Origin of the sequence: Enterobacter quasiroggenkampii (assembly GCF_043972695.1) — a bacterium.
GTDB lineage: Bacteria > Pseudomonadota > Gammaproteobacteria > Enterobacterales > Enterobacteriaceae > Enterobacter > Enterobacter quasiroggenkampii.
On sequence record NZ_CP143745.1, the window covers coordinates 115344 to 169740 of the forward strand.

Annotated in this window: 66 protein-coding genes, 2 tRNA genes and 4 rRNA genes (2 of these 72 only partly in view); 23 read left to right on the forward strand and 49 right to left on the reverse strand. The window is 52.1% G+C overall.

From position 1 onward, the window contains the following. The 9 genes from accC to V1572_RS00605 form a co-directional block, all read left to right on the forward strand. Positions 1-893 carry the 3' portion of an acetyl-CoA carboxylase biotin carboxylase subunit gene (accC, locus tag V1572_RS00565; RefSeq protein WP_024906319.1) on the forward strand. 457 nt of this gene lie to the left of the window's left edge, so only the last 893 of its 1350 coding nucleotides appear in the window; its start codon lies beyond the left edge, outside the window; it ends in the stop codon at positions 891-893. Between the two features lie 108 nt (positions 894-1001). Beyond that, entirely contained in the window at positions 1002-1244 is a 243-nt protein-coding gene (locus V1572_RS00570) for a YhdT family protein (RefSeq protein WP_262751517.1), read from the forward strand. After that, positions 1234-2685, forward strand: coding sequence for a sodium/pantothenate symporter (gene panF / locus V1572_RS00575; RefSeq protein WP_032650448.1), 1452 nt, complete (start codon positions 1234-1236; stop codon positions 2683-2685). The genes V1572_RS00570 and panF overlap by 11 nt, the downstream gene beginning before the upstream one ends. 11 nt (positions 2686-2696) lie before the next feature. Beyond that, positions 2697-3578: a 50S ribosomal protein L11 methyltransferase gene (gene prmA, locus V1572_RS00580; protein ID WP_045910140.1), complete on the forward strand. Its 882-nt coding sequence runs from the start codon at positions 2697-2699 to the stop codon at positions 3576-3578. Positions 3579-3706: 128 nt separating this feature from the next. Beyond that, complete coding sequence (locus V1572_RS00585) at positions 3707-4447, forward strand: carbonic anhydrase (protein ID WP_045910141.1); 741 nt, start codon at positions 3707-3709, stop codon at positions 4445-4447. Positions 4448-4777: 330 nt separating this feature from the next. Beyond that, on the forward strand, positions 4778-5743 hold the full coding sequence (dusB, locus tag V1572_RS00590) for a tRNA dihydrouridine synthase DusB (RefSeq protein WP_048225171.1): 966 nt from the start codon (positions 4778-4780) through the stop codon (positions 5741-5743). Between the two features lie 23 nt (positions 5744-5766). Next, on the forward strand, positions 5767-6063 hold the full coding sequence (fis, locus tag V1572_RS00595) for a DNA-binding transcriptional regulator Fis (protein ID WP_000462905.1): 297 nt from the start codon (positions 5767-5769) through the stop codon (positions 6061-6063). Between the two features lie 177 nt (positions 6064-6240). After that, positions 6241-6405 carry a DUF2556 family protein gene (locus V1572_RS00600; RefSeq protein ID WP_008502862.1) on the forward strand — a complete coding sequence of 55 codons (165 nt, stop codon included), beginning with the start codon at positions 6241-6243 and terminating at the stop codon, positions 6403-6405. A 139-nt stretch (positions 6406-6544) separates the two neighbouring features. Then, the gene (locus tag V1572_RS00605) at positions 6545-8626 is read left to right on the forward strand and encodes a putative bifunctional diguanylate cyclase/phosphodiesterase (protein ID WP_045910142.1); all 2082 of its coding nucleotides are present in this window, start codon (positions 6545-6547) and stop codon (positions 8624-8626) included. On the opposite strand, the gene envR is transcribed toward V1572_RS00605, so the two are convergent. Further along, entirely contained in the window at positions 8542-9261 is a 720-nt protein-coding gene (gene envR / locus V1572_RS00610; protein WP_262781345.1) for an acrEF/envCD operon transcriptional regulator, read from the reverse strand. The two genes, V1572_RS00605 and envR, sit on opposite strands and share 85 nt — an antisense overlap. A 390-nt stretch (positions 9262-9651) precedes the next feature. Between envR and V1572_RS00615 the strand changes: the two genes are divergently transcribed. The 7 genes from V1572_RS00615 to V1572_RS00645 all read left to right on the forward strand — a co-directional run bounded on the left by V1572_RS00615 (position 9652) and on the right by V1572_RS00645 (position 19069). Next, positions 9652-10791: an efflux RND transporter periplasmic adaptor subunit gene (locus V1572_RS00615; protein WP_045910144.1), complete on the forward strand. Its 1140-nt coding sequence runs from the start codon at positions 9652-9654 to the stop codon at positions 10789-10791. A gap of 11 nt (positions 10792-10802) precedes the next feature. Further along, entirely contained in the window at positions 10803-13916 is a 3114-nt protein-coding gene (locus V1572_RS00620; RefSeq protein WP_048028789.1) for an efflux RND transporter permease subunit, read from the forward strand. Positions 13917-14220: 304 nt separating this feature from the next. Continuing rightward, positions 14221-14442 carry a lipoprotein gene (locus V1572_RS00625; RefSeq protein WP_008502867.1) on the forward strand — a complete coding sequence of 74 codons (222 nt, stop codon included), beginning with the start codon at positions 14221-14223 and terminating at the stop codon, positions 14440-14442. A 473-nt stretch (positions 14443-14915) separates the two neighbouring features. Beyond that, a complete protein-coding gene (locus V1572_RS00630; protein WP_047071242.1) occupies positions 14916-15941 on the forward strand; it encodes an amino acid ABC transporter substrate-binding protein in 1026 nt (341 codons plus the stop codon). Between the two features lie 67 nt (positions 15942-16008). Continuing rightward, entirely contained in the window at positions 16009-17190 is a 1182-nt protein-coding gene (locus tag V1572_RS00635) for an amino acid ABC transporter permease (protein WP_248222439.1), read from the forward strand. A 9-nt stretch (positions 17191-17199) separates the two neighbouring features. After that, positions 17200-18303 (forward strand): amino acid ABC transporter permease, encoded by a 1104-nt coding sequence (locus tag V1572_RS00640; protein ID WP_248222441.1) that lies wholly within the window; start codon positions 17200-17202, stop codon positions 18301-18303. A gap of 7 nt (positions 18304-18310) precedes the next feature. Continuing rightward, positions 18311-19069, forward strand: coding sequence for an amino acid ABC transporter ATP-binding protein (locus V1572_RS00645; RefSeq protein ID WP_014171880.1), 759 nt, complete (start codon positions 18311-18313; stop codon positions 19067-19069). Positions 19070-19175: 106 nt separating this feature from the next. Here V1572_RS00645 and rrf (V1572_RS00650) read toward each other — a convergent pair. From rrf (V1572_RS00650) to V1572_RS00675, 6 genes are all read right to left on the reverse strand, one after another. Beyond that, positions 19176-19291, reverse strand: a 5S ribosomal RNA gene (rrf, locus tag V1572_RS00650). Between the two features lie 43 nt (positions 19292-19334). Further along, positions 19335-19410 (reverse strand) — tRNA-Thr (locus V1572_RS00655). 14 nt (positions 19411-19424) lie between these two features. Continuing rightward, positions 19425-19540: ribosomal RNA gene (rrf, locus tag V1572_RS00660) — 5S ribosomal RNA — on the reverse strand. Positions 19541-19613: 73 nt separating this feature from the next. Next, positions 19614-22517, reverse strand: a 23S ribosomal RNA gene (locus V1572_RS00665). Between the two features lie 182 nt (positions 22518-22699). Further along, a tRNA-Glu gene (locus V1572_RS00670) sits at positions 22700-22775 on the reverse strand. An 85-nt stretch (positions 22776-22860) separates the two neighbouring features. After that, positions 22861-24402 (reverse strand): 16S ribosomal RNA (locus V1572_RS00675). The 16S, 23S and 5S rRNA genes sit together here with 2 tRNA genes alongside, the layout of an rRNA operon. A gap of 472 nt (positions 24403-24874) precedes the next feature. Here V1572_RS00675 and V1572_RS00680 point away from each other — a divergent pair. Then, a complete protein-coding gene (locus V1572_RS00680; protein WP_048030960.1) occupies positions 24875-25429 on the forward strand; it encodes a gamma carbonic anhydrase family protein in 555 nt (184 codons plus the stop codon). Here V1572_RS00680 and V1572_RS00685 read toward each other — a convergent pair. Genes V1572_RS00685 through dprA form a run of 6 tightly spaced genes read right to left on the reverse strand, consistent with a single transcriptional unit; the run spans position 25405 to position 29188 of the window. Beyond that, entirely contained in the window at positions 25405-25653 is a 249-nt protein-coding gene (locus V1572_RS00685; RefSeq protein WP_023345007.1) for a DUF1488 domain-containing protein, read from the reverse strand. The two genes, V1572_RS00680 and V1572_RS00685, sit on opposite strands and share 25 nt — an antisense overlap. Beyond that, positions 25650-26468, reverse strand: a complete 819-nt coding sequence (gene aroE / locus V1572_RS00690; protein ID WP_045909527.1) for a shikimate dehydrogenase — start codon at positions 26466-26468, stop codon at positions 25650-25652. Before aroE ends, V1572_RS00685 begins: the two co-directional genes overlap by 4 nt. Before the next feature lie 4 nt (positions 26469-26472). Beyond that, positions 26473-27045, reverse strand: coding sequence for an L-threonylcarbamoyladenylate synthase type 1 TsaC (gene tsaC / locus V1572_RS00695; RefSeq protein WP_008503475.1), 573 nt, complete (start codon positions 27043-27045; stop codon positions 26473-26475). Further along, a complete protein-coding gene (locus V1572_RS00700) occupies positions 27038-27592 on the reverse strand; it encodes a type I DNA topoisomerase (protein ID WP_045909528.1) in 555 nt (184 codons plus the stop codon). Before V1572_RS00700 ends, tsaC begins: the two co-directional genes overlap by 8 nt. Positions 27593-27618: 26 nt before the next feature. Beyond that, positions 27619-28092: a DUF494 family protein Smg gene (smg, locus tag V1572_RS00705; RefSeq protein ID WP_008503477.1), complete on the reverse strand. Its 474-nt coding sequence runs from the start codon at positions 28090-28092 to the stop codon at positions 27619-27621. After that, on the reverse strand, positions 28064-29188 hold the full coding sequence (gene dprA / locus V1572_RS00710) for a DNA-protecting protein DprA (RefSeq protein ID WP_048030966.1): 1125 nt from the start codon (positions 29186-29188) through the stop codon (positions 28064-28066). Before dprA ends, smg begins: the two co-directional genes overlap by 29 nt. Before the next feature lie 127 nt (positions 29189-29315). Between dprA and def the strand changes: the two genes are divergently transcribed. From def to mscL, 5 genes are all read left to right on the forward strand, one after another. After that, the gene (gene def, locus V1572_RS00715; protein WP_008503479.1) at positions 29316-29825 is read left to right on the forward strand and encodes a peptide deformylase; all 510 of its coding nucleotides are present in this window, start codon (positions 29316-29318) and stop codon (positions 29823-29825) included. Positions 29826-29850: 25 nt separating this feature from the next. After that, positions 29851-30798, forward strand: a complete 948-nt coding sequence (gene fmt / locus V1572_RS00720) for a methionyl-tRNA formyltransferase (RefSeq protein WP_048030956.1) — start codon at positions 29851-29853, stop codon at positions 30796-30798. A gap of 52 nt (positions 30799-30850) precedes the next feature. Then, on the forward strand, positions 30851-32137 hold the full coding sequence (gene rsmB / locus V1572_RS00725) for a 16S rRNA (cytosine(967)-C(5))-methyltransferase RsmB (protein WP_395299628.1): 1287 nt from the start codon (positions 30851-30853) through the stop codon (positions 32135-32137). Positions 32138-32159: 22 nt separating this feature from the next. Then, positions 32160-33536, forward strand: a complete 1377-nt coding sequence (trkA, locus tag V1572_RS00730; protein ID WP_025759209.1) for a Trk system potassium transporter TrkA — start codon at positions 32160-32162, stop codon at positions 33534-33536. Positions 33537-33682: 146 nt separating this feature from the next. Further along, complete coding sequence (gene mscL, locus V1572_RS00735; protein ID WP_025759210.1) at positions 33683-34093, forward strand: large-conductance mechanosensitive channel protein MscL; 411 nt, start codon at positions 33683-33685, stop codon at positions 34091-34093. Here the strand turns inward: mscL and V1572_RS00740 are convergent. The 31 genes from V1572_RS00740 to rpsJ form a co-directional block, all read right to left on the reverse strand. Then, positions 34067-34309: an alternative ribosome-rescue factor A gene (locus V1572_RS00740; RefSeq protein ID WP_045909530.1), complete on the reverse strand. Its 243-nt coding sequence runs from the start codon at positions 34307-34309 to the stop codon at positions 34067-34069. The two genes, mscL and V1572_RS00740, sit on opposite strands and share 27 nt — an antisense overlap. A 56-nt stretch (positions 34310-34365) precedes the next feature. Then, complete coding sequence (gene zntR / locus V1572_RS00745) at positions 34366-34791, reverse strand: Zn(2+)-responsive transcriptional regulator (protein WP_021242972.1); 426 nt, start codon at positions 34789-34791, stop codon at positions 34366-34368. Between the two features lie 2 nt (positions 34792-34793). Further along, positions 34794-35162 carry a DUF1992 domain-containing protein gene (locus V1572_RS00750; RefSeq protein WP_045909532.1) on the reverse strand — a complete coding sequence of 123 codons (369 nt, stop codon included), beginning with the start codon at positions 35160-35162 and terminating at the stop codon, positions 34794-34796. 107 nt (positions 35163-35269) lie between these two features. Next, a complete protein-coding gene (rplQ, locus tag V1572_RS00755; protein ID WP_001216368.1) occupies positions 35270-35653 on the reverse strand; it encodes a 50S ribosomal protein L17 in 384 nt (127 codons plus the stop codon). 40 nt (positions 35654-35693) lie between these two features. Next, complete coding sequence (locus V1572_RS00760) at positions 35694-36683, reverse strand: DNA-directed RNA polymerase subunit alpha (protein ID WP_002919219.1); 990 nt, start codon at positions 36681-36683, stop codon at positions 35694-35696. A gap of 25 nt (positions 36684-36708) precedes the next feature. Continuing rightward, a complete protein-coding gene (gene rpsD, locus V1572_RS00765; protein WP_004868345.1) occupies positions 36709-37329 on the reverse strand; it encodes a 30S ribosomal protein S4 in 621 nt (206 codons plus the stop codon). Positions 37330-37362: 33 nt separating this feature from the next. Next, complete coding sequence (gene rpsK, locus V1572_RS00770) at positions 37363-37752, reverse strand: 30S ribosomal protein S11 (protein ID WP_003863312.1); 390 nt, start codon at positions 37750-37752, stop codon at positions 37363-37365. A 16-nt stretch (positions 37753-37768) separates the two neighbouring features. Continuing rightward, positions 37769-38125 (reverse strand): 30S ribosomal protein S13, encoded by a 357-nt coding sequence (gene rpsM, locus V1572_RS00775; protein WP_003863308.1) that lies wholly within the window; start codon positions 38123-38125, stop codon positions 37769-37771. A 146-nt stretch (positions 38126-38271) separates the two neighbouring features. Beyond that, positions 38272-38388 (reverse strand): 50S ribosomal protein L36, encoded by a 117-nt coding sequence (gene rpmJ, locus V1572_RS00780; RefSeq protein ID WP_000868187.1) that lies wholly within the window; start codon positions 38386-38388, stop codon positions 38272-38274. Between the two features lie 31 nt (positions 38389-38419). Next, positions 38420-39751 carry a preprotein translocase subunit SecY gene (gene secY, locus V1572_RS00785; RefSeq protein WP_003863305.1) on the reverse strand — a complete coding sequence of 444 codons (1332 nt, stop codon included), beginning with the start codon at positions 39749-39751 and terminating at the stop codon, positions 38420-38422. A 7-nt stretch (positions 39752-39758) separates the two neighbouring features. Continuing rightward, the gene (gene rplO, locus V1572_RS00790; RefSeq protein WP_003863304.1) at positions 39759-40193 is read right to left on the reverse strand and encodes a 50S ribosomal protein L15; all 435 of its coding nucleotides are present in this window, start codon (positions 40191-40193) and stop codon (positions 39759-39761) included. 3 nt (positions 40194-40196) lie between these two features. Next, positions 40197-40376 carry a 50S ribosomal protein L30 gene (gene rpmD, locus V1572_RS00795; protein WP_003863301.1) on the reverse strand — a complete coding sequence of 60 codons (180 nt, stop codon included), beginning with the start codon at positions 40374-40376 and terminating at the stop codon, positions 40197-40199. Positions 40377-40382: 6 nt separating this feature from the next. Then, the gene (gene rpsE / locus V1572_RS00800; protein WP_003863299.1) at positions 40383-40883 is read right to left on the reverse strand and encodes a 30S ribosomal protein S5; all 501 of its coding nucleotides are present in this window, start codon (positions 40881-40883) and stop codon (positions 40383-40385) included. Between the two features lie 14 nt (positions 40884-40897). Continuing rightward, positions 40898-41251 carry a 50S ribosomal protein L18 gene (gene rplR, locus V1572_RS00805; protein ID WP_003863297.1) on the reverse strand — a complete coding sequence of 118 codons (354 nt, stop codon included), beginning with the start codon at positions 41249-41251 and terminating at the stop codon, positions 40898-40900. A 9-nt stretch (positions 41252-41260) separates the two neighbouring features. Then, positions 41261-41794 (reverse strand): 50S ribosomal protein L6, encoded by a 534-nt coding sequence (gene rplF / locus V1572_RS00810; RefSeq protein ID WP_003863296.1) that lies wholly within the window; start codon positions 41792-41794, stop codon positions 41261-41263. 12 nt (positions 41795-41806) lie between these two features. Continuing rightward, entirely contained in the window at positions 41807-42199 is a 393-nt protein-coding gene (rpsH, locus tag V1572_RS00815) for a 30S ribosomal protein S8 (protein WP_006178918.1), read from the reverse strand. A gap of 30 nt (positions 42200-42229) precedes the next feature. Further along, positions 42230-42535 (reverse strand): 30S ribosomal protein S14, encoded by a 306-nt coding sequence (rpsN, locus tag V1572_RS00820; protein WP_003863291.1) that lies wholly within the window; start codon positions 42533-42535, stop codon positions 42230-42232. A gap of 14 nt (positions 42536-42549) precedes the next feature. Continuing rightward, positions 42550-43089 (reverse strand): 50S ribosomal protein L5, encoded by a 540-nt coding sequence (gene rplE, locus V1572_RS00825; protein WP_001096202.1) that lies wholly within the window; start codon positions 43087-43089, stop codon positions 42550-42552. 14 nt (positions 43090-43103) lie between these two features. Further along, positions 43104-43418, reverse strand: a complete 315-nt coding sequence (gene rplX / locus V1572_RS00830) for a 50S ribosomal protein L24 (RefSeq protein ID WP_003863287.1) — start codon at positions 43416-43418, stop codon at positions 43104-43106. A 10-nt stretch (positions 43419-43428) separates the two neighbouring features. Next, positions 43429-43800 carry a 50S ribosomal protein L14 gene (gene rplN, locus V1572_RS00835; protein ID WP_002919748.1) on the reverse strand — a complete coding sequence of 124 codons (372 nt, stop codon included), beginning with the start codon at positions 43798-43800 and terminating at the stop codon, positions 43429-43431. Between the two features lie 166 nt (positions 43801-43966). Next, positions 43967-44221 carry a 30S ribosomal protein S17 gene (rpsQ, locus tag V1572_RS00840; protein ID WP_008503489.1) on the reverse strand — a complete coding sequence of 85 codons (255 nt, stop codon included), beginning with the start codon at positions 44219-44221 and terminating at the stop codon, positions 43967-43969. After that, positions 44221-44412, reverse strand: a complete 192-nt coding sequence (gene rpmC, locus V1572_RS00845) for a 50S ribosomal protein L29 (protein WP_003863282.1) — start codon at positions 44410-44412, stop codon at positions 44221-44223. Before rpmC ends, rpsQ begins: the two co-directional genes overlap by 1 nt. Further along, positions 44412-44822, reverse strand: coding sequence for a 50S ribosomal protein L16 (rplP, locus tag V1572_RS00850; protein ID WP_002919759.1), 411 nt, complete (start codon positions 44820-44822; stop codon positions 44412-44414). Before rplP ends, rpmC begins: the two co-directional genes overlap by 1 nt. Positions 44823-44834: 12 nt before the next feature. Next, positions 44835-45536 carry a 30S ribosomal protein S3 gene (rpsC, locus tag V1572_RS00855; RefSeq protein WP_000529945.1) on the reverse strand — a complete coding sequence of 234 codons (702 nt, stop codon included), beginning with the start codon at positions 45534-45536 and terminating at the stop codon, positions 44835-44837. A 17-nt stretch (positions 45537-45553) separates the two neighbouring features. Further along, a complete protein-coding gene (gene rplV / locus V1572_RS00860) occupies positions 45554-45886 on the reverse strand; it encodes a 50S ribosomal protein L22 (protein ID WP_002919773.1) in 333 nt (110 codons plus the stop codon). 14 nt (positions 45887-45900) lie between these two features. Beyond that, the gene (gene rpsS, locus V1572_RS00865) at positions 45901-46179 is read right to left on the reverse strand and encodes a 30S ribosomal protein S19 (protein ID WP_001138117.1); all 279 of its coding nucleotides are present in this window, start codon (positions 46177-46179) and stop codon (positions 45901-45903) included. Positions 46180-46195: 16 nt separating this feature from the next. Next, positions 46196-47017 (reverse strand): 50S ribosomal protein L2, encoded by an 822-nt coding sequence (gene rplB / locus V1572_RS00870; protein ID WP_008457150.1) that lies wholly within the window; start codon positions 47015-47017, stop codon positions 46196-46198. A gap of 17 nt (positions 47018-47034) precedes the next feature. Then, positions 47035-47337 carry a 50S ribosomal protein L23 gene (rplW, locus tag V1572_RS00875; protein ID WP_000617546.1) on the reverse strand — a complete coding sequence of 101 codons (303 nt, stop codon included), beginning with the start codon at positions 47335-47337 and terminating at the stop codon, positions 47035-47037. Further along, a complete protein-coding gene (rplD, locus tag V1572_RS00880) occupies positions 47334-47939 on the reverse strand; it encodes a 50S ribosomal protein L4 (protein WP_000424395.1) in 606 nt (201 codons plus the stop codon). The genes rplW and rplD overlap by 4 nt, the downstream gene beginning before the upstream one ends. A gap of 10 nt (positions 47940-47949) precedes the next feature. Then, positions 47950-48579: a 50S ribosomal protein L3 gene (gene rplC / locus V1572_RS00885; RefSeq protein WP_003863274.1), complete on the reverse strand. Its 630-nt coding sequence runs from the start codon at positions 48577-48579 to the stop codon at positions 47950-47952. Positions 48580-48611: 32 nt separating this feature from the next. Next, positions 48612-48923: a 30S ribosomal protein S10 gene (gene rpsJ, locus V1572_RS00890; protein WP_001181005.1), complete on the reverse strand. Its 312-nt coding sequence runs from the start codon at positions 48921-48923 to the stop codon at positions 48612-48614. A 380-nt stretch (positions 48924-49303) separates the two neighbouring features. On the opposite strand from rpsJ, the gene V1572_RS00895 reads away from it, so the two are divergent. Beyond that, positions 49304-49777, forward strand: a complete 474-nt coding sequence (locus tag V1572_RS00895; RefSeq protein ID WP_196347496.1) for an A24 family peptidase — start codon at positions 49304-49306, stop codon at positions 49775-49777. On the opposite strand, the gene bfr is transcribed toward V1572_RS00895, so the two are convergent. The 5 genes from bfr to rpsG form a co-directional block, all read right to left on the reverse strand. Further along, on the reverse strand, positions 49761-50237 hold the full coding sequence (bfr, locus tag V1572_RS00900) for a bacterioferritin (protein WP_008503492.1): 477 nt from the start codon (positions 50235-50237) through the stop codon (positions 49761-49763). The genes V1572_RS00895 and bfr overlap by 17 nt on opposite strands. A gap of 72 nt (positions 50238-50309) precedes the next feature. Further along, entirely contained in the window at positions 50310-50504 is a 195-nt protein-coding gene (gene bfd / locus V1572_RS00905; protein ID WP_008503493.1) for a bacterioferritin-associated ferredoxin, read from the reverse strand. A 179-nt stretch (positions 50505-50683) separates the two neighbouring features. Beyond that, positions 50684-51868, reverse strand: a complete 1185-nt coding sequence (gene tuf, locus V1572_RS00910) for an elongation factor Tu (RefSeq protein ID WP_014068448.1) — start codon at positions 51866-51868, stop codon at positions 50684-50686. 69 nt (positions 51869-51937) lie between these two features. After that, positions 51938-54052 carry an elongation factor G gene (fusA, locus tag V1572_RS00915; RefSeq protein ID WP_008503004.1) on the reverse strand — a complete coding sequence of 705 codons (2115 nt, stop codon included), beginning with the start codon at positions 54050-54052 and terminating at the stop codon, positions 51938-51940. A 96-nt stretch (positions 54053-54148) separates the two neighbouring features. Then, positions 54149-54397 carry the 3' portion of a 30S ribosomal protein S7 gene (gene rpsG / locus V1572_RS00920; RefSeq protein WP_004106370.1) on the reverse strand. It continues 222 nt past the right edge of the window, so 249 of the gene's 471 nt are visible here — the last part of the coding sequence; the start codon falls outside the window, past its right edge; its stop codon occupies positions 54149-54151.

The window sequence follows — 54397 nt, forward strand, 5'->3', positions numbered from 1 at the left end:
GCTACCCGGTTATCATCAAGGCGTCCGGCGGCGGCGGCGGTCGCGGTATGCGCGTTGTGCGTAGCGATGCCGACCTGGCGCAGTCCATCTCCATGACCAAAGCTGAAGCGAAAGCCGCTTTCAGCAATGACATGGTATACATGGAAAAATATCTGGAAAACCCACGCCACATCGAAATTCAGGTGCTGGCTGACGGTCAGGGTAACGCGATCTATCTGGCAGAACGTGACTGCTCCATGCAGCGTCGTCACCAGAAAGTGGTCGAAGAAGCGCCAGCACCGGGTATTACCCCGGAACTGCGTCGCTACATCGGCGAGCGTTGCGCCAAAGCGTGTGTCGATATCGGCTATCGCGGGGCGGGTACCTTTGAGTTCCTGTTCGAAAACGGCGAGTTCTATTTCATCGAAATGAACACCCGTATTCAGGTTGAACACCCGGTTACCGAAATGATCACCGGCGTTGACCTGATCAAAGAACAGCTGCGTATCGCTGCAGGCCAGCCGCTCTCCATCAAGCAGGAAGAAGTTGTGGTGAAAGGCCATGCGATCGAGTGTCGTATCAATGCCGAAGACCCGAACACCTTCCTGCCAAGCCCAGGTAAAATCACGCGTTTCCACGCGCCGGGTGGTTTTGGTGTGCGTTGGGAGTCTCATATCTACGCCGGTTACACCGTACCGCCGTACTATGACTCAATGATCGGCAAGCTCATCTGCTACGGCGAAAACCGTGACGTGGCAATTGCCCGCATGAAGAACGCCCTGCAGGAGCTGATCATCGACGGTATCAAAACCAACGTTGATCTGCAGATGCGTATCATGAGCGACGAGCACTTCCAGAATGGTGGAACCAACATCCACTATCTCGAGAAGAAACTCGGTCTTAACGAGAAGTAAGACTGCGCGCGCACGAAAAGGCCGGATTATCCGGCCTTTTTTATTTCTGGGGCCTGGAAAGCCTCATCATGTACAATCCCCGCTTTCTTCATCCACAAGGGACAAAAAATGGACAAACGTTTTGTTCAGGCCCATAAAGAAGCGCGCTGGGCGCTGTGGCTGACCCTTCTCTATCTCGCCGCATGGTTAGTAACTGCTTACTTACCGAGCTCAGCCTCCGGTATCACCGGCCTGCCGCACTGGTTTGAAATGGCGTGTCTGCTGGTACCGTTGATTTTCATTTTGCTCAGCTGGCTAATGGTGCGCTTTATCTTCCGCGATTTCCCGCTGGAGGATCGTGATGCAAACTGAAATCATCACCGTACTGGTTGTCTATTTGATCGTGGTTTTTGGCCTCTCTTTCTATGCCATGCGCAAACGCAGTACCGGATCGTTCCTGAGCGAATATTTCCTCGGCAGCCGTTCGATGGGCGGGTTTGTGCTGGCGATGACGTTGACCGCCACGTACGTGAGCGCCAGTTCGTTCATTGGCGGGCCGGGCGCGGCGTATAAATACGGGCTGGGCTGGGTACTGCTGGCCATGATCCAGGTGCCCACGATCTGGCTGTCACTGGGTATTCTGGGCAAAAAATTTGCCATACTCGCTCGCCGCTATAACGCCATTACGCTAAACGATATGCTGCAGGCGCGTTATCAGAGCCGCGCGGTGGTCTGGATTGCCAGTATCAGCCTGATTGTCGCCTTCGTCGGCGCCATTGCCGTTCAGTTTATTGGCGGCGCGCGCCTGCTGGAAACGGCTGCGGGTATTAAGTACGAGACCGGGCTGCTCATCTTCGGGATCACGATTGCGCTGTACACCGCGTTTGGCGGCTTCCGCGCCAGCGTGCTGAACGATACCATGCAGGGCATGGTGATGCTGATAGGCACCCTTGTGCTGCTGGTCGGCGTCATCTACGCGGCCGGTGGATTACACAATGCGGTGCAAACGCTGGAGCAGATCGATCCTAAACTGGTCAGCCCTCATGGTGCTGATGATATCCTGACGCCCGCGTTTATGACCTCCTTCTGGGTGCTGGTCTGCTTCGGGGTTATCGGTCTGCCGCATACCGCCGTGCGCTGTATCTCCTATAAAGACAGCAAAGCCGTTCATCGGGGAATTGTGATTGGTACCGTCGTTGTCGCGCTGCTGATGCTGGGTATGCATCTGGCGGGCGCGCTGGGACGGGCCGTATTACCTCACCTGACCGTGCCGGATCAGGTGATCCCTACGCTGATGGTGCAGGTTCTTCCCCCGTGGGCCGCAGGTTTGTTCCTTGCCGCACCAATGGCGGCCATCATGTCTAACGTTAACGCGCACCTGCTGCAGGCTTCCGCCACTATCATCAAAGATCTGTGGCTCAGCGCGCGTCCGGCTAAAATGCATAATGAGCAAAAGCTGAAACGCATCTCGACCTGGACCACGCTGGTGCTCGGCATTCTGATGATGTTAGCCGCATGGCGCCCGCCGGAGATGATCATCTGGCTGAACCTGCTGGCGTTTGGTGGGCTTGAAGCGGTATTCCTGTGGCCGCTGGTGTTAGGGCTCTACTGGGAGCGTGCAAACGCGGCGGGCGCGCTGAGCGGCATGATTGTCGGCGGTGTGCTGTACGCCGTCCTCGCAACGTTTAAGATTCAGTACCTGGGCTTCCATCCGATTGTGCCTTCGTTACTGCTAAGTTTACTGGCGTTTGTGGTGGGGAACCGTTTTGGTCAGCCCGTCCCACAGCCCGCTATGATTTCTACTGATAAATAAAGAGTTTTGCCATGCCGTGGATCCAACTAAAACTGAACACAACCGGCGCTAACGCCGAGGAACTGAGCGATGCGCTGATGGAGGCCGGCTCGGTCTCTATCACCTTCCAGGACACGCATGACACGCCGGTCTTTGAGCCTCTGCCGGGCGAAACACGCCTGTGGGGCGATACCGACGTTATCGGCCTGTTTGATGCTGAAACCGACATGAAAGAGGTCGTCGCGATTCTGGAAAACCACCCTCTGCTGGGCGCTGGGTTTGCGCACAAAATCGAACAGCTGGAAGACAAAGACTGGGAACGCGAGTGGATGGATAATTTCCACCCGATGCAGTTCGGCAAACGCCTGTGGATCTGCCCGAGCTGGCGCGAGGTTCCTGATGAAAACGCGGTTAACGTCATGCTCGATCCGGGTCTGGCGTTTGGTACCGGCACCCATCCCACGACGTCCCTGTGCCTGCAGTGGCTGGATGGTCTCGATCTGGACGGTAAGACGGTGATCGACTTCGGCTGTGGATCCGGGATCCTCGCGATTGCCGCCCTGAAACTGGGTGCAGCTAAAGCCATCGGGATCGATATCGATCCGCAGGCCATTCAGGCCAGCCGCGACAACGCCGAGCGTAACGGCGTTTCCGATCGTCTGGAGCTGTATCTGCCGGATGCGCAGCCAGAAGCCATGAAAGCCGACGTGGTGGTCGCAAACATTCTGGCAGGCCCACTGCGTGAGCTGGCCCCGTTAATCAGCGTGCTGCCCGTTGAGGGCGGTCTGCTGGGGCTTTCGGGTATCCTGGCAAGCCAGGCGGACAGCGTGTGCGACGCCTACGCCGATCTTTTCACTCTCGACCCGGTGGTGGAGAAAGAAGAGTGGTGTCGTATTACCGGTCGTAAAAAATAAGCATTTGGCGTGGTCATCTGACCACGCCTTTCTCCCACTGATAATCCTCTCTCCCTCTGCCATTCTTCGGTAAAATAACCACACAAATCATGTTGATTTGTATTATAAAAATTCACCGGAAGAATATGATGAAACACATTACAGGCAAGGCAGCGCTGCTGGCGCTGAGCATGGTTTCGGCTTCAGCATTTGCGTCACACTGGAGCTACGAAGGGGAAGGTTCACCGGAACATTGGGGCGAACTGGACGAGGCCTACAAGACCTGTCAAAGCGGGATGAACCAGTCTCCGATTAATATTGATTCAACCGCTAACGCCCATCTCTCCCCGCTTAAAACGCACTACATTGATGGCCCAGTGGGGCTGACAAACAATGGCCATACCATCCAGGCCAGCGAAAAGGCAGATACCCGCAACACGATAACCCTGGACAAGCAAACCTGGACGCTACAGCAGTTCCACTTCCATGCGCCGAGCGAAAACACCGTGCACGGCAAAAAGTACGCGATGGAGATGCATCTGGTACATAAAAACAGCGCGGGTGAGCTGGCCGTGGTGGCCGTCATGTTTGATAAAGGTGCTGCCAATCCGGAGCTGGAAAAGCTGTGGAGCGTGATGCCGCAGCAGGCTGAACAGAACGTAACCCTTGAGAAGGATCTCAACCTGAACAAACTGCTGCCAAAGGTGAAAACCTACTGGCGCTTTAGTGGCTCGTTGACCACGCCACCGTGTTCTGAAGGGGTCACCTGGATCGTGCTCAAACAGCCGTTAACCGTCTCAGCAGAACAGCTTGAGAAATTTACTCATACCATGCATCACGATAATAACCGTCCGGTACAGTCTCTGCATGGGCGTGTTGTGGTCGAATAACGCCCATCCTGAGCCTTAAGATCATGTTCTAAAATGCGACGCAGATCGCAAAGAAGAGGGAAAATCTGCTGCTAAAAACAGCAGATTATCCCGCTGAGGTAAGCCGTTTATTCAGAAATGATGAGAAGTTACGGGAAATTGTAAGCGCCCATAAAATAGCCATTCCCACATAACATAATGATTTAAATAGTGAATAATTCTTAACGGAAAGATTGAGCGGCGATTCCTTGATCTACAACAGTGGATTGTTCAAAGTTTGGCCTTTCATCTCGTGCAAAAAATGCGTAATATACGCCGCCTTGCAGTCACAGTATGGTCATTTCTTAACTCATGCGCATCGGACACCACCAGCTTAGAAATCGCCTGATCGCAGCCCCTATGGCAGGTATTACCGACCGGCCGTTCAGGACGCTGTGCTATGAGATGGGAGCCGGTTTAACCGTATCCGAGATGATGTCGTCTAACCCGCAGGTTTGGGAAAGCGATAAATCCCGCCTTCGGATGGTGCACATTGATGAACCGGGTATTCGCACCGTGCAAATTGCCGGAAGCGTGCCTGAAGAGATGGCAGATGCCGCGCGTATCAACGTGGAAAGTGGTGCCCAGATTATTGATATCAATATGGGGTGCCCGGCCAAAAAAGTGAATCGCAAGCTTGCAGGTTCAGCCCTTCTGCAATACCCCGACCAGGTGAAAGCTATCCTGACGGCGGTTGTCAGCGCAGTGGACGTTCCTGTTACGTTAAAGATTCGCACGGGTTGGTCGCCGGAACACCGTAACTGTGTAGAGATTGCCCAACTGGCCGAAGACTGTGGCATTCAGGCCCTGACCATTCATGGACGCACGCGCGCCTGTTTGTTCAACGGTGAAGCTGAATACGACAGCATTCGGGCAGTTAAGCAGAAAGTTTCCATTCCGATTATCGCGAATGGCGACATAACTGACCCGCTTAAAGCCAGAGCTGTGCTCGACTATACGGGAGCTGATGCTCTGATGATAGGACGTGCCGCTCAGGGAAGACCCTGGATCTTTCGGGAAATCCAGCATTATCTGGACACTGGAGAGCTGCTTACTCCACTGCCTCTGGCAGAGGTTAAGCGCTTGCTTTGTTCGCATGTTCGGGAACTGCATGACCACTACGGTCAGGCGAAAGGGTACCGAATTGCGCGTAAACACGTTTCCTGGTATCTCCAGGAGCACGCTCCAGATGACCAGTTTCGGCGCACATTCAACGCCATAGAGGATGCCAGCGAACAGCTGGAGGCGTTGGAGGCATACTTCGAAAATCTTGCGTAATGAAATAAAGAGCTGACAGAACTATGTTCGAACAACGCGTAAATTCTGACGTACTGACCGTTTCTACCGTTAACTCTCAGGACCAGGTAACTCAAAAGCCCCTGCGTGACTCGGTTAAACAGGCACTGAAGAACTATTTTGCTCAACTGAACGGTCAGGATGTTAATGACCTGTATGAGCTGGTACTGGCTGAAGTTGAACAGCCACTGTTGGACATGGTGATGCAATACACCCGCGGTAACCAAACCCGCGCTGCGCTGATGATGGGTATCAACCGTGGTACTCTGCGTAAGAAACTGAAAAAATACGGCATGAACTGATACTAATCAGTTAAATGCTTGTTTAAAAAGGCGCTCTTCGGCATGGGGAAGCGCCTTTTTTATTTCCTGCTTCAGTCCGTCAACGCTTTGTAAACCTTCGCTTATCCCGCTTTAAAACCGCTGCTTTTGGTGTATATTTCCCCCACTCTACTGGCGCTCTTCTCGCGGAATGACACAATGATTCGTAAATACTGGTGGCTGGTTGTCTTTGCAATCTCCGTTCTGATTTTCGATGCACTCCTGATGCAGTGGATTGAACTGATGAGCACCGAAACCGATAAGTGTCGCAATATGAACTCCGTGAATCCCCTGAAACTCGTGAACTGCTCAGAGCTCGACTAATCGCCTGATTGCGCAAATCTCCCCGTTATTACCCACTAAAAACGGGGATTTAAATCCCTTTGAGCCATTACCCGACGGTGATAATGTCTCGCCCTTCTCAACCGCTCTAGCGTAACCTCACACTCGAGTAGAACCGTCCATGCTGGTCAGCCAATACAACCATATCCTTGTTGTCCTCTCCTTTGTTGTCGCCATTCTTGCCGCATATACCGCACTGAATATGGCGGCACGTGTCGCCGGGAGTCAGGGCGTCGCTGCCCGCGTCTGGCTGGCTGGTGGCGGTATTGCAATGGGCATAGGCGTGTGGGCCATGCATTTTATCGGCATGCTGGCGATGGACCTCTCCATGAGCATGAGCTACAACGCCACCCTGACGGTGTTATCGATGGTCATCGCCGTGGGTTCGTCACTGTTTGCACTCTGGCTCGTTAGCTGCGATCGGTTACGCTTGCGCCGTCTGCTGCCCGGTGCGCTGGTGATGGGAAGCGGTATTGTTGCCATGCATTACACCGGCATGGCTGCGCTGGAGGTGATGCCCGGGATTATCTGGGACAAGGTCTGGGTGGCCATTTCGGTCGCCATTGCGCTTGCCGCTTCACTCGCTGCATTATGGCTGACCTTCCGCCTGCGTCATGATGCCGCTCAGGTCGTGCTGATGCGCACGGGTGCCGCCATCACCATGGGCATTGCCATTGCCGGGATGCACTACGCCGGGATGAAAGCCGCACAGTTTCCGATGTCCACAATGGTTCACCATGAGGGTATCAACGGGAGCTGGCTGGCGGTGCTGGTTAGCGTCGTCGCGCTCTCTATTCTTGGGATTACCCTGCTGGTATCGATGCTGGATGCCCGCCTTCAGGCACGTACCGCCCTTCTGGCCTCGTCACTTGCAGAAGCTAACCGGGAACTCGCACAACTGGCCCTGCACGATACCCTGACGCGTCTGCCCAACCGTATCCTGCTGGAAGATCGACTCGATCAGGCCATCAGCAAAGCCGATCGTGAAGGGACCCATTTCGCCCTGATGTTCATGGATCTCGACGGTTTTAAAGCCATCAATGACGCTTACGGCCATGATGTCGGTGACAAGCTGCTGATTGCCGTTACGGAGCGTCTGCTGCATCTCCTGAAGGGCCAGTTCACCCTGGCACGTATCGGCGGTGATGAATTTGTTCTGCTGGCCGAGGGAGAAGGCCCGGACGATGCGGCATCGCTGGCGAATTCGCTGGTACGCGCGATCGATAGCCCGTTCAACCTCGACCACTATGAACTGGTGGTGACCCTCAGCATTGGGATCGCGCTGTATCCTCACGACGGTAAAACCGAACGTGAGCTCATGTTTAACGCCGACGCGGCGATGTACCATACCAAGCACATGGGCCGGAACGGTTACCACTTTTTCCAGCCCTCGATGAATACACTGGCGCAGACCCATCTTCAGTTGATGAACGATCTGTGGATGGCGATCGATCGCAATGAGCTACGCCTGCTGTACCAGCCAAAATTTCACGCTCCCGCCGGCCCTATCCTTGGATTTGAGGCGTTATTGCGCTGGCAGCATCCTAAGCAGGGATTACTGACCCCGGATCTTTTCCTGCCGCTGGCGGAGAAAACGGGGCTGATTATCCCTATCGGCAACTGGGTAATTAATGAAGCCTGTCGCCAGCTGCGTGAATGGCATCTTCAGGGACATCAAAGCTGGTCAATGGCGGTAAACCTGTCGACGCTGCAGTTTGAACAGCCTTCGCTAGTCAACACGGTTCTCAACTGCCTGGCACTTCATCATGTGCCACCAGAAATGTTGATCCTGGAAGTGACGGAAACCACGGCAATGAGCAACCCGGATGAAAGTGTACGGGTGCTGACAGAGCTGACGGAAGCGGGCGTAAAGGCCTCCATTGATGATTTTGGTACCGGATATTCGAGCCTGCTGTACCTCAAGCGCTTACCGGCCTGTGAATTGAAAATCGACAGGGCGTTCGTGAAAGAGCTAAGCGGGGAAAGCGAGGATGCCACCATTGTCTCAGCGATTGTGGCCCTCGCCAAAACACTCAACCTGAAAGTCGTGGCTGAAGGTGTAGAAACCGAAGCACAGCAAGCCTTTTTAACTGAGCTAGGTTGCAACACTCTTCAGGGTTATCTGTTAGGTAAACCCGTCAGCGCACAAACCATTGAGGCACTTTGCGCGCGAGGGGAAATGTTACCTGGCGCTGAGCTGTAAGCATCAACATGAGGCGATACACGAATGACAGGCAGTGTCGCCAGAATGCTATCGACCAGGGCGGGAGCCTGCTGAAAAAGATTGAAACTGTCGTTATTCATTAACCAGTTTTTAATGATTCCGCTAAAAAAACCGTGGAATACGATCAGGGTCAGATCAACATTTACCTTTGGCGAAATGATGTTACGTGAAATACAGGCCTCCAGCGTGGCACGCAGCGTGTCATAATTGAATCCAATCCGTTTTCTTATCTCACTCTCAGAAATCATATCACTGCTAAATTCACATTTGTGATACAGAATTTGTAAAAGGGCACATTGTCGGGGCTCACGCGCAATATACTGCAGCGCAGTAATAAATTGCTCACGAAGTATTAACAATGGATCATCACCTTCGGAAAGGGAAAGCCGGTCGCGAATAATGTCGCGAAGCGGTAATTGCTGCTCCCAGATGGCATTAAATATTTCGGCTTTACTGGTGAAGTGCCAGTAAATGGCACCGCGCGTAACCTTTGCGGCATCCGCGATGTCCGTCAGCGTCGTGTTGGCTACGCCACGCGTCGCAAACTGCCCGATAGCCGCCTCAATCAGCTGCTGCCGGGTTTGTTGAGCTTCTTCTTTCTTTTTACGCGCCATAGACAACTACTCGCTACTCACAAGATTTATACGTAACACAGGGGTCAGGAGAAAGAAAGTATTCACCAAATTCCGTTTTAATTTTGCACAAAAAAAGTCAATCTTCTTAATTTATAGCTTAGCTAAATACATATTTAAGTTTAAATTCACAACATGAATATTTAAATCATGTTAAGCGCTATTTAACTGATTAGCTTGCCGGAAGATGACGGAGAAATAAACCGAGCCTGATTCTGATTTTTCCGCTCAGACCTTGTCATTCGCACTTATAAATTAAAAAACATTAAATACCCTCATTATTATACGCAGCTACATTTTATTTTTTTATCCCGCTGCCCCTGCTACCGATTCACGCCAAATATCGGTTTCCGGGTATTTAAAGGACCAGTAATGACGAATCATTTCAGACGCTTACCTTTAGCCGGTTTCATTGTCTGCGCTGCACTGCTCTCAGGATGCGATGGCCAGGAAAACCAACCGCAACATCCGCAGGCCCCCCAGGTCAGCGTGCATATTGTGAAAAGCGCACCGCTGGCTGTCACCACTGAACTCCCGGGCAGAACTGATGCGTTCCGCGTAGCAGAGGTTCGTCCGCAGGTTAGCGGTATCATCCTGCGCCGCAACTTCACGGAAGGCAGCGATGTAAAAGCCGGGGATTCGCTTTATCAGATCGATCCTGCAACCTATCAGGCGGCTTACGATAACGCGAAAGGCGAGCTGGCGAAGGCCCAGGCGGCGGCCAATATTGCGCACCTGACGGTGAAACGTTATCTCCCGCTGGTCGGCACACAGTATGTTAGCAAGCAAGAGTATGACCAGGCCGTCGCCACGGCCCAGCAGGCAGATGCCAGCGTCGTCGCCGCCAAAGCGGGCGTTGAAAGTGCACGCATCAATCTTGCCTATACCAAAGTGACGTCTCCCGTCGATGGCCGCATCGGCAAATCCAGCGTGACGGAAGGCGCGCTCGTGACGAACGGACAAACCGCGGCACTGGCAACGGTCCAGCAGCTTGATCCGATTTACGTCGATGTGACCCAGTCCAGTAATGATTTTATGCGCCTGAAGCAGACGAGCCTGCAAAAAGGCGATACCGCCAGCAGCGTTGAGCTATTGATGGAGAACGGGCAGCCCTATCCGCTGAAAGGCACATTGCAGTTCTCCGACGTCACGGTGGATGAAAGTACCGGCTCGATTACCCTGCGCGCCATTTTCCCGAATCCTCAACATCTGCTGTTACCCGGTATGTTCGTTCGCGCCCGCATTGATGAAGGTACGCAGCCGGATGCGATACTGGTTCCCCAGCAAGGCGTGACCCGCACACCGCGAGGCGATGCCACCGTGATGGTGGTGAACGATAAAAATCAGGTTGAGTCTCGCACCGTCGTTGCGCCACAGGCGATTGGCGACCGCTGGCTGGTAACAGAAGGACTGAAAAACGGTGACCGCGTGATTGTCAGCGGACTACAGAAGGTCAGACCGGGCGTAACCGTCGTCGCTACGCCTGATACCACCACCGCTCCGGCCAGTTAAGGGACGACGACATGGCTAATTTCTTTATTCAGAGACCGGTTTTCGCCTGGGTACTTGCCATCATTTTGATGATTGCAGGCGGACTGGCCATTCTCAAACTTCCCGTCGCACAGTATCCGACCATTGCACCTCCCGCCGTGGCGATATCCGCGACCTACCCGGGAGCAGATGCCCAGACGGTACAGGATACCGTGACCCAGGTTATCGAACAGAACATGAACGGTATCGATAACCTGATGTATATGTCCTCCACCAGCGATTCAGCGGGTAACGTCACGATCACCCTGACCTTCGAGTCCGGAACCGATCCGGACATCGCCCAGGTGCAGGTGCAGAACAAGCTGCAGCTCGCCATGCCGCTGCTGCCGCAAGAGGTGCAGCAGCAGGGGATTGGCGTTGAGAAGTCCAGCAGCAGCTTCCTGCTGGTTGCCGGTTTTGTATCAGACAACAAAAACCTGACGCAGGATGACATCTCCGACTATGTCGCCTCGAACGTCAAAGATGCCATCAGCCGAACGTCTGGCGTCGGTGACGTGCAGCTGTTTGGCGCCCAGTATGCGATGCGTATCTGGCTCGACAGCAATGCGATGAACAAATACCAGCTGACGCCGCTGGATATCATCAACCAGTTGAAAACGCAGAACGACCAGATAGCGGCAGGCCAGTTGGGCGGGACGCCGTCCATCCCGGGACAACAGCTGAATGCCTCGATTATCGCGCAAACCCGTCTGAAATCACCGGAAGAGTTCGGTCGCGTGACGCTCAAGGTGAACCAGGACGGCTCAATGGTGCATCTGAAGGATGTGGCTCGCATTGAGCTGGGTGGCGAAAACTACAACATGGTGACAAAAATCAACGGGCAGGCGGCAACCGGCCTGGGGATTAAGCTGGCAACCGGGGCCAATGCGCTGGATACGGCGGCTGCCATCAAGAGCAAGCTGGCACAACTGCAGCCGTTCTTCCCGCAGGGGCTCAAAGTCGTCTACCCCTATGACACCACGCCGTTTGTGAAAATCTCCATCCACGAAGTGGTGAAGACCCTGTTTGAGGCGATCGTTCTCGTCTTCCTGGTCATGTACCTGTTCCTGCAAAATCTGCGGGCAACGCTCATCCCGACGATTGCGGTTCCGGTCGTTCTGCTGGGTACCTTCGCGGTTCTGGCGGCGTTCGGTTTCTCCATCAATACCCTGACAATGTTCGGCATGGTGCTGGCGATAGGCCTGCTGGTTGATGATGCTATTGTGGTCGTCGAGAACGTTGAACGCGTCATGGTCGAGGACAAGCTGCCGCCTAAAGAGGCCACGCAGAAGTCGATGGGGCAGATTCAGGGTGCGCTGGTGGGGATCGCCATGGTGCTCTCGGCGGTCTTTATCCCGATGGCCTTTTTTGGCGGCTCGACGGGGGCGATCTATCGCCAGTTCTCGCTGACTATCGTTTCCGCGATGGCATTGTCCGTCCTGGTTGCGCTAATCCTGACGCCTGCACTCTGTGCAACGTTGCTTAAGCCCGTATCCGCCGATCATCATGAGAAAAAAGGGGGCTTCTTCGGCTGGTTTAATGCGCTTTTTGATAAGAGCGTGGAGCACTACAGTAATAGCGTGAGCGGTATTTTGCGCAAAACCGGGCGCTATCTGGTGGTGTACGTCATTATTGTTGGTGGGATGGCGGTGCTCTTCCTGCGCTTACCCACCTCCTTCCTCCCCGAAGAGGATCAGGGGGTGTTTATGACGATGGTTCAGCTGCCTGCGGGGGCAACCCAGACGCGTACTCAGCAGGTCCTCGACCAGGTTCAGGACTACTACCTGAATAAAGAGAAGGCGAATGTTGAATCCGTCTTTACCGTAAACGGGTTTAGCTTTAGCGGCCAGGGCCAGAACTCCGGTATTGCCTTCATCAGCCTGAAGCCTTGGGAGGAGCGTCCTGGGGCACAAAATGGGGTCGAGGCGATTGTGGGCCGCGCGACAAAAGCCTTCAGCCAGATTAAAGACGGCCTTGTTTTCCCGTTTAACCTGCCTGCCATTATTGAGTTAGGTACCGCAACGGGCTTCGACTTTGAACTGATCGATCAGGCTAACCTCGGACATACCCAACTGACGCAGGCGCGTAATCAACTGCTCGGCATGGTGAAAGAGCACCCCGACCTGCTGGTACGCGTGCGTCCTAACGGTCTGGAGGATACGCCACAGTTCAAGCTGGACGTCGACCAGGAGAAAGCCCAGGCGCTGGGCATCAGTCTTTCTGACGTCAACCAGACGATTTCGACAGCCTTAGGCGGCACCTATGTGAATGACTTTATCGATCATGGGCGCGTGAAAAAGGTCTATGTCCAGGCTGATGCAAAATTCCGTATGTTGCCAGGAGATATTAACAACCTTTACGTGCGCAGTGCGAACGGGGAAATGGTGCCGTTCTCAGCCTTTAGCAACGCTCACTGGGTTTACGGTTCACCTCGTCTGGAGCGCTACAACGGAATGCCCTCTATGGAGATCCTCGGTGAATCAGCCCCGGGTAAAAGTACCGGCGAAGCCATGGCTATGATGGAAAGCCTCGCGGCAAAATTGCCTTCCGGCATCGGTTATGACTGGACGGGAATGTCTTACCAGGAGCGGCTTTCGGGTAACCAGGCGCCTGCACTGTACGCCATCTCACTGATCGTGGTGTTCCTGTGTCTGGCGGCGCTGTATGAAAGCTGGTCCATTCCGTTCTCCGTCATGCTGGTTGTGCCGTTGGGGGTCATCGGGGCGCTTCTCGCTGCATCGCTGCGCGGGTTAAACAATGACGTCTATTTCCAGGTCGGCCTGCTTACCACGATTGGTCTGTCAGCGAAAAACGCCATTTTGATCGTCGAATTTGCTAAGGACCTGATGGAGAAAGAGGGTAAAGGCATCATTGAGGCCACGCTGGAGGCGTCAAGGATGCGCCTTCGACCGATCCTGATGACGTCTCTGGCCTTTATACTGGGCGTCATGCCGCTGGTGATCAGCTCCGGGGCCGGGAGCGGTGCGCAAAACGCCGTCGGTACGGGCGTGATGGGGGGAATGCTTTCCGCAACGCTGCTGGCGATTTTCTTCGTACCCGTCTTCTTTGTGGTGGTCCGTCGACGCTTTACCCGCCATAAAGATTAACATTTCTCAAAAAAGGCACCTCGCGTGCCTTTTTTATTTTTAACATAAACAATGAATTAGGCATTAAGCAAAACTAATGTTAAAAATACGATGATTTGCATTAAGTAAAAACACTCTCTTGCAGCTTCATAATGTCTCCATTAATTCGTCCTGAAACCGACTTTTCTCCACGATTTTTACAAACTACATAATTTGAGATTATTCCTCGTGTAACGCGGACTTACCCCGGTGGTAAAATAACCTCCAGTTCGTTAATTGCCCTCCTGGCTTTATAGCGGATGAGAAATAATATTGAGGTAACATCATGAAAAGATTCATTTCCGTTGCACTACTCGCTGCGCTGCTTGCTGGTTGCGCGCACGACTCTCCATGTGTACCGGTTTACGACGACCAGGGCCGACTGGTTCATACCAATACCTGCATGAAAGGCACCACCCAGGATAACTGGGAAACTGCGGGTGCTATCGCCGGCGGTGCTGCCGCAGTGGCAGGTTTGACGCTGGGTATTGTTGCCCTGACGAAGTAACAGCTGTTAAGAAAGCGCGGCTCTGGCCGCGCTTTTGCTTTTAATCAGTGCACTATTTTCAAATAAGTAAAAAAATAGTCCCGTATTTATTCGCGCTGTTCATTTCATCCTGAAACCAGTCACATCTTTTTCGTATACTCATTTAAATTACCGGTTCTATTGTGATGATTTTCACACATTAATATTATTGACTATCCTGCCAATATTCACGCTAGAAACTATCTTGTCTTTTTCCTGACGCGACTCAAAACTTTTGCTCCAATTTGTGGCACAGGTTGTAATTTCGCACCGTTTCAGGGCGCTCGTTTTATTTAAGCCTGTCTACACTCAGCATTAAGCGTTCACTCATCTCTTATTTTGTCGAACGCAAAACTGGCATTACGTTTGCTTTATAAACGTTGGCCAACGCCACAGACAGGTAAAGCGTTTAAAAACGCCTCTATAACGATAAATTTCGCCACACAGGATGCATTATGAAAAAGACGATGATAGCCAGCCTGGCCGCTGCAGGCATGATGTTTGCCGTAGCCGGTCAAGCCCATGCGGGAACGACACTGGATGCCGTTAAAAAGAAAGGTTTTGTTCAATGCGGTATCAGTGACGGTTTGCCTGGCTTCTCTTATGCCGATGCGAACGGCAAATTTACCGGTATCGATGTGGACGTCTGCCGTGGCGTTGCTGCCGCCGTTTTTGGTGATGACAGCAAAGTAAAATATACCCCGCTGACGGCGAAAGAACGCTTTACGGCGCTGCAGTCCGGTGAGGTTGACATGCTCTCCCGTAATACCACCTGGACTTCCTCCCGCGACGCAGGGATGGGGATGTCATTCACGGGCGTGACCTATTATGACGGTATCGGCTTCCTGACCCACAATAAAGCGGGCCTGAAAAGCGCCAAAGAGCTGGATGGCGCCACCGTTTGTATTCAGGCGGGCACCGATACCGAGCTGAACGTCGCCGATTATTTCAAAGCAAATAACATGAAATACACGCCAGTGACATTCGACCGCTCGGATGAGTCGGCTAAAGCGCTGGAATCCGGCCGTTGCGACACGCTGGCCTCTGACCAGTCACAGCTGTATGCCTTACGCATTAAGCTGAGCAATCCTGCAGAATGGATTGTTCTGCCTGAAGTGATCTCCAAAGAACCTCTCGGACCGGTGGTACGTCGTGGCGATGAAGACTGGTTCTCCATTGTTCGCTGGACGCTGTTTGCCATGCTGAACGCAGAAGAGATGGGCATCAACTCGAAAAACGTGGATGAGAAAGCGGCTAAACCATCCAACCCGGATATGGCACACCTGCTGGGTACAGAAGGTGATTTCGGCAAGGATCTGAAGCTGGATAACAAATGGGCCTACAACATCATCAAACAGGTGGGCAACTACTCTGAGATCTTTGAACGCAACGTGGGATCGGAAAGCCCGCTGAAGATCAAACGCGGCCAGAACAATCTCTGGAACAACGGCGGTATTCAGTACGCACCACCAGTACGTTAAGTCATAGCTGTAACGGGCACTGCTCCGGCAGTGCCCACTCCAGAGTCATGGTTACTGAGGTTTCTTTATGTCCCATCGCCGCTCAGCCGTAAAAGGATCGCTATCCTTTTCTCATCCCGCGGTCCGCGCCTGGCTATTCCAGATTATTGCTATTGTTGCGGTTGTTCTCATCGCCGTGTATCTCATCCATAACACCATCACCAACCTGAATAATCGCGGCATTACCTCCGGTTTCGCGTTTTTAGATCGCAGCGCGGGGTTTGGCATTGTTCAGCATCTTATTGATTACCAGGAAGGTGACACGTATGGACGCGTGTTCGTGGTCGGTTTACTGAATACGCTGCTGGTATCGGCTCTTTGTATCGTCTTCGCGTCGATACTGGGCTTCTTTATTGGCCTGGCACGTCTTTCTGAAAACTGGCTCCTGCGGAAGCTGTCGACTGTTTATATTGAAACGTTCCGCAATATCCCCCCGCTCCTGCAGATCTTCTTCTGGTATTTTGCCGTATTGCGTAACCTACCCGGCCCCCGTCAGGCCGTCGACGCGTTTGAGCTTTTTTTCCTGAGCAACCGTGGGCTGTCCATTCCTTCTCCTCTGCCAGGTGAAGGTCTGTACGCTTTTATCGGCGCGATTGCGATCGCGCTTGCTCTCACTACTGGGATATTCCGCTTTAACCGCACGCATCAGATCAAAACCGGCCAGCTTCGCAGAACCTGGCCCACGGCAGTCGTCCTGATCGTTAGCCTGCCACTGGTGGCTCACTGGCTGTTTGGGGCCGCGCTGCACTGGGACATTCCCCATCTGCGGGGCTTCAACTTTCAGGGAGGAATGGTATTAATTCCCGAACTGGCAGCTCTGACATTGGCGCTGTCGATTTATACGTCCGCGTTTATTGCCGAGATTATCCGTGCCGGGATCCAGGCCGTACCTTACGGACAGCACGAGGCGGCACGCTCACTGGGATTACCGCATACCGTGACGCTTCGCCAGGTCATCATCCCGCAGGCTTTACGGGTCATCATTCCGCCGCTGACCAGCCAGTATCTTAATATTGTCAAAAACTCGTCGCTGGCCGCTGCCATTGGTTATCCCGATATGGTGTCACTCTTCGCCGGAACCGTGCTTAACCAGACCGGACAAGCCATTGAAACCATCGCCATCACCATGTCTGTCTATCTCATCATCAGCCTGGTAATTTCACTGCTGATGAACCTCTATAACCGTCGTATAGCACTGGTCGAGCGCTAAGGATTTATGATGACAAAAGCGATACTGTCGCACTCCTCGCGCCCTGCCAACTCGACAGGTGGACGTTTCATTCTCTGGGCGCGCAAGAATCTGTTCTCCAGCTGGAGTAACAGCCTGCTGACAATTGTCTGCCTGTGGCTCATGTGGGAATTGATTCCTCCCCTGCTGAACTGGGCGTTTTTACAGGCCAACTGGGTCGGTTCAACCCGGGCAGACTGTACAAAAGCCGGCGCCTGCTGGGTGTTTATCCATGAACGCTTCGGTCAGTTCATGTATGGGTTGTATCCGCATGAACAGCGCTGGCGGATTAATCTGGCGCTGGTTATCGGTCTGCTCTCTATCGCAGTCATGTTCTGGAAAAAGCTGCCTCATCGTGGACGCTATATTGCCGTCTGGGCGGTGGTTTATCCGATTATTGTCTGGGTGCTGCTCTATGGCGGTTTTCTGGGGCTGGAACGCGTTGAAACACGCCAGTGGGGCGGGCTGACGCTGACGTTGATTATCGCATCAGTGGGGATAGCCGGTGCTCTGCCGTGGGGGATTTTACTTGCTCTGGGACGACGTTCAAAAATGCCGATCGTCCGCGTGCTCTCCGTTATCTTCATTGAGTTCTGGCGCGGCGTACCGCTTATCACCGTCCTGTTTATGTCGTCGGTCATGCTGCCGCTGTTTATGGCTGAAGGCACAACGATCGACAAACTGATCCGTGCCCTGGTCGGGGTAATTCTCTTCCAGTCCGCCTATGTTGCAGAAGTTGTGCGCGGAGGTCTGCAGGCGTTGCCTAAAGGCCAGTACGAAGCGGCAGAATCACTGGCGCTCGGCTACTGGAAAACGCAGGGGCTGGTCATTCTTCCCCAGGCACTCAAGCTGGTCATCCCGGGCCTGGTCAACACGATCATTGCCCTCTTCAAGGATACCAGCCTGGTGATCATCATCGGATTGTTCGATCTCTTTAGCAGCGTGCAGCAGGCAACCGTTGACCCTGTCTGGCTGGGCATGTCCACCGAAGGATATGTCTTTGCTGCCCTGATCTACTGGATCTTTTGTTTTAGCATGTCGCGCTACAGCCAGCATCTGGAAAAGCGCTTTAACACCGGGCGTACACCGCACTGAGGAAAATATGAGCCAAATAACTATGACACCCGCCGACGCGATGATTACGCTGGAAAACGTGAACAAATGGTACGGACAGTTTCATGTCCTGAAGGACATTAATCTCAAGGTCAAGCAGGGCGAACGCATTGTCCTGTGCGGCCCTTCCGGATCCGGGAAATCCACAACCATTCGCTGCATTAACCATCTTGAAGAGCATCAGCAAGGACGCATCGTGGTTGATGGTATCGAGCTAAATGAAGATATCCGCAATATCGAACGCGTGCGTCAGGAAGTGGGAATGGTCTTTCAGCACTTTAATCTGTTTCCGCACCTGACCGTTCTGCAGAACTGTACGCTTGCACCGATTTGGGTACGGAAGATGCCGAAAAAGGAAGCCGAGGCGCTGGCAATGCACTACCTGGAGCGTGTACGTATCGCTGAGCATGCGAATAAGTTCCCTGGCCAGATATCGGGTGGCCAGCAGCAGCGTGTGGCTATCGCCCGTTCACTGTGTATGAAACCGAAAATTATGCTGTTTGATGAACCGACATCAGCTCTCGATCCGGAAATGGTGAAGGAGGTTCTGGACACCATGATTGGGCTGGCACAATCCGGCATGACTATGCTGTGCGTCACGCATGAGATGGGGTTCGCGAGAACCGTGGCTGACCGGGTGATCTTTATGGACCGTGGGGAGATTGTTGAGCAGGCGCCACCGGATGAGTTCTTTGCGCATCCCAAGTCAGAACGTACGCGAGCATTCCTGTCGCAGGTGATTCATTAATCTCCTTTTTTTGCCCGGTGGCGCTGCGCTTACCGGGCCTATCGTTTTCACGAGAATCATAACGCAAAAAGGCCATCCTTTCGGATGGCCTCTTCACTTGTTTGATGTCTGGCAGTTCCCTACTCTCACATGGGGAGACCCCACACTACCATCGGCGCTACGGCGTTTCACTTCTGAGTTCGGCATGGGGTCAGGTGGGACCACCGCGCTAAAGCCGCCAGACAAATTCTTTTACTTCTTGCCGAACTTTAACCTAAGTATAAAGTGGTGCTGATACCCAGAGTCGAACTGGGGACCTCACCCTTACCAAGGGTGCGCTCTACCAACTGAGCCATATCAGCACGCTAAATTTGATGCCTGGCAGTTCCCTACTCTCACATGGGGAGACCCCACACTACCATCGGCGCTACGGCGTTTCACTTCTGAGTTCGGCATGGGGTCAGGTGGGACCACCGCGCTAAAGCCGCCAGGCAAATTCTGTTTAATCTGTATCAAGGCTGAATTTTGATTGTTCGTCTCTTCGCCAAAACATCTTCGGCGTTGTAAGGTTAAGCCTCACGGTTCATTAGTATCGGTTAGCTCAACGCATCGCTGCGCTTACACACCCGACCTATCAACGTCGTCGTCTTCAACGTTCCTTCAGGAGACTTAAAGTCTCAGGGAGAACTCATCTCGGGGCAAGTTTCGTGCTTAGATGCTTTCAGCACTTATCTTTTCCGCATTTAGCTACCGGGCAGTGCCATTGGCATGACAACCCGAACACCAGTGATGCGTCCACTCCGGTCCTCTCGTACTAGGAGCAGCCCCCCTCAATTCTCCAGCGCCCACGGCAGATAGGGACCGAACTGTCTCACGACGTTCTAAACCCAGCTCGCGTACCACTTTAAATGGCGAACAGCCATACCCTTGGGACCTACTTCAGCCCCAGGATGTGATGAGCCGACATCGAGGTGCCAAACACCGCCGTCGATATGAACTCTTGGGCGGTATCAGCCTGTTATCCCCGGAGTACCTTTTATCCGTTGAGCGATGGCCCTTCCATTCAGAACCACCGGATCACTATGACCTGCTTTCGCACCTGCTCGAGCCGTCACTCTCGCAGTCAAGCTAGCTTATGCCATTGCACTAACCTCCTGATGTCCGACCAGGATTAGCTAACCTTCGTGCTCCTCCGTTACTCTTTGGGAGGAGACCGCCCCAGTCAAACTACCCACCAGACACTGTCCGCAACCCGGATCACGGGTCTACGTTAGAACACCAGCCATTAAAGGGTGGTATTTCAAGGACGGCTCCACGCAGACTGGCGTCCACGCTTCAAAGCCTCCCACCTATCCTACACATCAAGGACCAGTGTTCAGTGTCAAGCTATAGTAAAGGTTCACGGGGTCTTTCCGTCTTGCCGCGGGTACACTGCATCTTCACAGCGAGTTCAATTTCACTGAGTCTCGGGTGGAGACAGCCTGGCCATCATTACGCCATTCGTGCAGGTCGGAACTTACCCGACAAGGAATTTCGCTACCTTAGGACCGTTATAGTTACGGCCGCCGTTTACCGGGGCTTCGATCAAGAGCTTCGCGTTGCCGCTAACCCCATCAATTAACCTTCCGGCACCGGGCAGGCGTCACACCGTATACGTCCACTTTCGTGTTTGCACAGTGCTGTGTTTTTAATAAACAGTTGCAGCCAGCTGGTATCTTCGACTGATTTCAGCTCCACCCGCAGGGGCTTCACCTACATATCAGCGTGCCTTCTCCCGAAGTTACGGCACCATTTTGCCTAGTTCCTTCACCCGAGTTCTCTCAAGCGCCTTGGTATTCTCTACCTGACCACCTGTGTCGGTTTGGGGTACGATTTCGTGTTACCTGATGCTTAGAGGCTTTTCCTGGAAGCAGGGCATTTGTTACTTCAGCACCGTAGTGCCTCGTCATCACACCTCAGCGTTAAAAGGTACCGGATTTACCTGGAACCTCCGCCTACATGCTTAAACCGGGACAACCGTCGCCCGGCTAACATAGCCTTCTCCGTCCCCCCTTCGCAGTAACACCAAGTACAGGAATATTAACCTGTTTCCCATCGACTACGCCTTTCGGCCTCGCCTTAGGGGTCGACTCACCCTGCCCCGATTAACGTTGGACAGGAACCCTTGGTCTTCCGGCGAGCGGGCTTTTCACCCGCTTTATCGTTACTTATGTCAGCATTCGCACTTCTGATACCTCCAGCATGCCTCACAGCACACCTTCAACGGCTTACAGAACGCTCCCCTACCCAACAACACATAGTGTCGCTGCCGCAGCTTCGGTGCATGGTTTAGCCCCGTTACATCTTCCGCGCAGGCCGACTCGACCAGTGAGCTATTACGCTTTCTTTAAATGATGGCTGCTTCTAAGCCAACATCCTGGCTGTCTGTGCCTTCCCACATCGTTTCCCACTTAACCATGACTTTGGGACCTTAGCTGGCGGTCTGGGTTGTTTCCCTCTTCACGACGGACGTTAGCACCCGCCGTGTGTCTCCCGTGATAACATTCTTCGGTATTCGTAGTTTGCATCGGGTTGGTAAGCCGGGATGGCCCCCTAGCCGAAACAGTGCTCTACCCCCGAAGATGAGTTCACGAGGCGCTACCTAAATAGCTTTCGGGGAGAACCAGCTATCTCCCGGTTTGATTGGCCTTTCACCCCCAGCCACAAGTCATCCGCTAATTTTTCAACATTAGTCGGTTCGGTCCTCCAGTTAGTGTTACCCAACCTTCAACCTGCCCATGGCTAGATCACCGGGTTTCGGGTCTATACCCTGCAACTTAACGCCCAGTTAAGACTCGGTTTCCCTTCGGCTCCCCTATACGGTTAACCTTGCTACAGAATATAAGTCGCTGACCCATTATACAAAAGGTACGCAGTCACACCACGAAGGTGCTCCCACTGCTTGTACGTACACGGTTTCAGGTTCTTTTTCACTCCCCTCGCCGGGGTTCTTTTCGCCTTTCCCTCACGGTACTGGTTCACTATCGGTCAGTCAGGAGTATTTAGCCTTGGAGGATGGTCCCCCCATATTCAGACAGGATACCACGTGTCCCGCCCTACTCTTCGAGTTCACAACCTGTGTGTTTTCGTGTACGGGACTGTCACCCTGTACCGTGCGACTTTCCAGACGCTTCCACTAACACACAAGCTGATTCAGACTCTGGGCTGCTCCCCGTTCGCTCGCCGCTACTGGGGGAATCTCGGTTGATTTCTTTTCCTCGGGGTACTTAGATGTTTCAGTTCCCCCGGTTCGCCTCGTTAACCTATGTATTCAGTTAACGATAGTGCAACGAATTGCACTGGGTTTCCCCATTCGGACATCGCCGGGTCAAAGGTTCATATCACCTCGCCGGCGCTTTTCGCAGATTAGCACGTCCTTCATCGCCTCTGACTGCCAGGGCATCCACCGTGTACGCTTAGTCGCTTAACCTCACAACCCGAAGATGTTTCACTTCTGATTGCGAAAATTTGAGAGACTCGAACACACCTTAAAGATGTGTCGTTTCAATTTTCAGCTTGATCCAGATTTTTAAAGAGCAAATATCTCAAACGTGACTCGCAAGTCAGTTTTGAGATATGACGGCAGGTGACTTTCACTCACGAACCAGCAAGTGGCGTCCCCTAGGGGATTCGAACCCCTGTTACCGCCGTGAAAGGGCGGTGTCCTGGGCCTCTAGACGAAGGGGACACTGAAGTCTCAATCGCAAGACGCCTTGCTATTTACTTTTCATCAGACAATCTGTGTGAGCACTGCAAAGGCAGGTTCTTTAAGGTAAGGAGGTGATCCAACCGCAGGTTCCCCTACGGTTACCTTGTTACGACTTCACCCCAGTCATGAATCACAAAGTGGTAAGCGCCCTCCCGAAGGTTAAGCTACCTACTTCTTTTGCAACCCACTCCCATGGTGTGACGGGCGGTGTGTACAAGGCCCGGGAACGTATTCACCGTAGCATTCTGATCTACGATTACTAGCGATTCCGACTTCATGGAGTCGAGTTGCAGACTCCAATCCGGACTACGACGCACTTTATGAGGTCCGCTTGCTCTCGCGAGGTCGCTTCTCTTTGTATGCGCCATTGTAGCACGTGTGTAGCCCTACTCGTAAGGGCCATGATGACTTGACGTCATCCCCACCTTCCTCCAGTTTATCACTGGCAGTCTCCTTTGAGTTCCCGGCCTAACCGCTGGCAACAAAGGATAAGGGTTGCGCTCGTTGCGGGACTTAACCCAACATTTCACAACACGAGCTGACGACAGCCATGCAGCACCTGTCTCAGAGTTCCCGAAGGCACCAATCCATCTCTGGAAAGTTCTCTGGATGTCAAGAGTAGGTAAGGTTCTTCGCGTTGCATCGAATTAAACCACATGCTCCACCGCTTGTGCGGGCCCCCGTCAATTCATTTGAGTTTTAACCTTGCGGCCGTACTCCCCAGGCGGTCGACTTAACGCGTTAGCTCCGGAAGCCACGCCTCAAGGGCACAACCTCCAAGTCGACATCGTTTACGGCGTGGACTACCAGGGTATCTAATCCTGTTTGCTCCCCACGCTTTCGCACCTGAGCGTCAGTCTTTGTCCAGGGGGCCGCCTTCGCCACCGGTATTCCTCCAGATCTCTACGCATTTCACCGCTACACCTGGAATTCTACCCCCCTCTACAAGACTCTAGCCTGCCAGTTTCGAATGCAGTTCCCAGGTTGAGCCCGGGGATTTCACATCCGACTTGACAGACCGCCTGCGTGCGCTTTACGCCCAGTAATTCCGATTAACGCTTGCACCCTCCGTATTACCGCGGCTGCTGGCACGGAGTTAGCCGGTGCTTCTTCTGCGGGTAACGTCAATTGCTGAGGTTATTAACCTCAACACCTTCCTCCCCGCTGAAAGTACTTTACAACCCGAAGGCCTTCTTCATACACGCGGCATGGCTGCATCAGGCTTGCGCCCATTGTGCAATATTCCCCACTGCTGCCTCCCGTAGGAGTCTGGACCGTGTCTCAGTTCCAGTGTGGCTGGTCATCCTCTCAGACCAGCTAGGGATCGTCGCCTAGGTGAGCCGTTACCCCACCTACTAGCTAATCCCATCTGGGCACATCTGATGGCAAGAGGCCCGAAGGTCCCCCTCTTTGGTCTTGCGACGTTATGCGGTATTAGCTACCGTTTCCAGTAGTTATCCCCCTCCATCAGGCAGTTTCCCAGACATTACTCACCCGTCCGCCGCTCGCCGGCAAAGTAGCAAGCTACTTTCCGCTGCCGCTCGACTTGCATGTGTTAGGCCTGCCGCCAGCGTTCAATCTGAGCCATGATCAAACTCTTCAATTTAAGTTTGATGCTCGTGAATTAAACTTCGTAATGAATTACGCATGTTCACTCAGAGACTTGGTATTCATTTATTGTCCGAAGACATTAAGAATCCATGTCACTTTGAGTGCCCACACAGATTGTCTGATAAATTGTTAAAGAGCAGTGCAACGCGGCTTTCGCTCACCGTTGCGAGGTGGCGTATATTACGCTTTCCTCTTTCAGAGTCAACCCGTTATTTCAGGATTTTTTCTCTTCAACCGAACCGCTTGTTGTGTGAAGTGATTCACATCCGCCGTGTCGATGGAGGCGCATTATAGGGATCCCAATTTTTAGCACAAGTATTTTTTAGATCTTTTTTTCCGACTGCTGATTTTCCGCGCTTTTCGCTGAAATCCCGCCCGATCTGCTTAAATATTGACGTATTTTGCCTTGCCTCGATCCATTAATACGATCAAAGTCTTCTGTATAGCGCTCATTCTTAGAGGTAGATATGTCTGCAGTATTGCGTCCTTATAAAGATCTGTTCCCCCAAAAAGGCGATCGCGTGATGATCGATGCCAGCAGCGTGGTCGTTGGTGATGTGCGAATGGCCGAAGATGTCAGCATCTGGCCGCTCGTCGCCATCAGGGGAGATGTTAACTATGTGTCGATTGGTGCACGTACCAACATTCAGGACGGTAGCGTTCTGCATGTCACGCACAAATCCTCCTATAACCCCGAGGGTAATCCCCTCATCATTGGAGAGGATGTTACCGTTGGCCATAAAGTGATGCTCCACGGCTGCACGATCGGAAATCGCGTCCTTGTTGGCATGGGGTCGATTTTGCTGGATGGCGTCATAGTAGAAGATGACGTAATGATTGGTGCCGGTAGCCTGGTCCCGCAGAACAAACGGCTGGAGAGCGGTTATCTCTATCTGGGAAGTCCGGTAAAACAGATCCGCCCCCTTAAGGAGGCAGAGATCGAAGGATTAAAATACTCGGCGAACAACTACGTAAAATGGAAGAATGACTATCTGGATCAGGATAACCAAACCCAGCCCTGATCGTCTTCCTGCTGTTCGCGGATTAAATCGCTGGCTTCCTCTTCAAGATCCCAGCGATTTTCGCAAAATACCGCTAGCGGGTCTGTGCCGCCAAAACGATGCAACAGCGTTTCTCCATGGATGGCGCAGGTAAGTTGCATGCCCTGCACCAGCACCGGAAAACAGACCGCTTGTTTATGCTCATCCCAGCTCTCTCTGTCCGGGAAATGAATAGCCTGATTCACGCCGAAAGCTCCTGCTTTAGCTTTTCAATGACCGGCTCGACCGCAGGCAACACGCCGTGCCAGAGCAGCACCGCATGCGCAGCCTGCCCCACCAGCATTCCCAGCCCATCGGCTAACTGTTTCGCGCCGTGTTGTTCACACCAGTTCAGGAAAGGCGTCTTCCCTTTCTGATAGAACATGTCATAGAAGTACATATGCGCACTGACCAGCGAAGCGGGGATCGCTGGGATCTCACCGTTGATGCCGCTGGATGTGGCATTAATGACAAGATCGAACTCACGTTCGGCAAGATCGTCAAGCGCTACCGCGCTCACGCTGCCGGTATGCGCAAACAACGCCGCCAGCGCTTCTGCCCGGGAAAAGGTTCTGTTCGTGATGGTCACCGAACAGTCCAGTGAAAGCAGAGGCAACAAAACGCCCCGCGATGCGCCACCCGCGCCAATCAGCAGGATCCGGAAACCGGGCTTGATAAAGGAGAGTCTTTCCAGATCGCTGAGTAAACCAATCCCGTCGGTGTTGTCCCCCAGAAGGCGTCCATCCTCAAGCCGTTTTAGGGTATTGACTGCACCAGCAAGTGAAGCGCGTTCGGTCAGCTCATCCGCACGTTCGAAGGCTTCTTCTTTAAACGGGACCGTCACATTCGCGCCTTTGCCCCCCGCGGCGAAAAAGGCCTCAAGCGTAGGGATAAAGGCATCCACTGGCGCCAGTACGCGACCATAGGGGTGATCTATCTGCAGCTGCTCCGCGAACTGCTGATGGATCAACGGTGACTTGCTGTGTGCAATGGGATTACCAAAAACAGCATAGGTTTCCATGAGATTACCCCTGGCGAAAACGTTCGCCGGTCAAAGCGTCGCGAATTTCAGATGGATTCAGGCGCCCTCCCGTTTCACCGACAGCGACAGGGAAGTCATTCCCGAACTGCGCCAGCACTTCTTCGGTTGTCCGACATGGCGGCTGCCCGGTCAGGTTGGCGCTGGTTGAGACCAGTGGTTTACCAAATGCCAGGCACAGCTCCACCACCAGCGGATGGTCAGTGACGCGAACGGCAAGGGAATCAAAGCGTCCGGTTAACCAGCGCGGAGTTGTCGGCTGCGCCGGGAAAACAAAGGTGACCGGTCCAGGCCACGCGGAGAAGATTGTCTCGCGCTGTGCTGGCGTTAGCATAGAGTCATCAATATAGGGCTTAAGCTGCTCGTAATTCGCAGCGATCAAAATCAGTCCTTTCTCGACGGGTCTTTGTTTCAGGGTAAGCAGGCGGCTCACAGCCGTCTCGCTGTCAGGATCGCAACCGACCCCAAAAACAGCTTCAGTTGGATAGGCGATGACTTCTTCATTTTTCAGTACGTCCACTGCATGGGCAATGGAGCCTGATGGCAGGTTATTATTCACTATATTGATCCGCCGTTACCGGCTTTCCACATTGTTTACTGGCGCAGAAGCGTTTCATGCCTTGCGCGGTTTTCTTCTCTATCAGTAGCGGATAATTGCAATGAGGGCAGATTCCCGCTACCGGCTTAAAATTGATAACGAACTGGCAGTCAGGGTAGCGATCGCACGAATGGAAGGTCTTACCATAACGGGAACGGCGCTGTACAAGCTGACCGCGCTGACACTGAGGGCAGGCAATTGCCGTTTCATCAGGCTTATCAATTTGTTCCGTATGTTCACATTCCGGGTAGCGGCTACATCCAATAAACATGCCGAAACGCCCCTGGCGTAGCGCGAGTTCGCCACCGCAGAGAGGGCACAGCTGACCCTCCAGAATTTTGACGATATGTCCATCCGCCTGGCTTTTCAGAGGACGAACATAATCACATTCCGGATAGTGAGAACAACCGAGAAACGGGCCGTGTTTCCCGGACCGAATAACAAGTTCAGCCCCGCACTGCGGGCAGGGCTCGTTTTTGTGCACCGTGAACAGTGCTGATTTGGCCATAACAACTCTTGGTGCTGCACATTGAATTAGTGCAGCATACCTTCATTCACTTCAAAGAGTAATTCTTCCATTTGTTGATAGGCATTTTCACAGCCCGGGATATTAAACAGAACCATCAGGATCACCCACTTGAGATCTTCCAGTTCAAATTCTGCCGTATCCAGCGCCATGACGCGCTCTATCACCATTTCTCTCGTTTCGAGGTTTAGCACCTGAATCTGCTCAAGGAATAAAATGAATCCCCGGCAGCTGGCGTCCAGCCGTTCACACTCTTCAGCGGTATAAATGCGTACAGACAATGGGTCAGAAGCAAGCTGCATCGGTTCGGCAAGGCCTTCCTGATAATCAGCCAGTTTTTCCAGCCACATCAACGCATTGTAGATATCTTCCCGCTCAAATCCCGCATCGGTAAGATCCTGTGTCAACTTGTCCTGATCCACTCGCATTTCTGCTTCGTTATGGATGTAAGTCTCAAACAAATACATCAGTACGTCGAACATGGCATGCCCTCCTTAATCGGACATAGCCGCCGGGTACAGCTGCGATCCACCCTGCTAACTCCAGTTCGAGTAGCTGTGCTACCGTTACTGGCACAGGTTGGCCGGCACGTTCAGCGACAACGTCAACAGGTGTTACCTCATCTCCTACGTTAGCCAGGAGCTTGGGAAATGGCAATGCCACCTTTCCCTGATCTGATGAATATTGTCGCTTTTCGGGATCTTCCTGCAGCCATTGCAGCCCATATTGCAAATTTTCAAGAATGTCCCCGACTTCCGTTACCGGTGTTGCCCCCTGCTTAATCAGCCAGTGCGGTCCCTCGCATCCGGGATTACCTATCGGGCCTGGCAAGGCGAAGACTTCTCGCCCCTGTTCGAGCGCGCACCGTGCCGTGACCAGCGAACCGCTTCGCCGCGCGGCTTCGACCACCAGCACGCCTTTGCTAAGGCCGCTGATGATGCGATTACGACGCGGAAAGTTTGCCGGTCGGGGCTGCGCGGAAAGCGGAAACTCAGACACTATCGCGCCGTCAGACTCAATAAGCCGCATCGCCAATGCCTGATGCCGGCGTGGGTAAATGCTAAAAAGACCGTTCCCCAGCACCGCGACACTTCGTCCTTTTACTGACAGCGCCGCGCTGTGGGCAACGCCGTCAATACCACAGGCCAGCCCGCTGGTAATCGTGAAACCACTATGTGAAAGTTGTTCGCACAGGATTTTCCCCCATCGCTCGCCGTACCATGACGGCGCACGACTCCCTACCACCGCCAGCTGAACGGTATTAAGCGTCTCAGGGTTACCTTTTATGAATAAAGCCCCGGGATAGTCAGGGATCGTGCGGAGTAGAGGGGGATAAAGGGAATGATTGGCCGTTAATAAATGATGTCCCGGCTGCTCAAGCCATATCAGACTACGTTCCAGCTCACTCTCATCGAACGCAACGAACCGTTCAGCCTGCTTTGCTGTCAGTCCAGCATTTCTTAAGACAAGCGTATCGATGCCTTCCTGCCTCTGCAATCGTGCAGCCGCTTCCACCATGACATCACCACACAGAGAACCTGTGTGCATGAGCCGTAGCCAAATCTCGGTAGACGTCATCCTTTCCCCTGCCATAAGCGCTCTCCGCAATCATTGCGATTGGTCACTGATGCTGTCAATCGATGGGGGATTTGTCTAGAATAGAGGGAGTATTCTTATCAACTCCTGAACACGACTCTGGAAATTTATGGCAGTTTTGCAAGTGTTACATATTCCGGACGAGCGCCTTCGCATCGTCGCTGAACCGGTCAAAGAAGTGAATGCAGAAATCCAGCGTATCGTTGATGATATGTTCGATACCATGTACGCCGAAGAAGGCATTGGCCTGGCGGCGACGCAGGTGGACATTCACAAGCGTATTATCGTGATTGATGTTTCGGAAAATCGCGATGGCCGCCTGGTGCTGATCAACCCTGAGCTGCTCGAAAAGAGTGGCGAAACCGGTATTGAGGAAGGCTGTCTGTCTATTCCTGAACAGCGTGCGTTAGTGCCGCGTGCCGAAAAAGTGAAAATTCGCGCCCTGGATCGTGACGGTAATCCGTTCGAACTGGAGGCAGACGACCTGCTGGCAATTTGTATTCAGCATGAGATGGATCACCTGGTCGGTAAACTGTTTATCGATTATCTCTCGCCGCTGAAACAGCAGCGTATTCGTCAGAAAGTAGAGAAACTGGATCGTTTGCGTTCTCGCGCATAACGTCCCCCCGGATACAAGGATCATCGTGTCTAAAACACTACGTATTATCTTCGCGGGAACCCCTGATTTTGCAGCGCGTCATCTTGACGCGCTGTTATCGTCTGGTCACCAGGTTGTTGGCGTCTTTACCCAGCCGGACCGTCCTGCTGGTCGCGGCAAAAAACTGATGCCGAGCCCGGTCAAAGTGCTGGCAGAAGAGCATGGGCTTCCCGTTTTTCAGCCCGCATCGCTGCGCCCGCAGGAAAATCAGCAGCTGGTTGCTGACCTGAATGCCGACGTAATGGTGGTGGTGGCTTACGGTTTAATTCTGCCAAAAGCCGTGCTTGATATGCCGCGCCTGGGTTGTATCAACGTGCATGGGTCTCTGCTCCCACGCTGGCGTGGCGCAGCACCTATCCAGCGCGCGCTGTGGGCGGGTGATGCCGAAACGGGCGTGACCATCATGAAGATGGACGTAGGTTTAGACACCGGCGACATGCTGTATAAACTGGCCTGCCCCATTACGCCAGACGATACCAGCGCCACGCTGTATGACAAACTGGCAGACCTTGGCCCACAAGGTCTTATCGAGACGCTTCAGCAGCTTGCTGACAATACGGCAAAACCGGAAGTTCAGGATGATGCGCTGGTAACCTACGCCGAAAAGCTGAGCAAAGAAGAAGCGCGTATCGACTGGTCCCTGTCAGCCGCTCAACTTGAACGCTGCATTCGCGCTTTTAATCCGTGGCCAATGAGCTGGATGGAAATTGATGAGCAGCCAGTAAAAGTCTGGAAGGCCTCCGTCATTAGCGGTGCGACGACGGCGGAACCCGGTACGATTATTGATGCCAGCAAGAACGGCATCCAGGTGGCGACTGCGCAAGGGATTTTGAATCTTGAATCGCTCCAACCGGCCGGTAAGAAAGCCATGAGCGCTCAGGATCTGTTAAATTCCCGTCGTGAATGGTTTATCCCGGGCAATCGCCTTGCCTGAGCAAATTTATTCTTAAGGCCCGGTGTTTCCGGGCATTTTTATTTTTACGGTTATGAAAAAACAAAATCTACGCAGTATGGCGGCCCAGGCCGTCGAGCAGGTTATCGAGCAGGGCCAGTCATTGAGTAACGTCCTGCCTCCCCTGCAGCAAAAAGTTTCTGATAAAGATAAAGCCCTGCTTCAGGAGCTCTGCTTTGGCGTTCTGCGCACACTCTCTCAGCTTGAGTGGCTGATTAATAAGCTGATGTCCCGCCCAATGACGGGCAAGCAGCGCACCGTACATTATTTGATTATGGTGGGTTTTTATCAGCTTCTTCATACCCGCATCCCACCTCACGCCGCGCTGGCAGAGACGGTGGAAGGTGCCGTTTCGATTAAACGTCCTCAGTTGAAAGGGCTGATCAACGGCGTATTGCGCCAGTTCCAGCGACAGCAGGATGAGCTTCTGGCTGAATTTGCCCAAAACGAAGCGCGCTTCCTGCATCCGGACTGGCTGTTGAAGCGCCTGAAAAAAGCTTATCCGCAGCAGTGGCAGGACATTGCCGATGCCAACAACCAGCGTCCGCCAATGTGGTTACGCGTGAATCGTAATCACCACACCCGTGACGCATGGCTGGCATTACTCGAAGAAGCTGGAATGAGCGGCTTCACCCATGACGCATACCCTGATGCCGTGCGCTTAGCATCGCCTGCACCGGTAAATGCATTACCCGGCTTTGAAGAGGGTTGGGTAACGGTACAGGATGCTTCTGCTCAGGGTTGCATGACCTGGCTTGAACCCCAAAACGGTGAGCAGATCCTCGATCTCTGCGCCGCGCCAGGGGGCAAAACGACGCATATTCTTGAAGTGGCTCCACAGGCCAGCGTGATGGCGGTGGACGTTGATGAGCAGCGTCTTTCACGCGTCTATGACAACCTCAAGCGCCTGGGCATGAAGGCGCAGGTTAAGCAAGGCGATGGACGCAAACCCGCAGAATGGTGTGGTGAAACACAATTCGATCGCATTTTGCTGGATGCCCCCTGCTCTGCAACCGGCGTGATTCGTCGTCATCCGGATATCAAGTGGCTGCGCCGCGATCGTGATATTAACGAACTTGCCCAGTTGCAATCCGACATCCTCGACGCCATCTGGCCGCATCTCAAGCCCGGCGGCACGCTGGTGTATGCAACCTGCTCGGTACTTCCTGAAGAAAACAGTCAGCAAATCGCGGCCTTCCTTAAACGTACCCCGGATGCTGCTCTGCGCGATACGGGAACGCCTGAATGCCCGGGTAAGCAGAATCTGCCGGGTGCAGAAGAGGGTGATGGCTTCTTTTACGCTAAGCTAATCAAAGAGTGATGTTGAGAACAGGTCACGAGATATGAAGATTATCATTCTGGGCGCAGGACAGGTTGGCGGAACGCTGGCGGAAAACCTGGTTGGCGAAAACAACGACATCACCATCGTGGATACCAACGGCGATCGCCTGCGTGTTTTGCAGGACAAATTTGACCTGCGCGTTGTGCAGGGCCATGGTTCACACCCGCGCGTTCTTCGTGAGGCGGGCGCTGACGATGCCGATATGCTGGTTGCGGTGACCAGTTCTGACGAAACCAATATGGTGGCCTGTCAGGTGGCCTACTCGCTTTTCAACACGCCAAACCGAATCGCGCGCATCCGCTCTCCGGACTATGTCCGCGATGCTGAGAAGCTGTTTAACTCAGAAGCGGTCCCTATTGATCATCTCATCGCCCCAGAACAGCTGGTTATCGATAATATCTACCGTCTGATCGAATATCCGGGCGCCCTGCAGGTAGTGAACTTTGCCGAAGGTAAAGTGAGCCTGGCCGTCGTTAAAGCCTATTACGGCGGGCCATTGATCGGCAATGCGCTTTCCACCATGCGCGAGCACATGCCGCATATCGATACGCGCGTCGCAGCCATTTTCCGTCACGACAGGCCAATCCGCCCGCAGGGCTCCACGATTGTCGAAGCCGGTGACGAAGTCTTCTTTATTGCAGCTTCACAGCATATTCGTGCGGTGATGAGTGAACTTCAGCGTCTCGAAAAACCCTATAAACGCATTATGCTGGTCGGCGGCGGCAATATCGGTGCAGGTCTGGCACACCGGCTGGAAAAAGATTACAGCGTGAAGTTGATCGAGCGCGATCAGCAGCGTGCTGCTGAACTGGCGGAAAAACTGCAAAATACGATCGTATTTTATGGCGATGCGTCCGATCAGGAATTACTGGCTGAAGAGCATATTGATCAAGTTGATCTCTTTATTGCCGTCACCAACGACGATGAAGCGAATATAATGTCCGCCATGCTCGCCAAACGCATGGGGGCCAAAAAGGTCATGGTGCTTATCCAGCGTCGGGCATACGTTGATCTGGTGCAGGGCAGCGTCATTGATATTGCCATTTCACCTCAGCAGGCGACCATTTCCGCGCTCCTGAGCCATGTGCGTAAAGCGGATATTGTCGGGGTGTCATCGCTCCGCCGCGGTGTCGCGGAAGCCATTGAAGCCGTGGCGCACGGAGATGAAACCACGTCACGCGTCGTGGGCCGTTCGATAGACGAAATTAAGCTGCCACCGGGAACGATTATCGGTGCCGTCGTGCGCGGAAATGATGTCATGATTGCCAATGATAATTTACGTATTGAGCAAGGCGATCACGTTATTATGTTCCTTACCGATAAAAAGTTTATTACCGACGTCGAACGTTTATTCCAGCCCAGCCCATTCTTCCTTTAATGTGTCGGGTGCCTGAAAAAGTGCACCCGACCTTTATCCTTTTCATTTCTGTGCCTTTTATTTTTCATAACGTTTAATTATCCCGAATGGCAATTAGCTAATCATTTGTTAAACTTATAGTCGTCAGCTGGCACAAGGAGAACAAAATGAGTTTTATTAAAGAATTTCGCGAATTTGCGATGCGCGGAAACGTGGTGGATTTGGCAGTGGGTGTCATTATTGGTGCGGCATTCGGCAAGATTGTTTCATCATTAGTGGCCGACATTATCATGCCACCTTTAGGGTTGCTGATCGGGGGCATTGATTTCAAACAATTCGCTTTCACGCTGCGTGAAGCACAAGGTGATGTTCCGGCAGTCGTGATGCACTACGGCGTATTTATTCAGAACGTATTTGATTTCGTGATTGTGGCGTTTGCCATTTTTATGGCTATCAAGCTGATCAACAAGCTGAACCGTAAAAAAGAAGAGCCGGCAGCGGCGCCTGCACCTACAAAAGAAGAAGTGCTGCTGAGTGAGATTCGCGATCTGTTAAAAGAGCAGAACAACCGCGTTTAATCGAAAGCTTAAAGCAGGAAGGCCAGTGGTAAATAAGCGATTCGCTTGTTTGCCACTGGCCTCCCAGTTACCCCGTTTTGCATGCTTGTCTTTACGCAGATAACTCCCTTTCCCTTTTTTGTTCTTCTCAACACGTTGTCTGAATAGCGGGTCGTGAAGTAGTGCCTCAATGGCATTGTCTTTTATCTGTCCTTTCGTGTGCTGATAGCGGCTCATAAATTCTCCTGAGCATGTTTATGACGACGGGAGTCTAGATCCGGATGGACTAAAAATCAACAGTCCTCGGTTTCTCCACTGGCCCCCTGTTCAAGGGCTTCCAGTATGGAACAATAAATACTGCTGTGGGCCGTGCCGCAACAAGCATCATTCAGCCTTTGCAGAGAGCGCTGCATGGTCTGCAGTTCCTGAATGCGTGCTTCCACTTCATCCAGCCGGGCCTGCACAATGCTTTTAGACTCCTGGCAGGTGTGATGTGCCGGATCGATGCGGATCGATAATAGCTCGCGGATCGAGTCTAATGTGAAACCGAGCTGGCGCGCATAACGAATAAACCGCAGGCGCTGCAGATCGTTATCGGTATAAAGTCGAAAGCCACCTTCAGTACGGACTTCATGGTCGATCATCTGCTGCTTTTCGTAATATCGGATGGTATCCGGCGTGACGTTAGCGAGCTTCGCAAGTTCACCGATACGGTACATAACTACCCCTCGTTAATTTTCCGCAACAAGCTTTCACCGTATTCACCGTGCAGAAAGTCAGTGTTCATTCCTGCCTGGCGCAGCTTAAGTTCAAGCAGGGCCAGACGGCGGCTCAGTTCAGAATGTCGCGGATCGTCCTGACGGATCCCTTTCAGTAGATCGGCCAGTTCAACAGCCTCTCTTCGCTGTTCAAGTTCCGGTGGGAGACAGCCTGCATTTTTCAGTAAACGGTAGCCCGCCCGTAGTTCAGGCGCAATGTGCGAGTCATCGTCAAGCACAAGGGGTTCGCCGCGTCCCGGAAGATCGTCGAATTCACCTTTTTTTTGGGCATCGCGAATATGGCGTTCTGCCCACTGGTCGAGCAACCACATTACCAGCTCCAGAGGATGAACAGAATTGATAAAAACATTGTAGAGAAGTGGGGATATCGCGGATATAAAAAAACCCGCCGGAGCGGGTTTTTTTACGTTACTGCAGATTACTCTGCAGCAGCTTCTGCTTTCTCTGAACGATCAACCAGCTCGATGTAAGCCATCGGCGCGTTGTCGCCTGCACGGAAACCACACTTCAGAATGCGAGTGTAACCACCGGCACGGCTCGCGAAACGCGGGCCCAGTTCGTTAAACAGTTTTGCCACGATCTCGTTATCACGAGTACGGGCGAATGCCAGACGACGATTAGCAACGCTGTCAGTCTTGGCAAGAGTAATCAGCGGCTCAACTACGCGACGCAGCTCTTTCGCTTTAGGCAGGGTCGTCTTGATGATCTCATGACGAACCAGTGAACCTGCCATGTTGCGGAACATAGCCTGGCGATGGCTGCTGTTGCGGTTCAGTTGACGACCACTCTTACGATGGCGCATGACCTTATCCTTCTCAGTAAAACCTTAACCTGTGATCCGGTTACTCGTCAGCAATGCTTGCCGGTGGCCAGTTTTCCAGGCGCATGCCCAGAGACAGACCACGTGAAGCCAGCACGTCTTTAATCTCAGTAAGAGATTTTTTACCCAGGTTCGGCGTTTTCAGCAACTCAACCTCGGTACGCTGTACCAGATCACCGATATAGTGGATAGCTTCTGCCTTGAGGCAGTTAGCAGAGCGGACAGTCAATTCGAGATCGTCAACAGGGCGCAGCAGGATCGGATCGAATTCTGGTTTCTCTTCTTTCACTTCCGGCTGACGTACATCACGTAAGTCAACGAAAGCTTCCAGTTGTTCTGCCAGGATGGTTGCCGCACGACGAATCGCCTCTTCAGGATCGATTGTGCCGTTGGTTTCCATTTCGATGACCAGCTTGTCCAGGTCGGTACGCTGTTCTACACGCGCTGCTTCAACATTGTAGGCAATACGCTCTACAGGGCTGTAGCATGCGTCGACCAGCAGACGGCCGATTGGGCGCTCATCTTCTTCCGAATGAATTCGGGCAGAAGCCGGCACATAACCACGACCGCGCTGAACTTTGATACGCATGCTAATTGCTGCGTTCTCATCGGTCAGGTGGCAGATCACGTGCTGCGGCTTGACGATTTCAACATCACCGTCGTGGGTGATGTCGGCTGCAGTCACAGGGCCAATGCCAGATTTATTCAGAGTAAGAATAACTTCATCTTTACCCTGAACTCTCACCGCCAGCCCTTTCAGGTTGAGCAGGATTTCAAGGATATCTTCCTGAACGCCTTCTTTGGTGCTGTACTCATGAAGTACACCATCAATCTCAACCTCGGTCACCGCGCAACCCGGCATCGATGAGAGCAGAATACGGCGCAGTGCGTTACCCAGAGTATGGCCAAAGCCACGCTCTAAAGGCTCAAGGGTCACCTTGGCGTGCGTCGAACTCACTTGCTCGATATCTACCAGGCGCGGTTTTAGAAACTCTGTCACAGAACCCTGCATTGTGTCCTCTCTTTGGTACTAAGCTTTACTTGGAGTAAAGCTCGACGATCAGGTGTTCGTTAATGTCCGCAGACAGATCAGAACGTTCTGGCTGACGCTTGAACGTACCTTCCATCTTGCCAGCATCAACTTCCAGCCAGGTTGGCTTTTCACGCTGCTCAGCCAGCTCCAGAGCGGCCTTCACGCGAGATTGCTTTTTCGCTTTCTCACGAATGCTAACAACGTCATTCGCTTTAACCTGATAAGAAGCGATGTTAACAACACGACCGTTTACCATGATTGCTTTGTGGCTAACCAGCTGACGTGATTCAGCACGAGTAGCGCCGAAGCCCATACGGTATACAACGTTGTCCAGACGACCTTCCAGCAGAGCCAGCAGGTTTTCACCTGTGTTGCCTTTCAGACGTGCTGCTTCTTTATAGTAGTTACGGAACTGACGCTCCAGCACACCGTACATACGGCGAACTTTTTGCTTTTCACGCAACTGCACACCATAGTCAGACAGACGCGGTTTACGCGCACCGTGCTGGCCAGGAGCTTGTTCAATTTTACACTTGGTATCGATCGCGCGAACGCCAGACTTAAGGAATAAGTCGGTGCCCTCACGACGGCTCAGCTTGAGCTTAGGACCCAAATATCTTGCCATTTTCTATCTCCAACTAACCTAAAAAACGGAGCGTTATACGCGACGTTTTTTCGGCGGACGACAACCGTTATGAGGGATCGGAGTCACATCAGTAATATTCGTGATGCGGAAACCAGCGGCGTTCAGAGCGCGAACAGTAGATTCACGACCCGGACCCGGACCTTTAACCATAACTTCCAGATTCTTGATGCCGTATTCTTTTACGGCTTCAGCGCAACGCTCTGCTGCAACCTGAGCTGCGAACGGAGTGGATTTGCGAGAACCACGGAAACCGGAACCACCGGCTGTTGCCCAACCCAATGCGTTACCCTGACGATCAGTAATAGTAACGATGGTGTTGTTGAAAGAAGCATGGATATGAGCCACGCCGTCAGAGACTTGTTTTCTTACACGTTTACGTGCACGAACTGGTGCCTTTGCCATTATTCAATCACCCCGATTATTTCTTGATCGGTTTGCGCGGACCCTTACGGGTACGTGCGTTGGTCTTAGTACGCTGACCGCGCACTGGCAGACCACGACGATGACGCAAACCGCGATAGCAACCAAGATCCATCAGGCGCTTGATGCTCATGCTGATTTCACGGCGCAGATCACCTTCAACGACAAATTTGGCAACTTCGTCACGCAGCGTGTCGATTTGTTCTTCAGACAGCTCACTGATCTTAACATCTTCAGCGATACCCGCTGCAGCCAGAATGGCTTTAGAACGGGTCTTGCCGACGCCGTAGATCGAAGTTAATGCGATCACAGCATGTTTCTGATCAGGAATGTTAATGCCTGCTATACGGGCCACTATGCACTCCTACTATTTAATATGTACGCACCATGCTGAAAAGCCCGTTTTCAGGATACTCAAATGGAAACGTACAGACATACAAAAGATTGGCTGGCTAATCTAGCCAGCTCAACCCAACTTTGCAAGAAAAATATGCGAAATAATCAGCCTTGGCGCTGTTTATGCTTCGGCTCGGCACTGCAAATCACACGGATGACACCATCACGCTTAACGATTTTGCAGTTACGGCATAATTTCTTGACGGAAGCACGAACTTTCATTTTTACTCTCCGTAACTTCTCAGGCGACCAATTAGCGGCCGTAGCCTTTCAGGTTCGCCTTCTTCAATGCAGACTCATACTGACTGGACATCATCAGAGTTTGCACTTGAGCCATAAAGTCCATAATCACGACAACAACGATAAGCAGTGAGGTCCCACCGAAGTAGAACGGTACTTTCATTGCATCACGCATGAACTCCGGGATCAGGCAGATAAAAGTAATATAGAGCGCACCAACCAAAGTCAGGCGGGTCATTACTTTATCGATATACTTCGCCGTTTGCTCTCCCGGACGAATTCCTGGTACAAATGCACCGGACTTCTTCAGGTTATCTGCTGTTTCACGCGGGTTGAAGACCAACGCCGTGTAGAAGAAACAGAAGAAGATGATCGCAGACGCATAGAGTAACACATAAAGTGGTTGCCCAGGCTGCAAATACAGCGAAATTGTTGTCAGCCAGTTCCAACCAGTACCGCCCCCGAACCATGACGCGATGGTCGCCGGGAACAGAATAATACTGGAAGCGAAGATAGCCGGGATAACCCCCGCCATGTTCACTTTCAGCGGTAAATGTGTGCTCTGTGCAGCATAGACACGACGACCTTGCTGACGTTTAGCGTAGTTCACCACAATGCGGCGTTGACCACGTTCAACGAAGACAACAAAGAACGTCACTGCAAATACTAATACTGCAACCAACAGCAACAGGAGGAAGTGCAGGTCGCCTTGACGCGCTTGCTCGATAGTGTGGGCGATGGCTGGCGGGAGGCCCGCAACAATACCGGCGAAGATAATGATTGAGATACCGTTACCGATACCACGCTCAGTAATCTGTTCGCCGAGCCACATCAGGAACATTGTCCCTGTGACCAGACTTACAACAGCGGTGAAGTAGAATGCAAAGCCCGGGTTTAACACCAGGCCCTGCATACCAGGCATATTCGGCAGACCGGTAGCAATACCGATCGACTGGAATATTGCCAGCACCAGAGTACCGTAACGGGTGTACTGACTAATCTTACGACGTCCAGACTCCCCTTCTTTCTTCAACTCTGCCAGGGCCGGATGAACGACCGTCAGCAGCTGGATAATAATAGATGCCGAAATGTACGGCATAATACCCAATGCGAAGATAGAAGCACGGCTGAGAGCACCACCAGAGAACATGTTGAACATTTCAATGATGGTGCCTCGCTGTTGCTCAAGCAGTTTGGCAAGTACAGCGGCATCGATACCAGGGATCGGAATAAAAGAGCCAATACGGAACACAATCAGCGCGCCGATAACAAACAGCAGTCTGCGTTTCAGCTCGCCAAATCCACCTTTGGCACTTTGAAAATCTAATCCCGGTTGCTTAGCCATCTGCTACTTATTCCTCAATTTTACCGCCAGCAGCTTCGATAGCAGCACGAGCACCTTTAGTAACACGCAGGCCACGAACAGTTACCGGAGTAGAAACTTCACCAGCCAGGATCACTTTCGCGAACTCGATCTGGATACCGATAATGTTTGCTGCTTTCAGCGTGTTCAGGTCTACAACGCCGCCTTCAACTTTCGCCAGGTCAGACAGACGGATTTCCGCTGTGATCGCTGCTTTGCGAGAGGTGAAGCCGAACTTCGGCAGACGACGGTACAGTGGCATCTGGCCACCCTCGAAACCGCGACGTACGCCACCGCCAGAACGAGAGTTCTGACCTTTGTGACCACGACCACCGGTTTTGCCGAGGCCAGAACCGATACCACGACCCAGGCGTTTACCCGCCTTTTTAGAGCCTTCGGCCGGAGACAGAGTATTTAAACGCATCTCTTACTCCTCAACTTTAACCATGAAGTAAACCGCGTTGACCATACCACGAACAGCAGGAGTATCCTCGCGCTCAACGGTATGACCAATACGACGCAGACCCAGGCCAAGCAGCGTTGCCTTGTGTTTCGGCAGACGACCGATTGCACTGCGGGTTTGAGTGATTTTAATAGTCTTTGCCATGGTCAATTACCCCAGAATTTCTTCAACGGATTTACCACGCTTGGCAGCGACCATTTCTGGAGAATTCATATTTTCCAGGCCATCAATAGTTGCACGAACCACGTTGATCGGGTTGGTGGAACCATATGCTTTAGCCAGAACGTTATGAACCCCAGCAACTTCCAGAACGGCGCGCATTGCACCACCGGCGATGATACCGGTACCTTCTGAAGCTGGCTGCATGAATACACGAGAACCCGTGTGAACACCTTTAACTGGGTGCTGCAGGGTGCCGTTGTTCAGCGCGACGTTAATCATGTTGCGACGGGCTTTTTCCATCGCTTTCTGGATCGCTGCTGGAACTTCACGCGCTTTACCGTAACCAAAACCAACGCGACCGTTACCATCGCCTACTACAGTCAGAGCTGTGAAGGAGAAAATACGACCACCTTTAACGGTTTTAGATACGCGGTTTACCGCGATCAGCTTTTCCTGCAGTTCGCCAGCCTGTTTTTCGATGTGAGCCATCTTACACCTCTACCTTAGAACTGAAGGCCAGCTTCACGGGCAGCATCTGCCAGTGCCTGGACACGACCATGATATTGGAACCCGGAACGGTCAAAGGAAACATTGCTGATGCCTTTTTCCAGAGCGCGTTCAGCAACAGCTTTACCTACAGCTGCAGCGGCGTCTTTGTTACCGGTGTACTTCAATTGTTCTGAGATAGCTTTTTCTACAGTAGAAGCAGCTACCAGAACTTCAGAACCGTTCGGTGCAATTACCTGTGCGTAAATATGACGCGGGGTACGATGTACCACCAGGCGAGTTGCACCCAGCTCTTTGAGCTTGCGGCGTGCGCGGGTCGCACGACGGATACGAGCAGATTTCTTATCCATAGTGTTACCTTACTTCTTCTTAGCCTCTTTGGTACGCACGACTTCGTCGGCGTAACGAACACCCTTGCCTTTGTAAGGCTCAGGACGACGGTAGGCGCGCAGATCTGCTGCAACCTGACCGATCAGCTGTTTATCAGCGCCTTTCAGCACGATTTCAGTTTGAGTCGGGCATTCTGCAGTGATACCGGCCGGCAGCGGATGCTCAACAGGGTGTGAGAAGCCCAGAGACAGGCCTACTGCATTCCCTTTGATAGCTGCACGATAACCTACACCAACCAGCTGAAGCTTTTTAGTGAAGCCTTCGGTAACACCAACAACCATTGAGTTCAGCAGGGCACGCGCGGTACCAGCCTGAGCCCATCCATCCACGAAACCATCACGTGGACCGAAGGTCAGAGCGTTATCTGCATGTTTAACTTCAACAGCTTTGTTGAGGGTACGAGTCAGCTCGCCGTTTTTACCTTTGATCGTAATAACCTGACCGTCGATTTTTACATCAACGCCGGCAGGAATAACGACCGGTGCTTTAGCAACACGAGACATTCTTTCCTCCGATTAGGCTACGTAGCAGATAATTTCGCCACCAAGACCAGCCTGGCGCGCTGCACGATCAGTCATAACACCTTTAGAGGTAGAAACAACTGCGATACCAAGACCAGCCATAACTTTTGGCAGCTCATCTTTTTTCTTATAGATGCGCAGGCCTGGGCGGCTGACACGCTGAATGCTTTCTACAACAGCTTTACCCTGGAAATACTTGAGAGTAAGTTCCAGTTCCGGCTTGGTGTCGCCTTCAACTTTAAAATCTTCGATAAAACCTTCTTCCTTCAGCACGTTGGCAATTGCCACTTTCAGCTTGGCGGAAGGCATGGTGACCGCAACTTTGTTCGCGGCCTGACCGTTACGGATACGGGTCAGCATATCCGCGATCGGATCTTGCATGCTCATCTGTCTTTACTCCCGTGATTCAATTGGTAATTACCAGCTAGCCTTTTTCAAGCCTGGCACTTCACCGCGCATAGCGGCTTCACGCAGTTTGATACGGCTCAACCCAAACTTGCCCACATAACCATGTGGACGACCTGTTTGACGACAGCGGTTACGCTGACGAGACGGGCTGGAATCACGCGGCAGAGACTGCAGCTTGAGAACCGCATTCCAACGATCTTCGTCGGAAGCGTTCACATCAGAAATGATCGCTTTCAGTTCAGCGCGTTTAGCGAAGAATTTATCAGCTAAAGCTACGCGCTTTACTTCGCGTGCTTTCATTGATTGCTTAGCCATTCAGTAACCCTACCTTACTTGCGGAACGGGAAGTCAAAGGCAGCCAGCAGAGCACGGCCTTCTTCGTCAGATTTCGCAGTAGTGGTAATGGTAATATCCAAACCACGCACGCGGTCGACTTTATCGTAGTCGATTTCTGGGAAGATGATCTGCTCACGGACACCCATGCTGTAGTTACCACGACCGTCGAAAGACTTAGCGGACAAGCCACGGAAGTCACGGATACGTGGAACAGCAATAGTGATCAGGCGCTCAAAGAACTCCCACATGCGTTCGCCACGCAGAGTTACTTTACAGCCGATCGGATAGCCCTGACGGATTTTGAAGCCTGCAACAGATTTGCGTGCTTTGGTGATCAGCGGTTTTTGACCGGAGATTGCTGTCAGGTCAGCTGCTGCGTTATCCAGCAGTTTCTTGTCAGCGATCGCTTCACCAACACCCATGTTCAGGGTGATCTTCTCGACCCGAGGGACTTGCATGACAGAATTGTAGTTAAACTCGGTCATGAGTTTCTTAACTACTTCGTCTTTGTAGTAATCATGCAGTTTCGCCATCGTACTACTCCAAATTACTTGATAGTTTCGCTGTTAGACTTGAAGAAACGGACTTTTTTGCCGTCTTCGAATCTAAAGCCTACACGGTCAGCCTTGCCGGTAGCCGCATTGAAGATTGCAACGTTAGAAACCTGAATAGCAGCTTCTTTTTCAACGATGCCACCTGGTTGGTTCAGGGCCGGAACCGGCTTCTGATGTTTCTTAACCAGGTTGATACCTTCAACGACAAGTTTGCCGGAAGACAGAACATTTTTTACTTTACCGCGTTTACCTTTATCTTTACCGGTTAACACGATAACTTCGTCATCACGACGGATTTTCGCTGCCATGATTCGCTCCTTAGAGTACTTCTGGTGCCAGAGAGATAATTTTCATGAACTTCTCAGTACGAAGTTCACGAGTTACCGGCCCAAAGATACGCGTGCCGATAGGCTGCTCGCTGTTATTGTTTAAAATAACGCATGCATTACCATCGAAGCGAATGACAGAACCGTCAGGGCGACGAACACCCTTCTTGGTGCGCACCACTACCGCCTTCAGCACATCACCTTTTTTGACCTTACCACGTGGAATTGCTTCCTTGATGGTGATCTTGATGATGTCGCCTACGCCTGCGTAGCGACGGTGCGAGCCACCCAGAACCTTGATACACATTACGCGACGTGCACCGGAGTTGTCGGCGACGTTCAGCATAGTCTGTTCTTGGATCATTTTAGTGCTCCGCTAATGTCAACTACTACCTGAGACTCTAAAATCAGAGCCGTTAAAAAGCCCCATATCGAGGGCGCGGCATTATAACACCGCTTCTGCAATATGGGTAGAAAAAATAAACGGCTCATCGCTGAGCCGTTTATTCGTATTGAGAAGGCGTACTGTATTACAGAACCGCTTTCTCTACAACGCGAACCAGCGTCCAGGACTTAGTCTTGGACAGTGGACGGCATTCACGGATTTCAACCTTGTCGCCGATACCACATTCGTTGTTCTCGTCATGTACGTGCAGTTTGGTCGTACGCTTGATGAATTTACCGTAGATCGGGTGTTTCACAATACGTTCGATAGCTACAACAATGGATTTCTCCATTTTGTCGCTAACAACACGACCTTGCAGAGTACGGATTTTATCGGTCATTACGCACCCGCCTTCTGAGTCAGTAAAGTCTTAACGCGTGCAACATTGCGACGCACTTGCTTCAGCAGGTGAGTCTGTTGCAGCTGGCCACTTGCAGCCTGCATACGCAGGTTGAACTGCTCACGCAGCAGGTTCAGCAGCTCAGCGTTCAGCTCTTCAACGCTTTTTTCACGCAGCTCTTTTGCTTTCATTACATCACCGTCTTAGTTACAAAGGTGGTTTTGATAGGCAGTTTCGCTGCTGCCAGGCCGAAGGCTTCACGGGCCAGCTCTTCCGGAACACCGTCCATTTCATAAAGGACTTTGCCCGGTTGGATCAAGGCAACCCAGTACTCCACGTTACCTTTACCTTTACCCATACGAACTTCCAGCGGCTTCTCGGTGATCGGTTTGTCCGGGAATACACGGATCCAGATCTTACCTTGACGCTTAACTGCACGGGTCATTGCACGACGTGCTGCTTCGATCTGACGTGCAGTCAGACGACCACGGCCAACAGCTTTCAGACCGAAAGTGCCGAAGCTAACATCCGTACCCTGCGCCAGACCACGGTTGCGGCCTTTGTGCACTTTACGGAATTTTGTACGCTTTGGTTGTAACATCAGCGACGCTCCTTATTTACGGCCTTTACGCTGCTGCTTTTTAGGTTGAGCAGCCGGTTTTTCCGGTTGTTCAACAGCAGCCATACCACCCAGGATCTCACCTTTGAAGATCCATACCTTAACGCCGATTACACCGTAAGTGGTGTGCGCTTCAGAGGTGTTGTAGTCGATGTCAGCACGCAGAGTGTGCAGCGGTACGCGACCTTCACGGTACCATTCGGTACGTGCGATTTCCGCGCCGCCCAGACGGCCGCTAACTTCAACTTTGATACCTTTAGCGCCCAGACGCATTGCGTTCTGTACAGCACGCTTCATAGCACGACGGAACATAACACGACGTTCCAGCTGAGAAGTGATGCTGTCAGCAACCAATTTAGCGTCCAGTTCAGGCTTACGAACTTCAGCGATATTGATCTGTGCAGGAACGCCAGCGATATCCGCTACGACCTTGCGCAGTTTTTCTACGTCTTCGCCTTTCTTACCGATAACGATGCCAGGACGAGCAGTGTGAATAGTCACACGGATGCTCTTCGCTGGACGCTCGATAACGATACGAGATACAGACGCTTTAGCCAGTTCCTTAGTCAGGTACTGACGTACTTTAAAATCGCTGTCCAGGTTGTCAGCGAATTCTTTGGTGTTCGCAAACCAGGTAGAGTTCCATGGTTTTACAATACCCAGGCGAATACCATTAGGATGTACTTTCTGACCCATTGCTAGTCTCCAGAGTCTCAGCGATCGGACACAACCACAGTAATGTGGCTGGTGCGCTTCAGGATGCGATCTGCACGACCTTTCGCACGCGGCATAATGCGCTTCATGCTTGGGCCTTCATCTACGAAAATTTTCGCGACTTTCAGATCGTCGATGTCAGCGCCATCGTTGTGTTCAGCGTTAGCAATGGCAGATTCCAGTACTTTCTTGACCAATACCGCAGCTTTCTTGTTGGTATAGGTCAGGATGTCCAGGGCCTGCGACACTTTCTTACCGCGAATCAGGTCAGCAACAAGGCGAACCTTCTGTGCAGAAGAACGAGCATGGCGATGTTGAGCTAAAGTTTCCATCTCTTCCTCCTACCTTATTTCTTCTTCGCTTTTTTATCAGCAGCGTGGCCGCGATAAGTACGAGTCGGTGCGAATTCACCCAGTTTGTGACCAACCATTTCGTCGGTAACAAAGACTGGAACGTGCTGACGACCATTATGGACAGCGATGGTCAAACCGATCATGTTAGGAAAGATCGTTGAACGACGGGACCAAGTGCGCAGGGGCTTCTTGTCTCCGCTTTCCACCGCTTTCTCTACCTTCTTCAGCAAGTGCAGGTCAATAAAAGGACCTTTCTTGAGAGAACGTGGCATGGCTTATCCTCTAAAATTATTTGCTACGGCGACGTACGATAAATTTATCAGTACGCTTGTTGCTGCGGGTCTTCTTACCTTTGGTCTGAACGCCCCACGGAGATACCGGGTGCTTACCAAAGTTACGACCTTCACCACCACCATGTGGGTGGTCGACTGGGTTCATCGCAGTACCGCGAACGGTAGGACGAACACCACGCCAGCGTGCAGCACCTGCTTTACCCAGAACGCGCAGCATATGCTCAGCATTGCCAACTTCGCCCAGAGTAGCGCGGCAGTCTGCTTCGACTTTACGCATTTCACCAGAACGCAGACGCAGGGTGACATAAGCACCATCACGCGCAACGATCTGAACGTAAGTACCCGCGGAACGCGCCAGCTGACCGCCTTTACCTGGTTTCATTTCTACGTTATGAACGGTAGAACCAACCGGGATATTGCGCATCGGCAGGGTGTTGCCTGCTTTGATTGCAGCATCAACGCCAGACTGAATCTGGTCGCCAGCTTTCAGGCCTTTAGGGGCCAGAATGTAACGGCGTTCGCCATCTTTGTACAGAACCAGCGCGATGTTCGCGGAACGGTTCGGATCGTACTCAAGACGTTCAACAACTGCTGGGATACCGTCTTTGTTGCGTTTGAAGTCAACAATACGATAAGCCTGCTTGTGGCCACCACCGATGTGACGAGTGGTGATACGGCCATTGTTGTTACGACCACCGGATTTGCTGTTTTTTTCCAGCAACGGAGCAAAAGGTTTGCCCTTGTGCAGCTCAGGGTTAACCACTTTAACTACGTGGCGACGACCCGGAGATGTCGGTTTACATTTAACAACTGCCATTGTATTACTCCTCCGACTTACTCAGCGCCGCCAACGAAGTCCAGATTCTGGCCTTCTTTCAGGGTGACGTAAGCTTTTTTCCAGTCGCTACGACGACCGATACGCTGTCCGTGACGTTTAACTTTCCCTTTAACTACCAGGGTGTTAACGACTTCGACTTCGACTTCAAACAGTTTCTGCACAGCAGCTTTGATCTCTGCTTTGGTCGCGTCTTTAGCAACTTTGAGAACGATGGTGTTTGTTTTTTCCATCGCAGTAGACGCTTTTTCAGAAACGTGCGGTGCGCGAAGCACCTTCAGCAGACGTTCTTCACGAATCATGCCAGCATCTCCTCAACTTGCTTAACAGCATCAGCAGTCATTACGACTTTGTCGAAGGCGATCAGGCTAACCGGGTCGATACCAGTCGCATCGCGTACGTCAACCTTGTGCAGGTTACGTGCGGCCAGGAACAGGTTCTCGTCCAGCTCACCGGTGATGATCAGCACATCTTCCAGAGCCATGTCTTTCAGTTTCTGTGCCAGCAGCTTAGTTTTAGGCGCTTCAACAGAGAACTTCTCGACAACGATCAGACGATCCTGACGTACCAGTTCGGACAGGATGCTTTTCAGCGCGCCGCGGTACATCTTTTTGTTAACTTTTTGACTGTGGTCCTGTGGACGTGCAGCGAAGGTCACGCCACCTGAACGCCAGATCGGGCTCTTGATAGAACCTGAACGCGCACGGCCGGTACCTTTCTGGCGCCATGGCTTTTTGCCAGAACCAGTTACTTCAGCACGAGTCTTCTGAGCACGAGTACCCTGACGAGCACCAGCTGCATAAGCAACAACAACCTGGTGAACCAGCGCTTCGTTGAAATCACGACCGAAGGTAGTTTCGGAAACAGTCAGCGCGCTCTGCGCGTCTTTCAATACTAATTCCATTGCTATCCCCTTACGCCTTCACAGCTGGTTTAACGATCAGGTCGCTACCGGTTGCACCCGGGACCGCACCTTTAACCAGCAGCAGGTTGCGCTCAGCGTCAACACGTACTACGTCCAGGCTCTGAACGGTTACACGTTCGTTGCCCAGCTGACCTGCCATTTTCTTGCCTTTGAACACTTTGCCCGGAGTCTGGTTCTGACCGATAGAACCCGGAACGCGGTGAGACAAGGAGTTACCGTGGGTAGCGTCCTGGGTACGGAAGTTCCAGCGCTTAACGGTACCAGCAAAACCTTTACCTTTAGAGGTACCGGTTACGTCAACTTTTTTAACGTCAGCAAACAGCTCAACGCTAATGTCCTGACCTACGGTGAACTCTTCGCCTTCAGCAAGACGGAATTCCCACAGACCACGGCCAGCTTCTACGCCAGCTTTAGCGAAGTGACCCGCTTCTGGTTTGGTTACACGGTTAGCTTTTTTAGCACCAGTGGTAACCTGAATAGCGCGGTAGCCATCGTTAGCCAGATCTTTAACCTGAGTAACGCGGTTTGCTTCAACTTCGATTACGGTTACTGGGATAGAAACGCCATCTTCAGTGAAGATGCGGGTCATACCCACTTTTTTACCGACTAAACCAATCATTGTTTCAACCTCTCAATCGCTCGATGACCTGATTAACCCAGGCTGATCTGCACGTCTACACCGGCAGCCAGATCCAGACGCATCAGAGCATCAACGGTTTTCTCAGTTGGCTCAACGATGTCAACCAGACGCTTGTGAGTGCGGATTTCGTACTGATCGCGCGCGTCTTTGTTAACGTGCGGAGAGATCAGAACGGTGAAGCGCTCTTTGCGGGTCGGCAGCGGGATCGGACCACGGACTTGCGCACCAGTGCGCTTAGCAGTCTCGACGATTTCCGCGGTTGATTGATCGATCAGACGATGATCAAACGCTTTAAGGCGGATACGGATTCTTTGGTTCTGCATGAGACCAGAGCTCCAATTATTTTATAAACGAAAATGATTACTCCTCAAACCCATTACGATTGATGGGAGAGTGTAACCGTTCTTACGTAGCTCCCCAATTGGGAGCATTGTTGAGTAACAAAATGAGCTACTCTGGTTCTGATTGAACCCGCCGTCAATTACGACAAGCCCGCGCATTATACGTAAATCTGGGCAAGACGCAAGTGCCGTTTAGAAATTAAGCGCCAATGTCGCAGGGTGCGTAAGAGCGCGCAACGTTTTATGCAATGTATTCTGCGGCGATGGTTTGTTTCGAGCCGCTACGCATCTTCGTTTTTTGTGCATTGCCGGACAGGCCGATTATAACGACTATGCGCTCAAACCCGTTTGAGGCCTTTTACATGCTAACCTCCCTCCCCTTTCTGCTGATCTATCTTTCACTGACTGCCTTACTGGTACATGCCGATATTCGCTACGGTCTGCTTCCCGATAAATTTCTCTGCCCGCTGCTATGGGCTGGGCTGCTCTTCCAGCTCTGTATCCAACCTGAATTTCTGCCGAGCGCGGTGGCGGGTGCGATGGCTGGATATATTGGCTTTGCCGTTATTTACTGGGGCTACTGGTTTATCTGCCGGCGTGAAGGTATGGGATATGGCGATGTGAAATACCTGGCGGCGCTTGGTGCATGGCACGGCTGGTGCGTACTGCCAATGCTGGCGTTACTCGCGGCGCTGATGGCGCTTCTTTGCATTCTTGTCTTTTCGTTCATTCGCCCTGATAAGAAGGCAATAAAAAACCCGCTGCCTTTTGGGCCATTTCTGGCAGCAGCGGGTTTATGCGTAGGCTGGAAGACGTTGCTTATTCTTCCACTTTAATCTGTGACTGAAGATAGTTTTGCAGGCCAATTTTAGCAATGAGATCCAGCTCTGTTTCCAGCCAGTCAATATGCCCTTCTTCATCGGCCAGGATCTGGATCATCATATCGCGGCTGACGTAGTCATGTACGCTGTCAGCATAGGCAATGGCTTCACGGAGATCTTTAGCGCCTTCAAGTTCCAGCCTGAGGTCGGAACGCAGCATCTCTTCGACATCTTCTCCGATACCCAGCTTGCCGAGATCCTGCAGGTTTGGAATGCCTTCAAGGAATAAAATACGCTCGATATATTTATCAGCGTGTTTCATCTCATCTATAGATTCATGGTACTCAACGTCGTTTAAACGTTTGAGTCCCCAGTTTTTGAACATTCTCGCGTGAAGAAAATACTGGTTGATTGCGACAAGCTCATTTCCCAATAATTTATTGAGATAACTTATGATTTTAACATCACCTTTCATTATATAGTCCCTCCGCTTCCACTCATTGAAGCGTAGATCGGGCTACAGGGATGTCAAAAAAAAGATGGGCGCTTACGCGATCTCTTTGTATTCCGGGATCTGCATCAGTTCGTCCTGCATGATCTCTCGCGCAGCACGTACACATTTACCGCATTGATTTCCCACCGGAACAAATTTGCGAAGCTGCTGGAATGACTGGGGCTGAAACTGGCGAACGGCCTGACGTATTTTTTTGTCGCTTACACCATTACATAAACAAACGTACATAGAAACTCCCGTTCAAATTATGCGCAAAGTGTAAGTGAGAATGGTTATGATTACAATAGCACAAACGCCAGAATGCGGGGCGGGAGCAGGCAAAAAATGCGAAATTTTGTGACAACGCCTGAGCGGCAGAAAACAAAAAAGGACGCCGAAGCGTCCTTTTTTTATTCGGGGATAATTAATTAGCCCAGAACTTTAGCAACAACGCCCGCGCCAACGGTACGGCCGCCTTCACGGATTGCGAAACGCAGACCGTCGTCCATCGCGATTGGGTGGATCAGAGTCACAACCATCTTGATGTTGTCGCCTGGCATTACCATCTCAACGCCTTCTGGCAGTTCGATGGTACCGGTCACGTCAGTAGTACGGAAGTAGAACTGTGGACGGTAGCCTTTGAAGAACGGAGTATGACGGCCGCCTTCGTCTTTGGACAGGATGTACACTTCAGATTCGAACTTGGTGTGTGGCTTGATTGAGCCTGGCTTAGCCAGAACCTGACCACGTTCGATTTCTTCACGTTTGATACCACGCAGCAGAACACCAACGTTCTCACCAGCACGGCCTTCGTCCAGCAGTTTGCGGAACATTTCAACGCCAGTACAGGTAGACTTCGCAGTCTCTTTGATACCAACGATTTCAACTTCTTCACCAACTTTGATGATACCGCGCTCTACACGACCGGTAACAACGGTACCACGACCGGAGATGGAGAATACGTCTTCGATTGGCAGCAGGAATGGCTTGTCAATCGCACGCTCTGGTTCTGGGATGTAAGAATCCAGGAAGCCAGCCAGTTCGATGATTTTCGCTTCCCACTCAGCTTCGCCTTCCAGCGCTTTCAGAGCAGAACCACGAACGATTGGGGTATCGTCGCCTGGGAAATCGTACTGAGACAGCAGTTCACGAACTTCCATCTCTACCAGTTCCAGCAGCTCTTCGTCATCAACCATGTCGCATTTGTTCAGGAACACGATGATGAAAGGAACGCCTACCTGACGACCCAGCAGGATGTGCTCACGAGTCTGAGGCATTGGGCCGTCAGTCGCAGCAACAACCAGGATCGCGCCGTCCATCTGCGCAGCACCGGTGATCATGTTTTTAACATAGTCGGCGTGGCCTGGGCAGTCTACGTGTGCGTAGTGGCGAGTCGGGGTGTCGTACTCAACGTGAGAGGTGTTGATGGTGATACCACGAGCTTTTTCTTCTGGTGCGTTATCGATCTGGTCGAATGCACGAGCAGAACCACCGTAGGTTTTAGCCAGAACGGTAGTGATTGCAGCAGTCAGGGTAGTTTTACCATGGTCAACGTGGCCGATAGTACCAACGTTGACGTGCGGTTTTGTACGTTCAAATTTTTCTTTAGACACGGCTATATTCCTTACTATAGTGCTCTCCCCTGTGGAGAGAGCACGGGACTTAGGTTTTAATCCTGTGGATTACTTACCACGGGCTTCAATAACGGCCTGAGCAACGTTGTTAGGCGCATCATCATACTTCAGGAATTCCATGGTGTATGATGCACGACCTTTGGTCAGAGAACGCAGCTGAGTTGCATATCCGAACATTTCAGACAGCGGAACTTCAGCGTGGATCTTAACGCCAGTTACTTCGGATTCCTGACCACGCAGCATACCGCGACGACGGCTCAAGTCACCGATAACGTCACCGGTGTTCTCTTCAGGAGTTTCTACTTCAACCTTCATGATTGGCTCAAGCAGAACTGGTTTTGCTTTCTTAAAGCCTTCTTTAAAGGCAATAGACGCAGCCAGTTTAAACGCCAGTTCAGAGGAGTCAACGTCGTGGTAAGAACCGAAGTGCAGACGAACACCCATGTCAACAACCGGATAGCCAGCCAGAGGGCCCGCTTTCAGCTGTTCCTGGATGCCTTTATCAACGGCTGGGATGTATTCGCCAGGAATTACACCACCTTTGATGTCGTTGATGAACTCGTAACCTTTCGGGTTAGAGCCCGGCTCCAGTGGGTACATGTCGATCACAACGTGACCGTACTGACCGCGACCACCAGACTGCTTAGCGTGTTTACCTTCAATGTCGGTAACTTTCGCGCGAATCGCTTCGCGGTAAGCAACCTGAGGTTTACCCACGTTCGCTTCAACGTTGAATTCACGCTTCATACGGTCAACGATGATGTCCAGGTGCAGTTCACCCATACCAGCGATGATGGTCTGGTTAGATTCTTCATCAGTCCATACGCGGAATGATGGGTCTTCTTTCGCCAGACGGCCCAGAGCCAGACCCATTTTTTCCTGGTCAGCTTTGGTTTTTGGTTCAACTGCGATGGAGATTACCGGCTCTGGGAATTCCATACGCTCCAGAATGATCGGGTGATCCGGGTCACACAGGGTGTCACCAGTGGTCACGTCTTTCAGACCGATAGCTGCAGCGATGTCGCCCGCACGAACTTCTTTGATCTCTTCACGTTTGTTAGCGTGCATCTGTACGATACGGCCAAAACGCTCACGCGCCGCTTTCACGGAGTTCAGGATGGTGTCACCGGAGTTAACCACACCAGAGTAAACGCGGAAGAAGGTCAGGTTACCCACGAATGGGTCGGTAGCAATTTTGAACGCCAGTGCAGAGAATGGCTCTTCGTCGCTTGCGTGACGCTCAGCCGGGGTATCTTTACCGTCGTCCAGGATGCCGTTGATCGCAGGAACGTCAACTGGGGATGGCAGGTAGTCAACTACCGCATCCAGCATCGCCTGAACACCTTTGTTCTTGAACGCAGAACCACAGGTTACCAGGATGATTTCGTTGTTCAGAACGCGCTGACGCAGAGCTTTTTTGATCTCTTCTTCAGTCAGTTCTTCACCACCCAGGTATTTCTCCATCAGCTCTTCAGAAGCTTCAGCAGCGGATTCGATCAGGTTCTGGTGCCATTCGTCAGCCAGGTCCTGCATTGCAGCTGGGATATCTTCGTATTCGAAGGTAACGCCCTGGTCTGCATCGTTCCAGTTGATGGCTTTCATTTTCACCAGGTCGATAACGCCGGTGAAGCCTTCTTCAGCACCAATTGCCAGCTGCAGCGGAACAGGGTTCGCGCCCAGACGGGTTTTGATCTGACCAACAACTTTCAGGAAGTTAGCACCCATACGGTCCATTTTGTTAACGAACGCGATGCGTGGAACTTTATATTTGTTCGCCTGACGCCATACGGTTTCAGACTGTGGCTGAACACCACCAACTGCGCAATAAACCATTACCGCGCCGTCAAGAACACGCATGGAACGTTCTACTTCGATGGTGAAGTCAACGTGCCCTGGGGTGTCGATGATGTTTACGCGATGCGGTTCGTACTGCTTAGCCATACCTGACCAGAATGCAGTAGTCGCTGCGGAGGTGATAGTGATACCACGCTCCTGCTCCTGTTCCATCCAGTCCATGGTGGCTGCGCCGTCATGAACTTCACCGATTTTGTGGTTTACACCGGTGTAGAACAGAATACGTTCGGTAGTAGTGGTTTTACCGGCGTCGATGTGCGCACTGATACCGATGTTACGGTAGCGTGCGATGGGTGTTGTACGAGCCATTTGATTCCTCGTTTATATCTTTAGGCGTTCAGTTAAGTTACCCAGAGCGGGCGGCTTCTCTGAAGCGCCCGCCTGGTGACTAAGACTCCGAAGGGATTACCAACGGTAGTGTGCGAACGCCTTGTTGGCTTCTGCCATACGGTGAACGTCTTCACGTTTCTTAACTGCAGTACCTTTGTTGTCTGCAGCATCAGAAAGTTCGTTCGCCAGACGCAGAGCCATGGATTTATCACCGCGTTTACGAGCAGCTTCAACGATCCAACGCATTGCCAGGGCATTACGACGAACCGGACGAACTTCAACTGGAACCTGATAAGTAGAACCACCAACGCGGCGGGACTTAAC

Excerpts from the sequence above, each read along its gene's own strand:
- V1572_RS00570 (WP_262751517.1), top strand. The coding sequence starts at position 1,002 with ATGGACAAACGTTTTGTTCAGGCCCATAAAGAAGCGCGCTGGGCGCTG.
- panF (WP_032650448.1), top strand. The coding sequence starts at position 1,234 with ATGCAAACTGAAATCATCACCGTACTGGTTGTCTATTTGATCGTGGTT.
- prmA (WP_045910140.1), top strand. The coding sequence starts at position 2,697 with ATGCCGTGGATCCAACTAAAACTGAACACAACCGGCGCTAACGCCGAG.
- V1572_RS00585 (WP_045910141.1), top strand. The coding sequence starts at position 3,707 with ATGAAACACATTACAGGCAAGGCAGCGCTGCTGGCGCTGAGCATGGTT.
- dusB (WP_048225171.1), top strand. The coding sequence starts at position 4,778 with ATGCGCATCGGACACCACCAGCTTAGAAATCGCCTGATCGCAGCCCCT.
- fis (WP_000462905.1), top strand. The coding sequence starts at position 5,767 with ATGTTCGAACAACGCGTAAATTCTGACGTACTGACCGTTTCTACCGTT.
- V1572_RS00600 (WP_008502862.1), top strand. The coding sequence starts at position 6,241 with ATGATTCGTAAATACTGGTGGCTGGTTGTCTTTGCAATCTCCGTTCTG.
- V1572_RS00605 (WP_045910142.1), top strand. The coding sequence starts at position 6,545 with ATGCTGGTCAGCCAATACAACCATATCCTTGTTGTCCTCTCCTTTGTT.
- envR (WP_262781345.1), bottom strand. The coding sequence starts at position 9,261 with ATGGCGCGTAAAAAGAAAGAAGAAGCTCAACAAACCCGGCAGCAGCTG.
- V1572_RS00615 (WP_045910144.1), top strand. The coding sequence starts at position 9,652 with ATGACGAATCATTTCAGACGCTTACCTTTAGCCGGTTTCATTGTCTGC.
- V1572_RS00620 (WP_048028789.1), top strand. The coding sequence starts at position 10,803 with ATGGCTAATTTCTTTATTCAGAGACCGGTTTTCGCCTGGGTACTTGCC.
- V1572_RS00625 (WP_008502867.1), top strand. The coding sequence starts at position 14,221 with ATGAAAAGATTCATTTCCGTTGCACTACTCGCTGCGCTGCTTGCTGGT.
- V1572_RS00630 (WP_047071242.1), top strand. The coding sequence starts at position 14,916 with ATGAAAAAGACGATGATAGCCAGCCTGGCCGCTGCAGGCATGATGTTT.
- V1572_RS00635 (WP_248222439.1), top strand. The coding sequence starts at position 16,009 with ATGTCCCATCGCCGCTCAGCCGTAAAAGGATCGCTATCCTTTTCTCAT.
- V1572_RS00640 (WP_248222441.1), top strand. The coding sequence starts at position 17,200 with ATGACAAAAGCGATACTGTCGCACTCCTCGCGCCCTGCCAACTCGACA.
- V1572_RS00645 (WP_014171880.1), top strand. The coding sequence starts at position 18,311 with ATGAGCCAAATAACTATGACACCCGCCGACGCGATGATTACGCTGGAA.
- V1572_RS00680 (WP_048030960.1), top strand. The coding sequence starts at position 24,875 with ATGTCTGCAGTATTGCGTCCTTATAAAGATCTGTTCCCCCAAAAAGGC.
- aroE (WP_045909527.1), bottom strand. The coding sequence starts at position 26,468 with ATGGAAACCTATGCTGTTTTTGGTAATCCCATTGCACACAGCAAGTCA.
- V1572_RS00700 (WP_045909528.1), bottom strand. The coding sequence starts at position 27,592 with ATGGCCAAATCAGCACTGTTCACGGTGCACAAAAACGAGCCCTGCCCG.
- smg (WP_008503477.1), bottom strand. The coding sequence starts at position 28,092 with ATGTTCGACGTACTGATGTATTTGTTTGAGACTTACATCCATAACGAA.
- dprA (WP_048030966.1), bottom strand. The coding sequence starts at position 29,188 with ATGACGTCTACCGAGATTTGGCTACGGCTCATGCACACAGGTTCTCTG.
- def (WP_008503479.1), top strand. The coding sequence starts at position 29,316 with ATGGCAGTTTTGCAAGTGTTACATATTCCGGACGAGCGCCTTCGCATC.
- rsmB (WP_395299628.1), top strand. The coding sequence starts at position 30,851 with ATGAAAAAACAAAATCTACGCAGTATGGCGGCCCAGGCCGTCGAGCAG.
- trkA (WP_025759209.1), top strand. The coding sequence starts at position 32,160 with ATGAAGATTATCATTCTGGGCGCAGGACAGGTTGGCGGAACGCTGGCG.
- mscL (WP_025759210.1), top strand. The coding sequence starts at position 33,683 with ATGAGTTTTATTAAAGAATTTCGCGAATTTGCGATGCGCGGAAACGTG.
- V1572_RS00740 (WP_045909530.1), bottom strand. The coding sequence starts at position 34,309 with ATGAGCCGCTATCAGCACACGAAAGGACAGATAAAAGACAATGCCATT.
- zntR (WP_021242972.1), bottom strand. The coding sequence starts at position 34,791 with ATGTACCGTATCGGTGAACTTGCGAAGCTCGCTAACGTCACGCCGGAT.
- V1572_RS00750 (WP_045909532.1), bottom strand. The coding sequence starts at position 35,162 with ATGTGGTTGCTCGACCAGTGGGCAGAACGCCATATTCGCGATGCCCAA.
- rplQ (WP_001216368.1), bottom strand. The coding sequence starts at position 35,653 with ATGCGCCATCGTAAGAGTGGTCGTCAACTGAACCGCAACAGCAGCCAT.
- V1572_RS00760 (WP_002919219.1), bottom strand. The coding sequence starts at position 36,683 with ATGCAGGGTTCTGTGACAGAGTTTCTAAAACCGCGCCTGGTAGATATC.
- rpsD (WP_004868345.1), bottom strand. The coding sequence starts at position 37,329 with ATGGCAAGATATTTGGGTCCTAAGCTCAAGCTGAGCCGTCGTGAGGGC.
- rpsK (WP_003863312.1), bottom strand. The coding sequence starts at position 37,752 with ATGGCAAAGGCACCAGTTCGTGCACGTAAACGTGTAAGAAAACAAGTC.
- rpmJ (WP_000868187.1), bottom strand. The coding sequence starts at position 38,388 with ATGAAAGTTCGTGCTTCCGTCAAGAAATTATGCCGTAACTGCAAAATC.
- secY (WP_003863305.1), bottom strand. The coding sequence starts at position 39,751 with ATGGCTAAGCAACCGGGATTAGATTTTCAAAGTGCCAAAGGTGGATTT.
- rplO (WP_003863304.1), bottom strand. The coding sequence starts at position 40,193 with ATGCGTTTAAATACTCTGTCTCCGGCCGAAGGCTCTAAAAAGGCGGGT.
- rpmD (WP_003863301.1), bottom strand. The coding sequence starts at position 40,376 with ATGGCAAAGACTATTAAAATCACTCAAACCCGCAGTGCAATCGGTCGT.
- rpsE (WP_003863299.1), bottom strand. The coding sequence starts at position 40,883 with ATGGCTCACATCGAAAAACAGGCTGGCGAACTGCAGGAAAAGCTGATC.
- rplR (WP_003863297.1), bottom strand. The coding sequence starts at position 41,251 with ATGGATAAGAAATCTGCTCGTATCCGTCGTGCGACCCGCGCACGCCGC.
- rplF (WP_003863296.1), bottom strand. The coding sequence starts at position 41,794 with ATGTCTCGTGTTGCTAAAGCACCGGTCGTTATTCCTGCCGGCGTTGAT.
- rpsH (WP_006178918.1), bottom strand. The coding sequence starts at position 42,199 with ATGAGCATGCAAGATCCGATCGCGGATATGCTGACCCGTATCCGTAAC.
- rpsN (WP_003863291.1), bottom strand. The coding sequence starts at position 42,535 with ATGGCTAAGCAATCAATGAAAGCACGCGAAGTAAAGCGCGTAGCTTTA.
- rplE (WP_001096202.1), bottom strand. The coding sequence starts at position 43,089 with ATGGCGAAACTGCATGATTACTACAAAGACGAAGTAGTTAAGAAACTC.
- rplX (WP_003863287.1), bottom strand. The coding sequence starts at position 43,418 with ATGGCAGCGAAAATCCGTCGTGATGACGAAGTTATCGTGTTAACCGGT.
- rplN (WP_002919748.1), bottom strand. The coding sequence starts at position 43,800 with ATGATCCAAGAACAGACTATGCTGAACGTCGCCGACAACTCCGGTGCA.
- rpsQ (WP_008503489.1), bottom strand. The coding sequence starts at position 44,221 with ATGACCGATAAAATCCGTACTCTGCAAGGTCGTGTTGTTAGCGACAAA.
- rpmC (WP_003863282.1), bottom strand. The coding sequence starts at position 44,412 with ATGAAAGCAAAAGAGCTGCGTGAAAAAAGCGTTGAAGAGCTGAACGCT.
- rplP (WP_002919759.1), bottom strand. The coding sequence starts at position 44,822 with ATGTTACAACCAAAGCGTACAAAATTCCGTAAAGTGCACAAAGGCCGC.
- rpsC (WP_000529945.1), bottom strand. The coding sequence starts at position 45,536 with ATGGGTCAGAAAGTACATCCTAATGGTATTCGCCTGGGTATTGTAAAA.
- rplV (WP_002919773.1), bottom strand. The coding sequence starts at position 45,886 with ATGGAAACTTTAGCTCAACATCGCCATGCTCGTTCTTCTGCACAGAAG.
- rpsS (WP_001138117.1), bottom strand. The coding sequence starts at position 46,179 with ATGCCACGTTCTCTCAAGAAAGGTCCTTTTATTGACCTGCACTTGCTG.
- rplB (WP_008457150.1), bottom strand. The coding sequence starts at position 47,017 with ATGGCAGTTGTTAAATGTAAACCGACATCTCCGGGTCGTCGCCACGTA.
- rplW (WP_000617546.1), bottom strand. The coding sequence starts at position 47,337 with ATGATTCGTGAAGAACGTCTGCTGAAGGTGCTTCGCGCACCGCACGTT.
- rplD (WP_000424395.1), bottom strand. The coding sequence starts at position 47,939 with ATGGAATTAGTATTGAAAGACGCGCAGAGCGCGCTGACTGTTTCCGAA.
- rplC (WP_003863274.1), bottom strand. The coding sequence starts at position 48,579 with ATGATTGGTTTAGTCGGTAAAAAAGTGGGTATGACCCGCATCTTCACT.
- rpsJ (WP_001181005.1), bottom strand. The coding sequence starts at position 48,923 with ATGCAGAACCAAAGAATCCGTATCCGCCTTAAAGCGTTTGATCATCGT.
- V1572_RS00895 (WP_196347496.1), top strand. The coding sequence starts at position 49,304 with ATGCTAACCTCCCTCCCCTTTCTGCTGATCTATCTTTCACTGACTGCC.
- bfr (WP_008503492.1), bottom strand. The coding sequence starts at position 50,237 with ATGAAAGGTGATGTTAAAATCATAAGTTATCTCAATAAATTATTGGGA.
- bfd (WP_008503493.1), bottom strand. The coding sequence starts at position 50,504 with ATGTACGTTTGTTTATGTAATGGTGTAAGCGACAAAAAAATACGTCAG.
- fusA (WP_008503004.1), bottom strand. The coding sequence starts at position 54,052 with ATGGCTCGTACAACACCCATCGCACGCTACCGTAACATCGGTATCAGT.